Genomic DNA, 44,928 nt, shown 5'->3' with positions numbered 1-44,928 from the left:
CGGGGGGCCGGGCACCGGGTGACCGGGCGGCCGGGGCGGCTGGCGGCCGTCCCCGGCGGCGCGGCACGGCCCCCCCGGGCCGTCGGTGAAGGGGTGACGGGCCGCGCCGTGCCCTCGCGCCCACCGGTCACGCGCCGTCCCCGTCAGGACCCCGTGAGTTCGGCCTCGATCAGGTCGGTGGCCCGGAGGGTCCCGCCCTCGCGGGCCATCGACTCCTGGACCTCCCGTGCGCGGCGGGCCACTTCGGGGTCGCCGAGCAGGGCGAGCATGTCCTCCCGCAGTCGCTCGGGCGTGACCTCCTCCAGCGGCAGGTGTCGCGCCACCCCCAGGGACTGGAGCATGTCGGCGTTCCCGAACTGGTCGGTGGCCTGCGGCACGGCCACCATGGGGGTGGCGGTGGCGAGGCCCTCCTGGCTGCCGCCGGCGCCCGCGTGGGTCACGAACGCGTCGGCCTGCCGCAGGATCGCCAACTGGGGCACCCAGGAGTGCACTTCGACGTTCGGCGGCAGGGCGCCGAGCTCCGCGGCCTCGACGAACTTCCCGATCTGCAGGACGACGTGCCAGCCCGGGAGCCCGGCGAAGGCCTCGACGCAGTCCCGGTAGAAGCCGGGCAGCTTGGTGAAGGCGGAACCGAGCGAGACCAGGACCACCTTCTCCGCGTCCGCCGGCCGCTGCCACCCGCCCTGCTCGGCGCGCTCGCCCTGGCAGGAGCCGACGAAGGTGTAGACGGACTCGTCGACCCGGTCGGCGTGCGGCTGGAGCGCCCTCGGGATGAGCACGAGCGCGCGGCGCGGGCGTGCGACGAGCCGGTCCGGGTGGGTGTCGACGCCGTGCTCGGTGAGCCAGGACTCGAACCGCGCGTAGTACGCCTTGCCGCGCGGCGAGGCCTTGAGCTCGGCGAACATCGGCTCGGCGACCTCCTCCTCGTACCCCTCCCACGGCACGAGGTTCGGCCACAGGGAGAGGGCGGGGACGCCCCAGGTGTGCGCGAGGACGGGGGCCGGGTACGCGGTGATGTCGTGGAGCACGAGGTCCGGCCGGTCCGCGTCGAAGGCCTCGGCGAGCTGGGGCAGGGCCTGCACGGCGTCGTGGAGGAACGGTTCGATGTGGTCGATCAGTTCGGTGCCCCAGGCGTCGGGGTCGTCGTCGGTCGGCAGGGTCGAGGTGTAGACGACGGGCGTGGCCCCGGTCTCCGCGACCTTCTCGGCGAAGGAGGCGGGGATGGCGTAGCTGACGCGGTGGCCCCGGGCGACGAGCTCCCGGACGACCTCCAGGCTGGGGTTCACGTGGCCGTGGGCGGCGATGGAGAACATGGCGATGTGCGCGGGGGACGCGGTGGTGGTCATGACCACCACCTTAAGCGAGACGAACCGTATCGTCTATTCATTTGGAGTCGGGCGCGGCTGGATCGGGCGCGGCGGGGTCCAGTCGGCGTGCCGCAGGATCGCGCGGAGCGTCGCTCCCGACGGAGCCGCCCTGAGCGCGGCGTTGCGCACGGCGACGGCGACGGGGTGGGCGAGCTGCTGGCCCAGGCGGCCTGCCCGGCGCGCGGCGCGGGCCACGGACTGGCTGCGGGGGCGTCGCTCGGCGTCGTAGCGGGCCAGCGCCGCGTCGATGTCGAACGCGGTGGTGGATGTCGTGGTGGGCGAGGGGGTGGGCCCGGCGGCGAGCGCGGCGGCCAGTGTCACCGCGTCCTCCAGCGCCTGGCAGGCGCCCTGGCCGAGGTTCGGGGTCATGGCGTGGGCCGCGTCCCCGAGCAGGGCGATCCGGCCCGCGACGAAGGACGGCAGCGGAGTCGCGAGTTCGTGGATGTCGTGGTGCAGCACGGTGCCGGGTCGGGTGGCGGCGAGCAGCGCGGGGATCGGGTGGTGCCAGTCCCCGAAGCGGCGACGCGTCTCGGACGGGGCGTCCGCGTGGCGCACGCCTGGAGGGGAGTTGAGCACGGCATGCCACTCGGCGCGCCCGTCGGCGAGCGCGATGTGCCCGAACTCGGCCCCCCGGCCCCACGTCAGCTCGAAGTCGGACTCCAGGGGGACGGCGGAGTCGGTGATCGCGCGCAGCACGGTGGACCCGCTGTGGACGGGGCCGGGGTGGCCGGGGAACAGCAGGGCGCGAAGGCGGCTGTTCACGCCGTCGGCGGCCACGACGAGATCCGCTTCCCGCACGCCGTGCCGGTCCGGGCCGCCGCGCTCGCGTCCGTCCCCGTCCGTGGGTCCCTCTCCGCCGCCGGCCCCTTCGGCGAACCCGCCGCCGTCTTCGTTCCCGCCTCCGTTCCCGGCGGATACGCGTACCCGGCGCGGGTCGGACCGGTCCACCGACGTCACCTCGGCCCCGACGACCACGCACCCGGCGGGGAGCGCCGCCCGCAGGAGCCGGTGCAGTGCGGCGCGCGGAATGCCGACGATCGGGGTGCCGAGCGCGCGCTCGAGCGCGACCCCGTCCATCCGGGCCAGCCATCCGCCGCTCGGCACGCGGGTGCCCCCGGTGCACTGGGGGCGTGCGGCTCGGCGTACGGCCTCGCCGACACCGAGGGCGTCCAGGGCGCGCATGCCGTTGGCGTGCAGGGAGATGCCCGCGCCCGCGTCGTCGAGGGCGGCGGCGCGTTCGAGGACGGTCACCTCCCAGCCGATCCTGTGCAGTCCGATCGCGGCGGCCAGTCCCCCGATGCCGCCGCCGACCACCAGTGCTCTCCCGGTCATGTCCGGTCCCTCCGTGGGGCGATCCGGGCTTCTGCAGAGGCAGAAGCCCGTGCTTCTACATCTGTAGAAGCCCGTGCTCCATGAACGTACACCCGACCTCTACAGGTGTAGAAAAGGGGGATGCCCGCCACCCGACGCACCCTCCTCGCCGACACCGCCATCGACGTCCTCGCCGAGCACGGCATGCGGGGGCTCACCCACCGCGCGGTGGACCGGGCCGCCGATCTGCCGCCCGGCACCACGTCCGCGTACTACCGCACCCGGCAGGCGCTGCTCACGGCTCTCGTCCAGCGTCTGGTCGCCCTCGACCAGGCGGAGCTCCGCGAGGCGGGGGAGCGCGTCCCGGAGCTCCGGGACGCGCGAGAACTCGCCGCGGCGCTCGCGGCCTTCGTCGGGCGGCGGCTCACCGGGGACGGGCGGCGCCGCTCCCTCGCGCGCTACGCCTGCGCCCTGGAGAGCGTGCATCACCCCGAGTTGCGGGAGATCCTCGTTCCGCGCGACAACGCGGCCCGGCGGATCGTCCGGGACTTCCTGGCCGCGCGCGGCCTCGCGGACGCCGACGAACGGACCGTCACCTTGCTGACCTGCGTGGACGGTCTGGTCTTCGACCGTCTCGTGCACGGGGGAACCGTCTCGGTCGAGGAGGTGGGGCGGCTGGTCGCCGCGGCGACGCGCTGAGTTCACGTCCGGACCCCACAAATGGTGAGCTGTTCATGTCAAGATGACGCCTGTCGCATCATGCCGTCCGACCCAGGGGACACAGTGAAGACACAGGCGTACGCCACCCGGGGCGCCCTCGCCCTCGCCGGCGCCCTCACCCTGATCATCGCCCTCCCGACCAGCGCCCTCGCCGCACCGCCCCCCGCGCTGCCCGCCGACGCCGACAACCTGGAGCGGACGTTCCAGCCGGCCTACGACTACGACACCGACGGCTGCTACCCCACACCCGCGATCGGGCCCGACAGCACCGTCAACGGCGGCCTCAACCCCTCCGGCGCCCTCAACGGCCAGTGCCGTGACTCCTGGGACCTCACCCAGACCAACGGCTACTCCCGCGCGAAGTGCAACAACGGCTGGTGCGCGATCCTCTACGGCCTGTACTTCGAGAAGGACCAGGCGGTGGCCGGCAGCGGCCTCGGGGGACACCGGCACGACTGGGAGCACGTCGTCGTGTGGGTGCAGAACGACCAGGCGCGGTACGTCTCCACGTCCGCCCACGGCGGCTTCGCCGTCAACGGCCGGGACCGCATCCGCTGGGACGGCACCCACCCGAAGATCGTCTACCACAAGGACGGCATCGGCACGCACTGCTTCCGCCCGGCGAACACCAACGACGAACCGCCGGAGAACCACCAGCACACCTGGCAGTTCCCGAGTCTGGTCGGCTGGAACGGCTACCCGGCAGGACTGCGCGACAAGCTCGGCGCGGCCGACTTCGGCAGCGCGGTCTTCGGCCTGAAGGACGGCAACTTCGCCGCCCACCTGGCCAAGGCCAAACCGTCCGGCATCCCCTTCGACCCGTACGCCTGACACTTCGCGTACGGCGGCAACCTTTTCCCCCGCGGCGGCGACCACCGTCCGCCCGCCCTTTTCCGGGGCGGGCACCCCCACGGACGGAAGGACGCACGACATGACGGAGACCCGAGGCAGGGCGAGGCACCGCAGGCGCCGAAAGGCACTGGTGACCGGGGTCCCGACGGCGCTCGCCGCCGCGGGGGTCCTGGCGTACGGCACGGCCTTCGGCGTGTTCGGCACGGACGCCCGACCCGAGGCGAAGGCCGCGGACACCCCCGCGCCCGCGTGGGCCCGCGCCGTCGCCGACGGCTTCGCCTCGGTCGACGCGCTCGGACAGAAGGGGACGTACGGCGGGCGCGACGGGAAGACGGTCACGGTCAGGACCCTGGCCGAACTGGAGAAGTACGCGGCCGCGCCCGAGCCGTACGTCATCGTCGTGGCCGGGACGATCACCGTGAACCCCACGGGCAAGGAGATCAGGGTCGCCTCCGACAAGACGGTCATCGGCTCCGGCACCTCGGGCCACATCATCGGCGGCGGTTTCTTCCTCGGCCCCGGCGTCCACAACGTGATCATCCGGAACCTGACGATCCGTGACACCTACCAAGGCGTCTGGAACGACAAGGAACACGACTTCGACGCCGTCCAGATGGACGGCGCCCACCACGTGTGGATCGACCACAACGACCTGCGGCACATGGCCGACGGCCTCATCGACAGCCGTAAGGACACGACGTACGTCACCGTGTCCTGGAACAGACTGGGCAACAACAACAAGACCTTCGGCATCGGCTGGACGGACAACGCCACCGCCGACCTCACGATCCACCACAACTGGTTCCGCGAGACCGAGCAGCGCAACCCCTCCACCGACAACGTCGCCCACGCCCACCTCTACAACAACCTGCTCCAGGACGACGCGGGTACGGGCATCACCTCGTCCTACGGGAACTACGCGCGCGGCAGGACGCGGATGGTCCTCGAGAACAGCGTCTTCCAGGGCGTGAACAACCCCGTCATCAAGGACCCCACCGCCGCCCTCGTCCAGCGCGGCAACGTCTTCTCCGGCACCACCGGCCGCAACGAGAGCGGCGGCACGGCGTTCGACCCGAAGGCCCACTACCCGTACGCCCTCGACCCGGCGGCCGCCGTGCCCGCGCTGCTCAAGTCCGGTGCCGGCCCGCGCTCCTCCCTCGGCACCACTCCGGCGCCGACCGCCGCCGCCACCGTCCTGACCGTGGCGAAGGACGGCAGCGGCCGGTTCACCAGCGTGCAGAAGGCCGTCGACGCCGTACCGGCCGGCAACACCTCCCGCGTCGTGATCCGGGTCGCGCCCGGCGTCTACCGCGAGACGGTCAAGGTCCCCTCGAACAAGCCCCACGTCACCATCGAAGGCACCGGTAGCAGCCGCAAGGACACCGTCATCGTCGAGGGCCACGCCTCCGGCATGACCAGGCCCGACGGCTCGGGGACGTACGGAACGGGCGGCAGCGCCACCGTCGCCGTCGAGGCCGACGACTTCCAGGCACGCAACCTCACCGTCTCCAACGACTTCGACGAGGCGGCGAACAGGAACCTGAACGGCCACCAGGCCGTCGCCCTGCGCACCGCCGCCGACCGGGTGTTCCTCGACGGCGTCATCATCACCGGAGACCAGGACACCCTCCTCCTCGACACCGCCGCGAAGGACAGGACCGGCCGGGTGTACGTCACCAACTCGTACGTGACCGGCAACGTCGACTTCGTCTTCGGCCGCGCCACGGCCGTGATCGACAGGTCCGTCCTCACCCTGAAGAAGCGCTGGGACGGCACGTCCGCCGGGTACGTCACGGCACCGAGCACCCCCGCCGGCCGCAAGGGCTTCCTCATCACCCGCTCCACCGTGAACGGCGACGTCACCGCGGGAAGCTTCTTCCTCGGCAGGCCCTGGCACGCCGGGGGCGACGCCACCCTCGACCCGCAGACGACCGTCCGTGACAGCGTCCTCGGCGCCGCCGTCAAGCCCACGCCCTGGACCGACATGAGCGGCTTCTCCTGGAAGGACGACCGCTTCGCCGAGTACCGCAACACGGGCCCCGGATCCGGCCCCTCCCACCCGGACCGCCCCCATCTGACGGACGCGCAGGCCGCCACCCAGGACACCGCGCACTGGCTCGACGGCTGGATCCCGACCGCGGGCTGACGACCGCCGTCCCAGGGCCCCGCCCTGGGACAAGGGGTCTGACCTGGGCGGGCCGTCCACGGGCCGCTGTGCGATCATGCGGGGGCCCCTGGGGAGGGGGCGAATCGGTGCGTGACGCGAGGAGTGCGGTGTGAACGCGGGTGGGGAGAAGGACGGTTCGTCCGTGCCGGACGACGTGTGGGAGCGGTTCCTGCGCGACTCGGTCGAGGGCGTGGCGGACGCGCCCAAGGAACCTTCGGCGCGGGCCCGGGTCGTGGCGGACCGGCTGCGGGAAGCCCCCGCGGAGGCCGAGGGATGGCGTACGTACACGCCGCCCCGGCCCCGGCGGAGGAAGGGCTGGTACGCGGTGGGCCTGCTCGCCGCGGTGGGCCTGCTCGTCGTGGCGCTCGACCCGTGGCAGATGATCGGCTCCTCCGACGGGGAAGGACGGCAGGGGCCCCCGCTCGCCCAGGAGGCGGAGCGGCCCGCCGGGGCGCCGCCCGTCGAGCCGGCCCGACGCCCCACGCTCGACGAGCCGTTCAGGGGCTCGCCCGCCGCACGCTGGGCGGACGGAACGGCCGGGATCACCGTCCCGGCCGCCAAGGCCACCGGCTGGATGAACACCCGGCAGGTGGAACAGGCCCTCCGGCAGACCCGGGACTTCCTCGCCGCGTCCAGCCTGGACCCGGCCGTACTGGGCGGCGAGCGCCCCACGAAGGCGATCGCCCTGATCAACCCGCACCAGCGGGACGTCAAGGACTATCTGGCCGCCGCGTTCCGCGCACCGACCGAGGAGAACGACCCGCTCCTGCTCTTCAGCCGGTTCGAGACGTCACGCGCGCGCGTGGTCGGCGACGTCGTCAAGACGCGGGGCCGGATCACCTACCGGGAGGGCGAGCGCGGCGCTCTCCAGGTCACCACCGACGTCACCTACGTGTACCCGGTCGCACCGGCGGGCGGCGGTGACGAGGTCGTGCGCACGATCGTGCGGCGCGAGGTGGTGCTGAACTGGGACGACCCCTCGAAGATCATCACCGAGCCCGGCACCTTCTCCCTCGTCTCGTACAAGGTCGACATGACCAACGGCGGCTGCGACAACCACACCGGCTACTTCACCCCGGAGTTCGGCACCGACCGGTCGGGCGCCGGCACGGTCGACGGTGACACCGTCGACCCGTACGACCGCAGTACGGCGATCGCCGCGGGGACCGGGACCGCGGACGGCGGGTGCAGGACCGCGACGCGTTCCTAGGATCCGGCGGATCCGTCCGTCGAATCCGTCCGTCGGATCCATCTGTCGGGTCCGTCCGGCGGATCCGACGGACGGACCATGACAGCGGCATGGTCACGCGCGCGCGTGGCGGGCACGATGGGGGCGCCACCACCCCGGGGCGACGAGAGCGCGCCGAGGGAGCCGACAGGAACCGGAAGGGACCGGCCACCCCATGCCCCAGCACTACGGCGACTACCAGCACGAGATCTACTTCGACGGGCTCTTCGGGGTGCTGCCCCCGCTGCCGATGACCTTCGCCGAACTGGAGGCGAAGGCACGGGCGGCGCTCCCGTCCTCGCTGTGGTCCTACGTGGCGGGCGGCGCGGGCGACGAGCACACCCAGGAGGCCAACGTCACCGCCTTCCGGAACTGGGGGCTCGTGCCCCGCATGATGGTCGGCGCCGCCCACCGCGACCCGTCCGTCGACCTGTTCGGGCTGAAACTGCCGTCCCCGCTGTTCATGGCGCCGGTCGGGGTGATAGGCCTCTGCGCCCAGGACGGCCACGGCGACCTCGCGACCGCCCGCGCCGCCGCGCGCACCGGCGTACCGATGATCGCCTCCACGCTCTCCGTGGACCCGATGGAGGACGTCGCCGCCGCGTGCGGCGGCACGCCCGGCTTCTTCCAGCTCTACACGCCCACCGACCGGGCCCTCGCCGAAAGCCTCGTGCACCGGGCAGAGGCGGCCGGGTTCCGCGGCATCGTCGTCACGCTCGACACCTGGATCACCGGCTGGCGCCCGCGCGACCTCGCCACCAGCAACTTCCCCCAGCTGCGCGGCCACGCGCTCGCGAACTACACCTCCGACCCCGTCTTCAGGGCCCGTCTCGCCAAGCCCCCGGAGGAGGACCCGCGCGCCGCCGTCCTGGAGTGGGCGGGCGTCTTCGGAAAGCCGCTGGTCTGGGACGACCTCGCCTGGCTGCGCTCGCTCACCGACCTGCCGATCGTCCTCAAGGGCATCTGTCACCCGGAGGACGTCCGCCGCGCCAGGGACGGCGGTGTGGACGGCGTCTACTGCTCCAACCACGGCGGCCGTCAGGCCAACGGCGGCCTGCCCGCCCTGGACGCCCTGCCGGAGGTGGTCGCCGCCGCCGACGGGCTGCCCGTCCTCTTCGACTCCGGCGTCCGCACCGGCGCCGACGTCGTCAAGGCCCTCGCCCTCGGGGCCACGGCGGTGGGCGTCGGCCGCCCGTACGCGTACGGGCTCGCCCTCGGCGGCACGGACGGCGTCGTCCACGTCCTCCGGTCGCTCCTCGCCGAGGCCGACCTGATCATGGCCGTCGACGGCTACCCCACCCTCGCCGACCTCCGCGCGGACGGCGCCCTGCGCCGCGTACGGGGCTGACGGGGCTGACAGGTCCGACGGACGGGCCCGGCACGGGGGCTCAGTCGAGCGTGTCGGGGTCCGGCCCGGTGCGCAGCCCGCGGTCGAGCCCGCCGAGCGTGTCCATCTCCTCGGCGGAGAGCGCGAAGTCGAAGACGTCGATGTTCTCGCGGATGCGTTCGGGGGTGACGGACTTCGGGATCACGATGTTCCCGAGCTGGAGGTGCCAGCGCAGCACCACCTGCGCGGGGGACTTCCCGTGCCGCGCGGCGACCTCCGCGAGCGCCGGGTCGGCGAGGACGGCGCCCTGGGCGAGCGGGCTCCACGCCTCGGTGGCGATGGAGCGGTCGGCGTGCAGGGCGCGGAGCTCCCGCTGCTGGAACGCCGGGTGGAGCTCGATCTGGTTGACGGCCGGCACCAGATCGCTGCCGTCGAGGAGCCTCTGGAGGTGCGCGGGCCGGAAGTTGGAGACACCGGCGGCACGGACGCGCCCGTCGGCGACCAGCTTCTCGAGGGCGCGCCAGGAGTCGACGTACAGGTCACGCGCGGGCGCGGGCCAGTGGATGAGGTACAGGTCGACGTGGTCGAGGCCCAGCTTGGCGAGGCTGTCGTCGAAGGCCCGCAGGGTGGAGTCGTACCCCTGGTCGGCGTTCCACAGCTTGGTGGTGACGAACAGCTCGTCGCGGGCGATGCCGGAGGCGGCGAGGGCCCGGCCGACCCCGGCCTCGTTGCCGTAGATCGCGGCGGTGTCGATGGAGCGGTAGCCGGCCCGGAGCGCGTGTCCGACGGCGGCGGTGGTCTCCTCGTCGGACACCTGGAAGACACCGAAGCCGAGCTGCGGGATCTTCACGCCGTTGTTGAGGGTGACGGTGGGGACGTGGGACATGGGGGGACTGCTTCCTCTTCGGTACGGGTCGGGTGAGCGCGTCGTGTCGTACGACGGGGGTGTCAGCGGCGGCCGGCGACGGCGGCGAGCGGCCGCTCGGCCGGTGCCACCGCTCCGGGGGCCCGGCGCTCCAGCGCCGCCGCCCAGAGGGCGAGGAGCAGCGCGGCGGCGGCGAGGGCGGCGCCGACCCAGTTGGGGGCGGTGTAGCCGAGGCCGGCGGAGATCACGAGGCCGCCGAGCCAGGCGGCGAGGGCGTTGCCGAGGTTGAAGGCGCCGATGTTGACGGCGGAGGCCAGGGTCGGAGCGCCGTGGGCCTGGTCGAGGACGCGCTTCTGGAGCGGGGGCACGGTGGCGAAGCCCAGCGCGCCGACGAGGAAGACGGTGATCGCGCCGAGGACCTTGTCGTGCGCGGTCACGGTGAACAGCGCGAGGACGACCGTCAGGCCGCCGAGGGCCGCGTACAGCAGGGGCATCAGCGCGCGGTCGGCGAAGCGCCCGCCGAGCAGGTTGCCGAGGAACATGCCGACGCCGAACAACACGAGCAGCCAGGTCACGGCGCCGTCGGAGTAGCCCGCGGCGTGCGTCATCATCGGCGCGATGTAGGTGATCGCGGCGAAGACGCCGCCGAAGCCGAGCACGGTCATGGCCATCGCGAGCAGCACCTGCGGGTTGCGGAAGGCCTTCAGCTCGCCGCGCAGACGGGCTCCCTCGGGGCGGGGCAGGGAGGGGACGAGCCTGGCGATGCCGAGCAGTCCGACGACGCCGAGCGCGGCGACGACGGCGAACGTGGTGCGCCAGCCCACGGCCTGCCCGATGAAGGTGCCGAGCGGCACGCCGACGACGTTGGCGACGGTCAGTCCGGTGAACATGGTGGCGATGGCGCCGGCCTTCTTCTCCGGCGCGACCAGCTCGGCGGCCACGACCGACCCGATGCCGAAGAACGACCCGTGGGCGAGCGAGGCGATCACGCGGCCGGTCAGCATCGTCCCGAAGCTCGGCGCGAGCGCGGACAGCAGGTTGCCGAGCACGAACAGGCCCATCAGCAGCATCAGCATCCGCTTGCGGCTGACCTTGGTCCCGAGAACGGTCAGCAGCGGAGCGCCGACGACGACGCCGAGCGCGTAGCCGGTGACCAGCAGGCCTGCGGTCGGGATGGAGACGCCGTAGTCGGCGGCGATCTCGGGCAGTAGCCCCATGACGACGAACTCAGTCGTTCCGACCCCGAAGGCCCCGACTGCTAGAGCGAGGAGCGCGAGCGGCATGGCTCCATCCTTCCGTGTGTGCTTGAGTGGGCTGCTTATGTGCTGTCACAATAATTGCAGACGCGCTATAAGTGCAAACGCGGATAGCGTGCTTCTGTCGGTGGTGTGGGTCGTCCTCGAGATGTCGCGCTGTGAGGCTGCGTCGCCACGCGCGAAGCTGGGCGGAGGTGGTTCGGGCGCGGTGGTGGCGATCCGGGTTCCGTCGAGGTCTGCGTCTGGGGCGATAGCTATGCGTGCTGCCTGGCCAGCGAGGGCGGTGTGCTTGAGGATGTCGCGGCTCGGCATGCCGGGGTGATACGGGATCGCGGGCGGTTCGCCGCTTGGGGCGAGCGCGTCGTTCAGAGCCTCGGTGGCTTGCGGATTCTCGACGAAAGTCAGGTTTCTGCTGCGCGGGTCGAATCGCAGGTCAGCGGTGGCCGCCGACAGGGGAACGCCTCCGAGAGCGTCGAGGGGCTGTAGCGACCGCCTACACGGACTGTGGTGGGACCTGCAAGGCCGAGGCGGCTTTGGCCGCGTAGGCCGGCCGCCTCGGCCAGGGCGGTGGGAATGCCTGATTCGCGGAGGATCCGGAGGGCGTCATCCCGCGTTTTGGAGTTGCGTGTGTGCGAGGGAGAAGGCCCCAGGGCTGGCGTGACGTTTTCCGGCTCCGATGCCATGGGTGAGCGCGGCAAGGACGGCGGTGCGTTTCGGTGAGGGCACGGTGCGGTTCAGTTCTCGTATGAGGGCGTCGTCAAGGCGTTGGGGGTCGTCCGGGTCTACGCCGGCGGGGAGCTCGTCGATGTCCTGGATCTTGTAGCGGGCGCGTACCGGCGTGGTGGTGCTGTGCTCGTGGCTGGCTTCGCGTCCCTCGCGGTACAGACGTGCCTGTCCGCGCCCGGCGGTCGTGAGGCGCCAGCGGATGGGGGCACCGAGGGTGCGGTCTTCGGTGACTTCGCGGCGCACGGTGATGGCTCCGGGGCGTGCGAGGTCGATGGCCCGAGGCCAGGCGTTGTCGGCGAAGCATGCCTTGACGGCGCTTCATGTGCGCGTGGGGGCGCCGAGGATGAAGCTGCGGTCTCCTTTGCGGCCCTCGTTCAGGATGGCTTCAAGGGCAGCAGGGGTGGCCGGTGTGCTGGCCAGGAGGTCTACGTGCTTGTCCCGGAAGCGTTTGCCTCGTTCGAGGACGATGCGGCGGACTCCGTCGCTGTCGCGCCGGGTGCGCTGGACGGTGAGGGCGAGCAGGCCGGACGGAGTTCCTGCCAGATGTATCACCGGTCCGTGGGCGGGGCTGAAGGGGTACGGTCATCACCACGGCATCCGTCCTGCGGAAGGGTGTCGAGAGTGAGTTCGATGCGCTCGCTGTTCTCGTTGAGTCGAACACCCGGGTAGCGGTGTTGAGTGCTTCGGTGTGGCGTGGAGAGTGGAAGTACAGGAGGCCGCCATTGAAGTCGGCGGCGTCGTCGACGAGGGCATCTTGGCAGGTCCCCAGCCAGACGTCGAGGTCCGTGAACTGCCACGGAACGATGTCGCAGCGGGGCCGCACACGTCGTTCGGCGAAGCTCGCCGCCGTCGTGCAGAACCCGCAGTCCCCGTCATAGACGAGCACAGGCCGAGAGCGCATACCTCCATCATGCCGTGCCGCGTCGCCGGGAACGCGCCAGGCCGGCGGTCCCCGGCCCTCGGGGTCTCTTCGGCCGAAGTGGCACGGCGCCGCACGTCTGCCAGGGTGGTAAAGGTGACGGCTGACGCGCGAAAGCCCGCCCGTACCCCCGATGGACGGTATGTGATCATCAACGGCCGACGCTGGCGGGCCACGGACCCCGATGTGCCCGAGGACGCCGCCGCACGGCTGCGGTCCCACCTCATGGCCGCGCGTCGTGCCGTGGCCACGCCACGACGCGCCCAGGACACGGCGGCCGAACGTGCCGCCCGGGCCCGGGTGCACGCGGCGAAGGTCGCTCTCGGGGAGCGCGGCACACCCTGGTGGGACCAGCAGGAGACCGAGCGCCGTGCCCGTTGGAGCGAGGGGCTGGCGGCACTCGACGGGCGCCCCGACGACAGGGACGCCCGCGGAGCATGAGCCAGGCCCCGCAGGAACGATCCGCCTGGATTCCGGCGCTCCGTCGGTCGTCGCTGCCCGCACCTGGCTGATCTCGCCGCCCCTGCCGCGCGCAGGAAGCGGAAGCCGTCGGCAGTGCGGAGAAACCGGCTTCCAGGGGGCTCCTCGTCACGGTGGAAGAAGGTCACTCGAAGATCGGTAACCTTTGCCCTGAGTTCGGGTGACTTTCATGGCCTCTTCCCTCTCTCCTCCTTCGATGCGTTCACGGGCGCATCGCAAGACGGTGCGTCAGAAGCCAAGAGACTGAGGAATCATGATGATTCACGCATCTGTGCCTGGTGGGCGCGGACGGCCGTGGTCCGAGCGAAGAGTCCGCTTCATAGCGAGCAGCCTCGTCTTGACCATGGCCATCACCTTGCTGGACGCCGGCAGCTCAGCAGTGGCTCAACCCCAGCAGGCACCCACGATCGAGCCGCGGCAGGAGGTGGCGACCCAGGCGGCCGACATCGTGTCGGCGCGCGTGGCCGCGAAGCTGTCCGGTACGAGGGTCGAGGTTCTCTCCGAGCGGACCGAGACGTCGACCACCTGGGCCAACAAGGACGGTTCCCTCACCACCGAACTGGCTGCCGGACCGGTGCGTTTCCAGGACTCCGCCACGGGTGACTGGCGCGACGTCGACGTCGACCTGGTCACCCGCACCGACGGCTCGGTCGCGGCCAAGGCACATCCCGAAGGTCTGACCCTGGCCGGGAAGACCGGCGTGCCCGCGCGTTCTCTGCGCGCGGCCCAGACCGCCGCCGCCACTGATCTGGTCACGCTCGGCCAGGGAGACGAGCAGATCACCCTGCAGTGGCGGGGCGGGCTGCCCGCGCCGCAGCTGGACGGCACGCGCGCCACCTACGTGAACGCGGTGCCCGGCGCCGATGTGGTGGTCGAGGCCACCCGTACGGGTTTCGAGCAGTTCGTCGAGCTCAAGCAGAGGCCCTCCACCGACGGCTTCTCCTACACGCTGCCGCTGAAGACCAAGGGTCTGAAGGTCGAGCAGCAGGCCGACGGCAGTGTGCTGTTCACGGACAAGAAGTCGGAGAAGACCGCGACGATGCCGGCCCCGGTGATGTGGGACGCCACCGTCGACAAGGTCTCCGGTGAGCACACCCACCGCTCCAAGGTCGCGATGAAGGTCGCCAAGACCAAGGGCGGCGTCGATCTGGTCATCACTCCGGACACGGCCTTCCTCGCCGACCCGGCCACCCGATACCCGGTCACCGTCGACCCTTCGACCTCGGCTCTGGGGAACCTGTTCGACACCTACGTCCAGCAGGGCGAGACCGTCGACTGGTCCAACGACGTCGAACTGGACCTCGGAAACCCGGGGACGAAGAACGGCGACGGCACCTACCGCATCGCCCAGTCGTACATCACCTGGAACACCGCGCCGGTCTCCGACGCCCTGGTCTCCAGCGCCACCCTGAGCCTGTGGAACTTCCACTCCGGCAACACCGACTGCACCGCCCAGCCGTGGGAGGTGTGGACGGCGAACAACGCCTCCACCGCCTCTCGCTGGACGAACCGGCCGGCCATGGTGACCAAGATGGCCACCTCCACCCAGACCAAGGGAAACGCGGGCTGCTCCACGCAGCCCGACGGGTGGATCAACGCCGACGTCACCGACCTGGTCCAGCACTGGGCGAACAACAAGTGGTCCCACGCCGGCATGGGACTGAAGGCCACGGACGAGAACGACATCAAGGAGTGGAAGCGGGTCAACTCCGCCAACGCCGCCTCGAACGTTCCGAAGCTGACCGTCACCTACAACTACCGGCCGCGCACCGGCACCAAGCAGGAAGCAGGCCCACCGTACTTCTCCTACAGCGGCGCCTACGTGGTCAACACGATCACCCCGACGCTGCGGGACACCTTCGTCGACGCCAACGGTGACAAGGTCAACGGCACCTTCCAGATCTTCGACTCCGCCACCAACGCGCAGGTCGGCGACGTCATCGTCTCCCCGTGGGTGAACTCCGGACAGGTCGCCTCCGTGACCGTGCCTGCCGGTGTGCTGACCAACGGCAAGACGTACAAGTTCCGCACCTCCCCGTACGACGGAGCCCACTACAACCTGGGCTGGTCGGCGTGGAAGACCTTCACGGTCGACACCTCCGCCCCCTCGGCCCCGACCGGCGTCACGTCGACCGACTACCCGTCTGCTGCCTGGGTCAAGGGCGCAGGGCAGGGGGGTACGTTCAGCGTGACGCCGCCTGCCGGCGACCACAACTGGCTCGAGTGGTCCCTGGACGGCGTGGCCTGGAACAAGATAGCCACCGGCGGCGTGAGCGGAGCCAAGACGATCTCCGTCACTCCGCCGAAGGACGGCACGCACACGCTGCAGGTCCGGTCCGTCGACAAGGCGGACAACAAGTCCGAGGCGATCGAGTACGACTTCCACGCCGGGCCCGGCGGGTTCGTCCAGCCCAGCGAAGGCGAGCGCACCGCACGCCGTCTGCCGCTGGTCGCCGAGGCCGACGGCGGCAAGTACGACAAGGTCTCCTTCTCCTGGCGGCGCTCCGAAGCCGACACCTGGGTGCGGATCCCCGCCGGACAGGTGACCTCCAGCGGCACACCACTGAGCGCATGGCCGGTCCCCATGACGGGTGGCAGGAACGCTCCCCTGGTCTGGAACGCCACCGAAACGGTCGACCCCGACGGCACCGTCCAGATCAAGGCCGACTTCACCGGCCCCGGCGGCTCCGGCTCGACCCAACCACTGTCCGTCATCGTCGACCGCGCGGCGAGCGGCGCGGCCACCGACGAGATCGGACCCGGTTCGGTCAACCTGCTGACAGGCGACTACACGCTGTCCGCCGAAGACGCGTCCGCCTTCGGCCTCTCGGTCTCCCGCACCGCTTCCTCCCGCACCCCTGGCAAGGGCGCCGAGCAGGAGGGCCAGGCGCCGATCTTCGGTAAGGAGTGGGTCTCCGGAACCGTCGCCGAGGCGACCCAGTCGGACTACTCCCACATCCGCCGGACCTCCGACACCGCCGTCGCCGTGGTCGACTCCGAGGGCGAGGAGACCTTCTTCACGGCGAACGCGGCAAGGACCGGATGGATTCCCGAGCCCGGCTCGGAGGACCTGACCCTGGCCGGCGCTGTGACCGGCTCCTTCACCCTCGCCGACACCGAGGGAACCGTCACCGCGTTCACGAAGCCCGACGCGGCCGCGACGACCTGGCAGGTCTCCTCCACGCTGCTGGACGGGCTCGCCGACTCCACCACGACCGTGGTCTCCGAAACGGTGACCTCGGACGGGAAGAAGCTGGCCCGCCCCAAGCGGATCATCGCGCCCTCGTCCGCCACAAGCGCCGCCGCCTGCACCGCGTCTCCGTCGACCAAGGGCTGCCGTGCACTGGAGTTCGTCTACGCCACCTCCACCACAGCCACGGACCTCGCCCCCGGTGACTTCGCCGGCCAGGTAAAAGAGATCCGCCTGTGGTCCACCGAGCCCGCTGCGGCATCGGCCAGCTCCAAGGCCGTGCAGACATACGCCTACGACGCGGCCGGCCGGCTGACTCAGGCGTGGAACCCTCAAATCAGCCCGGCGCTGAAGACCGGGTACGTCTACGACACGGCGGGCCGGGTCACCGCACTGACCCCGCCCGGTGAACTGCCGTGGTCCTTCACCTACGGCAAGGCCGGCAACGCGGCCACCGCCGGCGAGGGCATGCTGCTCAAGGCGACCCGCTCGGGGCTGCAACAGGGCACCAAGGACGTCGAGTCCGGTACGGCCGCCACCTCCGTGGTCTACGACGTGGCACTCACCGGGACCGCCGCCCCCCACAAGATGGGTACCGCGGACGTGAAGGCATGGGGCCAGTTGGACGCCCCGACCGACGCGACCGCCGTCTTCCCGGCTGATTCGGTTCCCGCCACCCACGACGGGGCGGGGCTGACCGCCGCCTCGTACGCGCGCGCCGACATCACGTACATGGGTGTCTCCGGACGGTCGGTCAACACGGCCGCTCCGGGCGGGCACATCTCCACCACCGAGTACGACCGCTTCGGCAACACCGTGCGAGAACTGACGGCCGGCAACCGCGCCCTCGCTCTCGGCATCACCCCCACCAACAAGGCGGCCCAGGCCGAACTCGGCATCGGCCAGCTCACCGGCGCAGAACGTGCCGACCTGCTCGCCACCCGCTCCCTCTACAACGAGACAGGCACTCGCGAGCTGGAGGAGTTCGGCCCGCTGCGCCGGATCGAACTGACCACAGATCTGAAGTCCGGAACCACCGTGCTGGTGCCTTCCGGCACGTCGGTGACCGCTCGCACGTGGACGGCCAACGAGTACGACACGGGCCGTCCCACGGACGGCACCGCCAAGGTCAGGGACCAGGTCACCAAGGTCACCACGGGCGCCCAGGTCCGTGAGCACCCGACCGTCCGGGGTGAGTCCCGGGTGACGCAGACGGTCTACGACTGGGCCAAGGGCCTGCCCACCCAGACCGTCAAGGACCCTGGTGGTCTCGCAATCACCGAGACCACCGATTACAACGCCCAGGGCCAGGTCGTCAAGCAGCGGCTGCCCGGGGCCACCGGCACCGACGCGGGCACCCGAGTGACCACGTACTGGTCCGCCACGGGCACGGGAGCCTGTCAGGGGCGCCCGGAATGGGCCGACCAGGTCTGCTCCACCGGGCCGGCGGGTACCGTCACCGGCGGCGGCTCCAACCCGGCACAGATGCCGACCGCCACCACCGAGTACAACTGGTGGGGCGGCCCGGCGAAGGTCTCCGAGACCGCGAACGGCGTCACCCGGACCACCACCACGACCTACGACCCCGCGGGCCGTGCCTCCAAGGTGACAGTCACCGGCGGCACCGGCCAGGCGGTCCCCGAGTCGAGCACCGAGTACGACCCGGCGACCGGCCGCGCGGTCAGGACGGTCTCCCCGACGGGCGGCACCCTGACCAAGGTCTTCGACAAGCTCGGCCGCCAGACCGGCTACACCGACGCCGACGGCGGCGTCACGACCACCGAGTACGACCTGCTGGACCGCCCGGTCAAGGTCACCGACAGCGTGCCGTCGACCGTCACCTATACCTACGACCACACCGTCGAGCCGCGCGGCCTGGCCACCAGGACCACCGACTCGATCGCCGGCACCTTCCAGGCCACGTACGACGCCAACGGCTCCGTCAGCTCGGAGAGGCTGCCGGGCGGCTACACCCTCATGCAGACCGAGGACACCACCGGCTCCGCGCTGAAGCGCACCTACACCCGCGACAGCGACGGAGTGGCCGTCTACTCCGACACGGTCACCGAGTCCGTCCACGGCCAGGTCGTCACCCACGCCAGCTGGTCCGACCAGAAGTACGGCTACGACGCGACCGGCCGCTTGACCACCGTCCAGGACACCGCCGACACCGTCTGCACCAGGCGGACCTACGTCTTCGACAACCGCACCAACCGCAAGAGCCTCACGAGCGAGACCGGCACGCCCGGTACCGACTGCCCTGCCGCCGGCGGCACCACCGTCAGCCACACCTACGACAGCGCCGACCGGCTCGTCGACACCGCATACGTCTACGACGCCTTCGGCAGGACCACGGCGGCCCCCGGCCACGGCACGATCAGCTACTACGCCAACGACCTGGCCTACCAGCAGACCGCGAACGGCCGCCGCCAGACGTGGCAGCTGGACGCCGCACACCGCTTCCGCTCGTTCAAAACCGAGACCGGCGGCGGCTCCACCTGGACCCAGACGGCGTCCAAAATCAACCACTACGACAGCGACGGCGACAACCCCCGCTGGATCGTCGAGGACACCGCCACCGGTGCGCTGACCCGGAACGTCGAGTCCGCCGGCGGCGATCTCGCCGCCACCACCACCAAGACCGGTGAGACGGTCCTTCAGCTCACCAGCATCCACGGTGACGTGGCCCTCCAGCTCCCGCTGGACACCTCCGAGGCCCCCGTCGCCCTGGACTTCGACGAGTACGGCAACCCCCGCCCCGATCAGGCAGCCACCCGCTACAACTGGCTCGGCGCCAAGCAGCGCTCCGCCGAGACCCTCACCGGTCTCACCCTCATGGGCGTTCGTCTCTACAACCCCACCACCGGCCGCTTCCTCTCCGTCGACCCGGTGTACGGCGGGAACGCCAACGCCTACGAGTACGTCACCGCCGACCCGCTCAACCGTTACGACCTCGACGGTAAGTGGGGCTGGTTCAAGAAGAAGTGGAGGAAGGTGCGCAACAGCCGGTTCGTACGCTGGGGCGGCTGGCGCACCGTCTGGAAGGTCGGTGCCATCGGCGTCACTGCGGCGGCGGCTCTGGGCTGCGGTGTGTCCATCGTCTGCGGACTAGCGGCCGGAGCGGCTGTCGGAGCCATGGGCTACTGGGGCACCTCGGGAAGAAAGACCTGGAGGGGCACCGCCACGGCAGCCGGATGGGGCGCCGCAGGAGGCTTCTTCGGCCGTACCTGGACCAACGCCATCAAGGTGGGCAGGTCGGGTAAGTTCTCCGGCTCGAGGTACTCGCGGATCAAGACGTACCGCGGCTGGCGTTCCTACAGGAACATGCGGCTCTGGCGGACCATGAACTGATTCCGTGCCGGAGGCAGGGACCGTGTGTCCCTGCCTCCCTTTCACCCCCGCAATCACTCCCGTAAGGAACCATCGTGAACAAATGGACGGCGTACGGAGCCATCGCGGCCGGTGTGGCGCTTCTCGCGCTCTACCTGGCCGACGTCATCACCACGGTGCCCTACTCGATCTTCGCCGTCATGGCCGGAACCGGTCTCGTCGTCGAAGGCGTCCGACGTGTCATCCACCTGAGGCGACCGCAGAATCACCCGACGCGATGACATGCCCGGAGGGGTCGGAGCTCGCCTTGGCGACCGCATCTACGGTTCCGTCCCGACGGGTCCTCAGAGGTCGTTTTCGTCCGATCTTTCATCCTGAGATCGGGTGTTCTGTGGTCTTTTTCGGCTCGCGCCAGGAGATGGTGTTCTCACTGGTGAGGCGGCGGGCCAGGAGGCCGGTCATGGCGAGGTGGGTCAGGGCTTCGGAGCGGGTGGACAGGGTTTCGTAGTCGCGTGCCAGACGGCGGTTCAGCATGAGCCAGCCGTAGGTCCGCTCCACCGCCCATCGCTTCGGGATCGGGGTGAATCCCCTGGTCCCGGGCTTTCGGGCGGTGATCTCCATGTCGATGCCGAGGGTGGCGGCATGCTCGACAAGGTGCTGGCGGTAACCGCCGTCGACCCGCACCTCGCGGACGCCGGGATGATCCACGGCGACCTGGTCGAGCAGCGCGGTGCCGGCGGCGGAGTCCTGCATGCTCGCCGCGGTGACCAGTACGGTAAGCAGGAGGCCGAGGGTGTCGGTGACGATGCTCCGCTTCCGACCAATGATCTTCTTTCCGGCGTCGATGCCCTGACTCGAGGCTGGAACACTGGTGGAGGTCTTGACGTTCTGCGCGTCGATCACACAAGCCGACGGCTCGCCGTTCCGGCCCTCCTTCTCACGCGGCAGCTGCCGCAGTAAGCCGCCTGGCTGGGCGAACACGCCCTCGTCGGCCCATGTGGCGAAGTAGCCGTAGACGGTGTTCCAGTGCGGGAAGTCGTGCGGGAGGTAGCGCCACGGAACCCCGGTCCGGTCGACGCACAAGATCGCGTCCATGATGTCGCGCAGATCGTGCTCGGGCGGCCGGCCGAAGTGCAGGGCCTTGCGCCGGCACTCGAGACGCCATGCGGACAGGACCGGCTCGATCAACTCCCAGCGGGCATCGGACAGATCACTCGGATACGGACGTCGTTTCGACATGCTTCCGGCGTGCCGTCGCGAACCGAATGTGCCCAGGCGCACGGAAACGGCAGTGGAAGCACACGCGACCATGAAGACCAGACATCCTGGGACGAGACAGGGTGACGTCGCTTTCCGCCCCACCCGCAACCTCACATGCCCCGCAGTGATTTTGTCGGATCATGCGATAGTCACTGCTTCGGTATGAACCAGAGTCGGGGATAGGCCGTTCGTGGCGGTGGTGTACTCGCCCGATGCGGGTGTTCTTCGGTGAGTTTGGGAGCCACTTCGGCGGGATCGGGAGCCACTGATCGGGTGACCGGACGGGGCCGGGCGGAGTGTCCGCCGGGACCGGGACCGGGGTGTCGATAACTTGGTTGTCGCGGGCCCGGGTCGCCTCCCTGACAAGTCGCGGCCAGGGCCTTGCCCCTGTCATGGCGGAGGGCTGGACCCTGTGGGTCCAGCCCTCCGCGTTGTTGGTGGCAGGAGCCAGGTTGGGCTTGCGGTCAGGCGTACTACCAGTGGTGCCAGACTTCTGCGGGGGCAATGTCCCAAGAGGTGCCCGCGATCTCTCCCGGATTGCAGAAGAGTGCCCAGGTCACCACAGTGTCGCCGGCACGCTGTGCGCCCAACTCAATCTCGAAGCCGTCGACGACCAGCTCGCCGCCTCCGGTCGACCGGAGCCCCACGTCGTGCCGGTCCGCATAGGACTCCATGTCCTCCAGAAGCTCCGACGGAACCCGGCCGATCAGACGGATCCCCTCGTGAGTGACCTGTGGACCGAGCCGTCCATCCACCAGCACGCACGTCAGTCCAGCGCCTTCGACGAAGTAGCACTTCACTGCTGGCCGACTCCAGGCCGGCTGCGGCTTGAAGAACTCGACTCGCCATTCCGTGCGGCCTGTCAGGTGCCAGCTCCCCATGTTGTGCTGCTTCGCAGTGAAGCCCTGCCCTGCCATGGCGGCTATGGCGTCCTCCTGACTCATTCCAAAGGCCAATGGCCCAATGGTCTGGAATGGGGCATACCGCCACTGGTCCCTCTCGGAGTCTTCGAGGACCGCCCAATAATCAGTGTTCACGCCCCAATGATCATCCATGTGGTTCTACTCGGCTCAACCGACCACGAGACTCGAAGGAGACTCCCTAGTCCGCGGTGGGGAAGAGGGATTCCTGGGTGGTCTGGTAGCGGTAGGACTCGGTGCCGGTCTGGATCAGCGTGCAGCGGAAGGTGATCCGGTCGGCGATGGCCGCGCAGAGGCGGCAGGGATCTCGGTTGAGATCGATGTCCTGACCAGGGACACTCGCGCGATGAGCCACAGCACATCGTCTGAACCGATCGAGCGAGGGTGGGACGAGCCCTGGTATCGGGTCCGTATGGAGGGTTTCGAGGCGTCGTTCCTGCCCAGCGACGGCGAGGACTTGGACGAGGTCTGCAACGTCGATGTCTTCGTGACTCTGGAGGATGGGTCTCGTTGGACCGCGACCGTGTTCACCGTCGCGGAAGTCGAGCGCCTGATGAAACTCTGGGCAGGGACCGACGAGGCCCTCGGGGGCCGGTACTTTTGGGTCTCGGACGGCCTGATCGTCAGGGATCCGGGCATCGACAGCATGACCGACGTGATCGCCGGACTGATCGAGAATGGCGAGTTCTCCGAGATCTTTCAGCCGGTGATCGACAAATGATCAAGTGTTCGGCCGCCGGAAGCGACGTGGGTTGTCAGGCCACGTCGTTCTCTCGCTCGATCGCCTTGAGGCGGTTCTTGAGCCGGTAGCTGGGGCCGTTGATGGAGATCACTTCGCAGTGGTGGAGGAGCCGGTCGAGGATGGCGGTGGCGAGGACCTCGTCGCCGAAGACCTGGCCCTATTTGCTGAAGGTCTTGTTCGAGGTCAGGATGATCGAGCCTTTCTCGTAGCGCTTGGAGATGACCTGGAAGACCAGGTTCGCCTCGGCTCGTTCGAGGGGCTGGTAGCCGACCTCGTCGACCACGAGGACGCTGGGCCGCAGGTAGGTGCCGAGCTTGTTCGTCAGACGGCCGGCGGCTTCGGCGGTTTTGAGGTTGCGGACCATGTCGTCGAGGCTGGTGAAGTAGATCGAGTAGCCGGCCCGGCAGGCCGCGACCGCGAGAGCGACGGCGATGTGCGTCTTGCCGACCCCGGGCGGCCCGAGCAGGGCGGCGTTCGCCTTGCCGTCGACGAACGAGAGGGTGGCCAGGTCCTTGACCTTGAGCGGGTCGAGGTCGGGCTGGAAGGAGAAGTCGTACTCGTCGAGTGTCTTGTGGTGTGGCAGCCGGGAGAGCCGCAGGCCCTGGCGGAAGCGGCGGTCGTCGCGGACGGCGGGTTCCTCGGAGAGGACCAAGTCGAGGAAGTCGAGGTAGCCCATCTTCCCCTCGTCGGCCCGCCGGGTGTACTCGTTGATCGTTTCGGCCAGGTGGGGCAGGCCGAGCTTGCCGGCCGTGTTGCGGATGCGGGTGGAGACCAGCTCGCTCAAGACGTTTCCCTCGTGCTCGGACGGGTGGTGAAGGGACGGGTGCCGGTCAGCTCGTCATAGACCGACAGCGGACGGCGGCCGACCTCGACGCGGGTGGCCGCGGCCCGGTTCAGCAGAGCCTGCAACGGCCCTGCCTCCTCGCCCAGTGGACGTTCATGGCGAGGTCGTGGCAGGACCTCGCCGGTGGTGGTGCGGCGTCCCTTGCCGGTGGGCAGACCGTCCCAGTGGGCCTCTCCGACGACGCGGACCCCGCGGCCGATCGCCTGCGGATGGGTGGCCAGCAGCGTCTCGCCGCTGCTGCCCGCGATGGTGGAGTGCAGCATGACCTGCGAATTCGTGGCCCTGATTTCCACCAGCTGACGCGGTCGGACCCTGCGGGCGGGCACCGAGTAGAGGTTGCCGCCGAAGGCGACCAGGCAGTCCTTGCCGACCGGCCGCAGGTGCCGCTCGGCCACCAGATACGGAGCCTCCGGCAGCGGTTTGAGGGCCATGTGGTCACGGGCCGCCCGCTCTCCGATGATCTGCTGGTGAGTCCTGTGGGCCTGAGCCCGTCGCTGGGGCACCCATGCGGCGAAGGCGGCGTCCATCTCCTCGACGGAGGAGAAGGACCGGCCGGACAGGACGTGGTCACGGACGATGAGGACCTGCCGTTCGACGCGTCCCTTGCCTGTGGGCCGGTAGGCGGCCAGGACGTCGATGTCGAAGTCGTAGTGGCCGGCGAACCCGACCGCTTCCGGGTGCAGCGGGACCGCCTCGCCCGGAGCGACGTGGCGGCGGACGACGGTCTTCGTGCGGTCGTAGACGATCGTCATCGGGACGCCGCCGAAGTGGGCGAAGGCCCGGCGGTGGCAGTCGAAGAACGTCTGGAGGTCCTGGCTGGTGGTGAAGCAGCAGAACGGGTCGCGCGAGTACGACAGCGTCATGTGGAAGGAGTAGACCTTCCCGATGCCCATGTGGGCGAGGATCTTGCCCTCGTCGCCCTAGTCGACCTGGGCCTGGGCGCCGGGGATGACCTCGAACCGGCGGTGCATGCCGGCGAGTTCCTTCAGCGTGATGCCGAGTTCCTCGGCGATCCGAGGCCGGGCTTCCTGAACGTAGAGCTTGACCCTCTGGTAGTTGCCGGTGAAACCGTACTCCGCGGTCAGCCGCCCGTGGATCACGGCGGCCTTCATCAGGATCTCCGCCCGGAGCATCGAATCGACCAGCGGCGCGAACTCGTCGATCACCCTCGCCTTCGACCGCCCGTTCGGCGACCGGCGCGGCGGGGTCGCCGGACCTGGTGCCGACAGATACTTGCGGACCGTCTTCCGGTCCAGCCCGGTCTCCCGGGCCACCTCCGAGAGGCTGATCGCCCCGGGCTCCAACAGACTCCGGAAGCGCCGCAGTTCCCACCATCGATGCGGATCCAGGACCATCGTCGACCGCCTTCCGCCGCCTCTCACCGACCAAGCAGCAGAGTGCCGAGCAGCAGGTCTCAACGCATCAACAACTGTCCCTTTTCATCCGTACGCGGGTGGGGACGTTCACGTGTACGCCGACACCTGGTCAGCCTTGGGTGGCGGGCGACGACCTTGCGCCCTTCGAACACCCACAACTCGTTCGCCCGCAGCTTGACGCGCACCTTCGTGCCGATGAATTTCGCCGGCACCGAGTAGTAGCACTGCCTCACCGTGATCCGGGAGTTCCGCGCGACCGTCGGCGTCAGGTCGATCCCGCAATCGTAGTCGTCCGCCGGCAGCGGCCGCAGCCGCTCGCGCTCGGCCTCGAAGTCGAACCCGATCGAGGTGGGCCGGCCATGGATGTGCCGGGCGTCCTCCGCGACGTCGATCGCGGCCAGCCGCTCGTTCAGCTCCGCCAAAGAGTCCACCTCAGGCGGCGGGACCAAGTGCTTGCGGCGGAACCGGCCGCCCTCGTGCTTCACCCCGCCCTTCTCATGGGCGCCGTCTTCGCCAGGCGCGCAGTAGAACGCCGAGAACTGATACCAGGACTTGAACGACGCCCACCTGGCCGACTCCAGCCGGGAACGTCCGAACAGCACTTGCTTGACCGCGGGCTTGAGGTTGTCGTAGCGGATGTGGACCGACGGCACCCCGCCCAGCACCGTGAACGCCTCCACGTGTCCTTCCAGGAACGCCTCCTGGGACGCGGTCGCGTAGACCCGGTGCACCGCCTTGCCCGAGTAGGACAGCCGCAGCGTGAACAGCACGCACTTGCGTCGCTGCCCGGCCAGGTCCAGCCAGAAGTCCGCGAAGTCGACCTCCGCCTCCTCGCCCGGCCTCTTTGCCTGCGGCACCATCCCGTCCAGGTGCCGGCGTCCCTCCAGAGCTTCCGCCCGGATCTGCGGCCGCCGCTTGGATACGTACTCCCAGACCGTGGTCTGGCGGGCCAGCTCGAAATCGTGCTCCGCCGCCAGACGCTCCATGATCCGCGGAATCGTGCGCTTCTGCTTCGCTGGCGCGTCCAGGTTCTCACGCAGCATCGCGTCGATGAAGCTCTTCACCGGCTCCAGTACGCTCGGCCGTGGCGGCGGGGACTTCCGTTTCGGCGGCACTGGCGACTCCAACGCCTTCCGCACCGTGTTCCGCGACACCTTGAACCGTACGGCGAGCTCCCGCCCCGACAGTTCCTGCTCGCGATGAGCTTGGCGGATCCTCTCGAACAGCCACTCACGTGACCTGTGCACCAGCGGTCTCCCTGACCTGGACCGTGATCAACAGGCACAGCGTGACGGCCAACCAGCGCAACCCACTGCGATTACTCCGAAAGCGGCATGTTCCACACCATCACACCAACTGGCTCCAGAACTCACCGAAGTCGTGGCTCTACTTCACCCCGATAAAAACACCCGCAGAGACCTCTGGCCTCCATGGCCTCACCCGCACCACCGTCCAGAGCCTCAAGAATCAACTCATACACGGATACTGCAGAAGAAAACGACCTCTGGGGACCCTGGTGGCCTTCACGACCTCGCGCACGGCCTCGAAGATGCGGTTCGGACGGGCGGAACGGGCCGGCTGACGGCGGAGGTAGGCCAGCAGCGACGGGTCGAAGGCCATGTCATGAAGGCCCAGCCCGCATGCGGCCTTCCATCGCAGATCGCACCGCAGTTCCTGCACCGTCTCGAAGTCCGACAGTCCGACAGTCCGACAGTCCGTGCAGGGCCTGCAAGGTGATCGCGGCGGCCAGGATCTGCGGCGGCATGCTCGGCCGTCCGTTCGCCGACGGATACACGTCCGCGAACATCACCGCCGGAAACAACTCGCCACGATGCTCGGCCAGGAACGCGAACACACTTCCTGCCGGGATCAGACCCCGGCAGGTCTCCCACACATCCGGCCCGATCGTCTCGCCGACCCACTCACCCATCGCCACATGACGAGTCTGGCCCTGCCGCTGACGCGGCAGGGCCAGAACCCAAGATCTTCATGAGTCTTCTAGGGCTTCGGGGTGTCCTGCTGGGCGAGCCAGGCCACGGCCTTCGCGCGGTCCGCCTCCGTCGGTGCGGGGCTCACCTGGTCCGGGTAGCGGATGAGGTAGTGCTCGCGGGCGACGCTCAGGCCGACGGCACGGGCCTCAGGGGAGAGGCCGGGGTGCTCGGCGACCTCCTGGGCGCGCCGCCACCAGCACACGCTTCTCGGGTCGACGGCGTAGTGCCACAGCGGCTGTTCGGGGTCCGCCACGCCGATCAGCACCCTGCGCAGCACGTACTCGCGGATGTCCGGGTTGCCGATCAGCCGGTCGGCGACGAGCAGCGGGTGCTCCCCGTCGAGGCGGGCCCGGACCAGCACCCAGGTCATCAGCTGGCCCACGTCGTGGGCGGGCGAGGTGACGAAGTCCCACAGTTCGGCGGCCTTGGCCTCGTCGGGGGCGCCGAGGTGGGTGAGGAGCCGCAGTTCGTCCTTCCACAGCGGCCGGGCCGCGTTCCACCAGGAGACCAGTTTCCCCGCGGCCGGGTGGTCCAGGTCGAGGGCGAGACAGGTCAGGGTGACGAGCGGGTGGCGCCATTCGGTGTACGTGGTCCGGTACTTCTTGGTGAGGTCCTTCAGCCGGCGCGGCAGCAGGGCCTCGACGTCGGACGCGGTGGCCAGACCGTGGGCGACGAGGAGTTCGAGGCAGAACCCGAGCCCCTGCAGGCCGGTCGTCGGGTCGGCCACCCGGTCCCGCAGCCAGCGCACGTCGACGTCGGTGAGCGTCCGGTACCGGTGCCACACGTCGGCGAGCTTGGTCTCGGAGCCGGTGAGTTCGGGGCCGGTACCGGACAGGAGTCCGCTCCGGGCGGCCTCGTAACGGTCCACGGCGGCCAGTACGTCGGCGGTGCCGACCCCGTCGAGGTCGGTCTGGTCGGGCCGGAGCGCCTCCTCCCGGATGTGCTCCACCTGTTCGCGGGCCGCGTCCGCGGCGAGGACGCGCAGCACCCGCGGCAGTCTGTCGTCGGTGGCGAAGCGGACCGCCGCGAGCCCGGCGTACGACCGGCCGGCGTGGTAGCCCGCCCCCGTCTCCCGGCGCCAGTCGGCGGTGACGGCCTCGATCAGCGCGCCGTACAGCCCGTGCAGCGAGGTCTCCGGCACGTCATGCGCGGCCAGTTCCGCCGCGAGGGCCGCCGCGGCCCGTACCGCGTCGGGCTCGCTGAGCGACCGGTGCAGCGCGAGCCAGGCGTGCACCGGGGCACGATGGCCCGCGAGCGCGGCCTCCCGCACGACGGCCAGGCCCCGCTCCGACGGCATGCGGGACACGACGGCGGCCACCCGGGGGTCGCCGACGCCGAGGGCGTCGACCGTCCCCCACGCCTCCGCGTGGCCGTGGCGCAGCAGCGCGTGGAGCAGCTCCGTCCAGGCGCCCCACGCCGTGAGCCGCCCTGCGTACTCCGCACGCCAGGCGCGCAGCAGCCGCTCCGTCTCGTCGGGCGTGAGCCCGTCCCTGCGCTCCAGCGAGACCGCGAACCGGGTCGCGGCGGCGAGGTCCTGGGGGTCGTCCAGCCGTTCGTGGAGCCAGGCGGCCTCGACCGGGGACAAGGGCCGGTACCGGAGCGGGGAAACGCTGCGGTCCACCGGCTCGTCGAGCGCGTCGAGGAACTGCCGTACGCCGTCAGGGTCAGCGGGATCGGGCAGTCCCGCCTCGTCCCGGTCGGTGATCCGGTCCAGCCGGAAGGCGCCCTGAGGACCGCCGTCCACGACCCGGAAACCGGCCGGCCCCTCACCGAGCCCGGCGGCGACGGTGGCGTGGTCGCCGCCCCAGTGCAGCAGCAGTTCGCCCTTCAGTGCGCTGGAACGGCCGAAGGCCCGCCCGTGGGACTGCCAGTGCCAGTACGCGAAGGAGACGGGGCCGGTGAGCCCGCGCTCCGCGTGGACCTCGGCGGCGTCCTCGTGGCCGTCGGACTGCGTGTAGCGGCCCCGGTTCGGCGGCGGGAGCACGAGGAACCCGTCGCCGCCGAGCCCCTGCCACCAGGCCGTGATCAGGGCGAGGTCCGAGGGCCGTCCGCGCGCCGCGCGGCGGCGGGCGGCGGGGGCGCCGGCGGTGTCGTTCACGTGCTGCTCCCTGGGTTCTCCGGGGTCTTCTCCGGGATCCGTCGAGGACGGCTCTCCCGCCTCGGGAACCACCGTGCCACAGGGGTCTGACACGCCCTCTCCGCCGGGAAGAGGCATTGTTCGCTTTCCATCGGGGCAGAGTGGTGACCTTGCCGCGTGTTGATCGTTCCACTGTGGGTGGCTGGTGCATGGGTCCGGCCACGGACTCGCTCACGCGCGCGTCATCCGCGGTGGAGTGGAGGCAGGGTCGGACTGCGCCCCTTGGGCTGGTCGCTCGCGGGGCGCCCGTCCCTCCCGCACAAGCAGCTGCCCGAGCCCGACCAGATGAAGGACCCCAGCTTCGTCCAGCAGTTCCAGCCCATCGCCGCGCGCCTGCGTACAGCACTGGCCACACGTCCCGCCGACAGGTACTGACCTGGGAGGCTGGCCCGCACCGCGTCCCCCGTGGGCCAGCCCTCCAGCTTCGCGGTCCTCTCGACCGGCTCTCTGTGCTGCGGGACGGTCGGTGCGCGCAACTATGCGCAACCACGTCGCAGGGGGGAGTGCCATGACGTTACGGTTCGTCGGGATCGACCCGAACACCGGAGGCGAGGGATCGCCCACGGTGTGGGTGGAAGAGGAGAGCGCGGACCTGGTCTTCCAGGGCGAGGAAGCCGAGGAGCTCCTGAAGGCCGTGGTCGGCTCCACCGAGTGGGTAGCCGGCCACAGGGCCGGGATTCCCCCGCACGAGCGGGTGATCCGGATTCCGGCTCGCATGGTGTCGATTCTGAGGGAGGCGTGCGATGCCGCTGAACGCGCAAGCGCTGAACACCGCGACGTTCGCTGAGCTGCTCGCCGATACCCCTCACACGGCGGTCCACCTGGAGATGCGCGACGTCTACGCGGTGGGCGACGAAGCCGACGACTTCGAGTCCTTCCTGCGGACCGGCGTCCCGAACCTCGACCCGGCCCGCTCGTGCTGGCCCCAGTGGATGCCGCTCGTCAAGGGCGCGGTCGCCCGTGGCGTGGTGATGCGCCGCGCGCGGATCGTGTCCGAGCCGGTCACCGACCACATCCGCTACGAGCACGCCATCACCCCGCTCAACCTACAGGCCGGAGAGGACGTGCGCTGGCTGCCCCGCCGCCAGGCGAGCGACATCCCGCTGCCCGGCAACGACTTCTGGCTCCTGGACGGGCGCATCGTGCAGTTCCACCACTTCACCGGCACCGGCGACTGGGCACCGGACGGCAAGGAGCGCACCACCGACCCGGCCGCGGCCGCGCTGTGCACAGCCGCGTTCGAGGCGGTGTGGGAGCGCGGCATCCCGCACGAGAAGTACACCGTCTAGGGCCTGTCCGATGGGTCGTGTGAGCTGGTCAGGGCGGTGGCCTAGTGTTTCGCTGCACGAAGGGGGGCGCATGTCACGCGACACAGCCGAAGCAGAGGCGGGGATGAAGGGAATCACGTTTCCTGCCTGGCACGGAAAGCACTACGTGACCCTGGCTGAGCTGCTGGTCCGCCTCGGCAGCTTCGGCCTGGACCTGACGTGGCGCGTCGAGTTCGACGAGGTCGTCGATCCTCGCTGTGTCGAGATGGAGAGAAGGTCCGCCGACGCAGGCATGGACACGTTGGCACTTCTGTCGTTGACGACCCCCTTTCTTCAGTTGATCGACGCCGAAGCACGTGGGTTCGCCGAGGACAAGCTGGTGGTCGTCCTGACCGAATTCGACAGCTCCTTGTGGGACGTCAGGGCTGTCGACGAGCGCGTACTCAGCGAACTTCGCCACCACTACCCGGGCGCCAAGGACCTCTGAACGGGGCGTTTCATGCCGGGCGGAGCCAGAGGCGGATCGCGGCCACGGTGACCGTCCCGTGGAAGACGTAGGCCCTCTTGTCGTAGCGCGTGGCGATGGCTCGGAAGTCCTTGAGCCGGTTGACGGTCAGGTAGGGGCACCCCCGACAGGGTGCCGCCCGCTCTGGATGATGGACTACGGGGCGGTCAGCCGCGCGAAGAGCCCGCTGATCGTCTCCTGGTCGGCCAGGATCGGAAGCGTGTCGAAGTACAACTCCCACGCACCGTCGGGCCCGAAGCGCTCCACGATCCCAAACGGAACGGCGACGCCCTTCTCCCCGGCGGAGGCCGACTGCTTCCTGGTGACCGTGCCGTACCACTCAACGTAGGTGGTGGTCCTGCCGAACCCAACCTGACCGGCCTTGAGTTCGAGATCGGCCCTATCGAAGAGGCGTCGGAGGTAGTCCCGCTTGCCAGCCTGCGTCGCCAGGGGCTCGGCCAGCCCCGGCCCGGCCAGCCGCGCGCCGCTCATCCGGCGCAGCAGTGCATCGGTGTTCCCCGTGTTCCAGGCGGCCAGGCGGTCCGGCAGCGCGGCCGTCGTCATGCTCGCGCGGCCCAGGCCGGGGGCGGGAGGCCTGCCGCTGTCCGCGATGCCGTCGAACAGGCCCCTGGGAGCGTCGGGCAGCGTGTCGCGTACCAGCACGTGACGGTCGTAGTAGCGACGGGCCTGGATGGTCTTGCCGTCGTCGCCCAGGACATTGCGTGCGATCTGCGGGTAGGCGACCTTGTGGCCCTTGACGGTGGCCGTGTTCCACTGGCCGAACATCACCACGCCGCCGTCGGCTACGACGTCGGTGCCGGTGTAGTGCAGGTCGGGGACCATGTTTAGGGAGCCGCCGATGGCGGCGCCGATAACGCGGTGATCGCTCTTGGGAGGGCCGCCCGCTTCCCAGAGGGTTGCGGCCGGGTCGAAGATGTCGAGGTAGGCCGCGACCCGGGGATGCTGCAGCGCCTTGTCCCCGGGCAGCGGCGGTTCGCCGGTCGGCATCGCGCCGAAGGCGAGTTGCCGCTGCAGGAAGGCGCAGACGTTGGGCGTGATACGTCCTTCGAGCCGCTCGATGCCGGCCCGCGCCTCCGGGCAGTCCGTCCCCGAGGCCTCCGCCGCCGCTGCGCCGGGCCAGGCCGTGGCCGAGACGGCCACCGCCACTCCGGCAGCCACCCACGAGATCCCCCACGCCCTGCGCCTGTGCGTGAACATCCACCCACCCCGCTCCGTCTTCTTCACGACGACCCCGTGCCGCCCTGATGCCCCCACCCTGACCGGACCCCCGACCGAGATCGATTACCTCGGGGGTAATGGCCACCGGATGCGCCCGGTGGCTACGGTCACCGCGTCGTCCCGCACGGGGACACGGACCGACCGGCAGAGGAACCCGATATGCCCGCTTACGGCTTCGCGCATCTGCGCGAGCGGCGCCACCACCCCGACATCCTGGAGTACCTGGAACGCATCCAGGCCACCCTTGACCCGTTCTGCGGCCGCTTCATCGTCCACGGTCCGCCCGCCGAGGTGGTGGAAGGGACCTGGCCCGGCAGCATGGTCCTGATCGAGTTCCCCGACCTGGCCGTCGCACGCGCCTGGTACCGGTCACCCGCATACCAGGAGATCCAGCACCTGCGGGCCGACCACATCGACGGGGACCTGCTGCTGATCGAAGGCGTCGGACCGGCATATGACCCGCGCCGAAGGGCGGCGGCCCTTCGGGCAGGAGAAGCACCGTCCACCGACGACACCGATCTCGACCTGGCCCAATAGGCGGGCCGGGAAGTCGTCAGCTCCCAGAACCGCGTAGAAGCGGAATCCGCACCGGCACCGTCCTGGCGAAGCTGGGCGAGACATGCCACTTCGCTCGTCGTGGAGCTGGGAGGTCAGGGAAGTGGATTCCCCTGGACATCGTGACCCCCGGGGCCTTCGTTTTGCCTTCTGGCACCAGACGCCGATGCACCAGGTGGTGCAACGGCGGTAAGTGCCGCACACCTCTCCGCTTTCCACGGCGCTCACGACCCCTCGCGGAATACCCCAGGGGGGTATACGGTTGCGGTGTGAGTCCGCGGGAGCGGGGTCACACTGGACGGGATTGGGGATGACGGTCATGGATCACAGCGCACACCACACCGACATCGCACCGGACCACACGGCGCACCAGGCGCACGCGGGTCACTCCGGGCATCAGATGGGCCCGGTGACCTGGGGGGCGGCCGCGAAGGCGACGCTGCACTGCCTGACCGGATGTGCGGTCGGCGAGATCCTCGGCATGGTCATCGGCACTGCCCTGATGTGGGGCAACGTCCAGACGATGGTCCTGGCCATCACCCTGGCGTTCGTCTTCGGCTACTCCTTCACCCTGTTCGCGGTCCGCCGGGCCGGCCTGGACTGGAAGAGCGCGATCAAGGTGGCGCTGGCCGCGGACACCGTCTCGATCGCGGTGATGGAGCTTGTCGACAACGGCATCATCGCCCTGACGCCCGGGGCGATGGACGCGCACCTGTCGGACGCGCTGTTCTGGACGGCGCTGCTGGGCGGCTTCGCCGTGGCCTTCGTGATCACGACACCGGTCAACAAGTGGATGATCGGCCGAGGCAAGGGCCACGCCGTCGTCCACGCCTACCACTGACCCCAGCCCCACGGTACGAGCGCGCCCGGCCGCACCGTGAAGGTGCGGCCGGGCTCGCTCGCTTGGAGAGGCTGACCGAGACGCTGAACACGGTTCAGCGCGGTTGGGGCATCTGCTCGCGCTGGCGGCGGCGTCCGTAGCGGGTCACCCCGCGCGGCTTGAACACCGACAGGGCGGTCGCCGTCAGGAGCACCAGCAGGGCGGCGGCCGCGTCCGCGATCAGCTGGAGTCGCATGCCCTGAAGCTCGCCGCCCGCGAGGGCAGCCCGGGCGGCCGCATCCGCGAGGTGGCCGACCGGTTGCATGTGGACCAGCAGCAGAAGCGTCGCGACCACGGTGATCAGCAGCTTCGCGATCACCCAGTAGTGCCGCAGCAGCCCCCACACCGTTCCCAGCGACTGCACCAGGCCGGTCAGCAGGCAGGCAACGCTGAATGGGACGATCACGTACCAGCCCACCACGTCCATGGCCAGATAGGCGCCCCGCACCGTCTGGGATGAGCTGCTGGTCAGGCCAGCGACGGCGAGGGCGAGGAAGGCGGTGACCGCGCCCAGCCAGCCGACCGAGGAGGTGACGTGCAGCGTGAGCGTCAGCTTGCGGAGCCGCGGCGGGAACGGGCTCACGGCGCGTGCCCCGCCATGCCGCCGCCGGCCAGGTGCACGATCACGAACACCACGACCAGAACGACAGCGACCGCCGCGGAGACCTTCACCCAGCGCGGCGCCCCCTCGCCGTCGTCGTGATGGTCCGGTGAGCCTGCCATGACACCTTCCCCCCATTTTTTCGAGACACTGTGTCTCTACCAGAAACCGAGTGTATGCCCTGTGGACGTCCGTATCCTGGGTGGGTGCCGAAGCTGTGGAACGAGACGATCGACGCGCACCGCGCCGCCGTGCGCGAGGCGATCCTGGACACCACCGCGAAGCTGGTGGCCCAGGGCGGTCTGCGGTCGGTGACCATGTCCCAGATCGCCGAGCAGACCGGGATCGGGCGGGCCACGCTCTACAAGTACTTCTCCGACGTCGAAGCGGTCCTGCTGGCCTGGCATGAGCGCCAGGTCGGCTCCCACCTCCAGCAGCTCGCGGGCCTCCGCGACCAGACCGGCAGCGCCGTGGAGCGCCTGAGGGCGATGCTGGAGGCGTTCGCGGGCATCGCCGGGCAGCGGCACGGCGGCGAACTCGCCGCGCTCCTGCACCAAGGCGAACACGTCACCCACGCCGAGCGGCACCTGACCGGCATGCTCCAGCACCTCCTCGCCGAAGCGGCCGACGCTGGTGACCTGCGCTCGGACGTCCCGCCGGCCGAACTCGCGCAGTACTGCCTCCACGCCCTGACCGCAGCGGCCGCCCTTACTTCCCAGACCGCGGTGGCCCGTCTGGTCGCCGTCACCCTCGACGGCCTGCGCCCGACTCACTGAACCGGACAGTGTCGGCGGCCTGCCGCCGCGGGCCTGGAGTTCCCGGCGTGGTGATGCGCCTGCACCCTGTGCGGCGTTTTACTGAGGTTTTCAGGGTGGGGTCGGTGGCGCGAGGGGCAGGCTGGTGGCGGTGAGGCAGCCGTCGATCAGGTGGGGTCGGAGCTGGATCTTGCGTAACTCTCTGCGGAGCTTGCGGTCGAGGTCCTCGGGAGTTTCGAAGGCGGTGTTGGCCATCGCCCTGCGGACGAGTGACCAGACGGCCTCGACGGGATTGAGGTCGGGTGCATACGGCGGGAGCCGGATGGTGGTGAGCCAGTCGTGCTCGGCCTCGTACCGCTTCAGCCCTGCGGCCAGATGAGTATTGAGATTGAGCCTTTTCCAACCTGGCATCCGCACTGTCGTTGATCGGCTACCCGAGTCCAGCACGGGCTCCTGGCCAGGTCTTCACCAGGTGACCGGCGCCTCCGGGGAGCTGCCGCGGGGTCCTCCGACTGGCAGGTGCTTCAGGTTGGAAAAGGCTCAATTAGAGGTTCTGGATCTCTGATGGGCCCGGGGCGGCCTTCACCACCACGGTCCAGTCCGGCTCAGGCGAGCACGGACCGGCCCCGACAGCCCGGTCCGCTCCCCGGTCACCGCCCGGAGCCATCCTGCTGCGCGGCCTGGCCCGGGACACCGCGTGCGCTCGCCCAAGACGTGCCCGGACATGCCGAAGGGCCCTGCTGGGAGGCGAGGCCGCTTCGGGGGGAGCTGGCTCAGTGCATCTCCGTGACGGTCGACCGCCGCGGAACCGCCGTCATGCCTACCGGTGGCAACCGCCACGACGTCACCCAACTCCGGCTGTGGCTGGACGCCGTGTGGCCGATCCGGGGCCTGCGGGAACACCCCGCCACAGTCCGGGAAAATCCTGCTCGGTGGCGGAATCACGTCCGTCTGATCGGATGATCTTTTCGCTTCTTGCGGCAGGCTGCCAGGAGGGCGCTGGCCCCCGGGGGCCCCTTCCAGCGGGGATGCCGCCAGCGATTTTCACTCCGAGCCGCAGGAGCGCCGCCACAACGACATCAGGCCACGCTAAGTGATGTCAAAATCGCTGAAAGTTACCCATGCGGGTTCGTCGAGAGAGGTCTCATGCGCATTTCGAAGAGGGCCCGGGTCGCTGCGGCCGCCCTGGGGGTGGTAGCCGGGACGCTGATGGCTTCGGCCGGCCCGGGGACGCCGGTCTCGCAAGCAGCGACACCCGCGGACGGTGCCACCACTGCGGCGTCGCGCATCTACGGCGTCGAGATCGTCAAGCAGGGCGGCGGGGTCAACGATCTGCAGACCCAGAGTGTCCGCTGCCCGCAGCGCAAGGTCCCGATCGGCGGAGGCGCCGAAGCCAGCTTCGGTCACACCCCCTGGGGCCACGACATCCAGCTCGTCAGCAGCGCCCCGCTGATCGAGGGCGGCCAGCCCGTCGGCTGGAGGGCGTCCGCTTACAAGACTGTCCCTCCCGGCATGACCCTGACCACCTACGCTGTCTGCGCCTACCCGCCCAACGGCTACCAGGTCATTCAGAGCGCCACCATGCCAGCCCCCAACGACAAGCGGACCACATTGTCGTGTCCGGCCGGGAAGGTAGCCCTGGGCGGAGGCGGCGAGGTCAACGATACCGACGCCTGGCTGAGCAAGTCGCATCCCACCCCGGTCAGCGGCACCGCCCAGCCCACCCAGTGGGCACTCGGCACCGCCGGATGGGAGACGGCCACCGCCGTGGTCCACGCGGTTTGCACCGACCCCGTCTACGCCCTGACCGTCACCCACTACAACACCACCTCCGAAAGTCCCTACGGTGGCCTGCTCAAGTGCCCCGCCGGGACCGTCGTCGCCGGTGGCGGTGCGTCGGCCAACGGGCCTGCGGCCAGCCTCATCTCCAGCCGCCCCGCCAAGGCGGCCGAGACCGGCTCGCGCGACGGCTGGTGGGCCCAGGGCAGCGACAACCTGCAGAGCTCCAACATCGACCTCTACGTCATGTGCACCGAGCCCGTCTAGGTACCGCTCTTCGCTGAACGCAGACGGTCGCTCGCCTGAGCCTTTGCGCAGGCGGGCGGCCACTTGATCGGCAGGGGGGACGACTTCGCTGACGCCAGCGGGTGGCGGCCCTGCCCCCCGGGCCGAGGGCGTGCGGCAGGTGCGGCTCCAGTTGCGCTTGGATGTTGTGCTCACGCCCCCCAGCCGTCCAGCATGGCAAAGGAGCGGCTGTCCGGATCTCGGGGACGGTTCGGCGAGACTGAGACCTCCCGCCAAGCCTCACGTGGCTGATCCCGCTGACGACCCCTTCCCAAGGGTCTCGTTCGGTTGGACTCGGGATGGCTACAGGGGGGTGGGCAGGTCGGGGGGCGGTGTCAGCGGAACTGGAAGTGGGCGAGGTCGCGGGGAAGGCGTGGCGCAGGCTCGGGCGCGATGAGTGGCAGACGCTGAGTGAGGCGTTGGACAACTGAACGGCGACCGGCTGTACGCGGTGCAGTGGCAGCGGTACCGGCGCCGGAAGGCGGAGCGGGAGGCGCGGCGGCCGGTGTGCAAGCGGAGCGGGAGGAAGTTCACCGACCGGCGCTGGGAGGAGACCACCGCGCACAGGACTGCCTGTACGGCCGGGGACCTGTCGGTGTGCGGCGCCTGCCACGCCGACGACGTCGCCTGCAAGGAAGCCGGCGCCGAGGCCGCCCGCGTCCAGGCCGCCGCACCGCCGGAGCCGGAGCACGACCACGGCCGGGAGCCGGGCAAGCTCCGCGGTCTGTTCCGCCGCCGCGGCTGACCCCACACGGCGACGCCGCCCCTCCCGCCGGACACGGGGAGAGGCGGCGTCGACGAGCAGCGGCCCGGATCAGGCCAAGGCGGCCTGCTTCGCCAGCGCGGCGAGCGGGGAGCGCCGGCCCTTCTCCACCGTGCGCAGCTGCTCCCGGTCGACCCTCGGGCGTTCGTCGGGCATCGCGTCGACGGGGCGGTGGTGTAGCAGCGCAGGCGCCTCTGTCTTGCGGGGCCGAGCCCCGAGGCACGGGTCGGTCCGCGCTGGTTGGATCTTGCCCGATTGGGAGCGAGGTGAGGGTGAGGAGGTTGTGACGGACCGATCTTGTCCGTCGTCCCGGAGGAGTGCTGTGGTGCGCAAAGGCATACCGACCACTGCCCAGAAGGATCTTTCCTCCGGTCGCAGGCCGGCCGGTGGTGTGGCCGATGTGGTGTGGGAGTGGTCGAAGACCGGCACCGGCACGCGGCGCGCAATCGGCTGCTCAGGCGCCTGTCGGGGTCAGCATGGATGCGGCGTACCGGTTCGGGTTGGTCGCGAGCGGGCGCACTACGCGTACGGGGTGCGTCGGGCCACCGAGCTCGCCGCCCGCTTGGGACATCAGGGCGTCACTGTGGTCGAGTTCGGGGTGGCCGGCGGCAACGGGCTCCTGGCCCTGGCCGAGCACGCCCGCTACTACAGCACGGCCACCGGTGTTGCGGTGCGGGTGGTCGGTTTCGACAGCGGCCTGGGCATGCCCCCGGCCAAGGACCCGCGCGATCTGCCCTACCTGTTCGGTGCCGGCTTCTACACCATGGACGAAGACCGCCTCAGAGCCCGTCTGGGCGCGGCGGAGCTGGTGGTCGGCGACCTCACCGAAACCCTGCCCCACTACCTCCACTCCCGCGCGGACCTGCTGCGTGAGCACCCGGTCGGCTTCGTCAGCCTCGACCTGGACTACTACTCTTCGACCGTGACCGCCCTCGACCTGTTCCGGGGACCGGAGCACGAGCGTCTGCTGCCGCGGGTCACCTGCTACCTCGACGACCTGCCGGGCACCATCGAGCAGATCGGCGAGGCCGCCGCGATCGCGGACTTCAACGCGGCTTATCCGGACCGGCCGACCGGCCGGGTCTTGGGCCTGCGGGCGTTCACGCCACTCGACCTGCCGTGGGCAGATCAGATCTACGTCCACCACCGCCTGGACCACCCCGACTACCCCTCTCTTGAGGTCGGCGCCACCGGCGACCAGCTCCCCCTGGAGGAGTGACGGGTCTGCGCGCATACGGCCAGGCCGCCACGTCCGGCAGATTCCGCATCGGCCGGGTGCGGCACGTCGACAGAGGCAGCAACGAGATCGCAATGGGGCAGTGCGCTCTCCAGGCCAGACAAACGTGCTCTGTACGCCAACGCGCTCGCAGCGGGCGACGGCGACGGAGGTTCCGCCTGCCGATGGCTTCCCGGCCGTCCGCTTACAGGCCGCTGCTTCTTCCGAGGACGCACAGGCCGGTGTGCGTGTCGATCCTCCCTGGGTGGGACACCGCTTCCGGCCGAGATTTGCATGGCCGAGCTGATCTCTCCGTTGCCATGCAAGGCAGTCAGGTACGCAAACACTGATTTATGACTTGTTCGCTATCAGAACAAGTATTCACCTGCTTTATCCACTCATCTCATTGGCGAGGATGGTGACACTGCTGGTTCGAGGAAGGGCTTTTGGCGTGGCGGATTGGGTGAAGGTCGCGGGCGGGCTGAGTGCGATCTCGGCGGGGTCCAGGACCACGGTGTGGGGTGTGAACGCGGCGAGCGCGATTTACCGCTACACCAACTACGACGGCAGCCCGTGGATCAACATCCCGGGAGGGCTGAGTGACATCGGTGCCGCCGCCGACGGCACGGTGTGGGGTGTCAACAGCGGCAACCAGATCTACCGGTACACCGGGGACCAGGGCTCGACGAACTGGGTGGGCATCAACGGGAGCCTGGTCCGCATCGACGCGGGCTCGCGGACGAACGTGTGGGGCGTGGACTCCGCCGGGGGCGTCTACCGGTACACCAACCACGACGCCAACCCCTGGATCAAGATCCCGGGAGGGCTGAGTGACATCGGGGCGGCGGCGGACGGCACGGTGTGGGGTGTCAACAGCAACAACCGGGTCTACCGGTACACCGGCGACCAGGACCCCTCGGACCCGTGGGCGGACGTCCCCGGCAGCCTGAAGCGGATCGCGGTGGGCTCCCGGACCAACGTGTGGGGCGTCGACCCCGCCGGCGGCATCTACCGGTACACCAACAACGACGCCAGCGGCACCAACCCGTGGATCAAGATCTCCGGCACCGCCTCCGACATCGCCGCCGGCGCCGACGGCACCGTGTGGCACGTCAACGCCGGCGGTGAGATCTTCCGCTACACCGGCGACCAGCCCAGCTGACCCCTGCCCGAACATCAGTGGGCCCCGGATCAGGGGAGGTCCGGGGCCCCATCGGTAGGAGACGAGCGCGAACACGCCCGTGCCGCGACGATGCGGCAGAACATCGGTCGGCGCACGGAACCTGCCCGCGGCAACTGTTCAGGGTCCTGCCGGTGCCGGGGTCATCGCGGGGCCTGCTCGGTGACGCAGCCGGCTTCGTAGGACCACAGGCACGCGTCGGAGGCGGCGTCGTAGTGGAGGCGGCCGGTGGGGCAGTTGTCGGGGTTGGGGTGGAAGTCGGCGCAGTTGCGTTCGTAGGCGTACTGCCCGGCGACGCAGCCCATGAACTTGGTGCAGTCGTAGGGGTGGATGTAGTTGCCGTCGGGCTTGCCGGTGCAGTCGTAGTCCTCGACCAGGCGGGATCCTGCGCGCTGCTCGCCGGCGATGGCGGGGGTTCGGCCGGCGAAGGTGACGCCCGCTGCCACGATCAGGCCCGCGCCGAGCTGGAGCAACCGCTTGCGGTCCACTCCCGCACCGGCGGGCGCACTCTGCTGGGGCTGGGGGTTCAGGCGCAGCCGCCCCAGCGCGCGCAGGACGCGGCTGGTGGAGCGCGGGCCGAGTCGGCGTACCAGCGGCCAGGCCATCGCCAGGCCGGTCCACGCACCTACGGACTCCTCCCCAGCACGGAGCAGGGTGGGGGCCCACGGAGCGGTGGCGCCCTGGCTCTGCTCGCGCCACTGCCGCACCTGGGGGTGGGTCAGCGGGAGGATTTCCAGCTTGCCCCCGCACGCCTCGCTGACCGCTTTCGACATCGTCGTGCACTTCCCGCACGAAGCGTCGAAGGCCAGTACCCAGCGCGCCGTCTGACCATCCCTCATGAAACCTCCCCAAGACCCACCCTCGAACACGGAGGGTTATGGATAATGGACAGGACGTAGCAGGGGTGGGTGGGAAAGCGGGAAAGGGAGTGACGAGCGATCCCTGGAACGCGTGGGCCCACGGTGCCGCTGCACCCACGTCGCCGGTCACCGCCCCGGTCGGCAGCATCCCGTTCCCCCCGACCGGCCTGACCGTGGGCGGAGGCGGCATCCGGACTGCGTACCTGGAGCTGTCACAGAAACAGGCAGAGCTTGAATTGATCGCCCCGGCGAGCCTGGTGGAGCTGGCTCGCCAGCTCGTCGTGGTGGTGGAGAACTTCATGGACCTTGCAGACGACCGCGCGCCGGCAGAACGAGTTCGCCGAAGATCGGCTCATATCGGGGCGGGTGGGGTCGGTAGGCAAGGGAGGGGGCTCGCGCGCGAGCCCGGACGTTTCGCCGGAGTGAACGGGCGGGCTTACATGCCGGCGGCTCCCGTCCCGTTGAAACAGGAGAGGAGCCGTCGGGGGCTGTGGGCGGCTGTTGCCTTCGGTGGGTTACGCGTGGCGGTGCGAGTGTCGGTTGCCGGTGACCAGGCGGTAGAGGGCGAGGAGGATGACGGAACCGACGATCGCGGCGATCCAGGTGGAAATCTCGAAGAAGCCGTCGACGGAGTCGACGCCGAAGATGACCTTGCCGAGCCAGCCGCCGAGCAGGCCGCCGGCGATGCCGATGAGCATCGTGATGATGATGCCGCCGGGGTCCTTGCCCGGCATCAGAGCCTTGGCGATGGCGCCGGCGATCAGACCGATGAGGATCCACGCGATGATGCCCATGATGCCTCTCCACTTCGTCACATAAAGACCGTGTCAGTCCAACGTCTGCGCCGATATCGTCCAGGCAAACGTCCCCTGCCGACACCGGAGACCTGCCTGTCCACGCTCCGAGAGCCATCCTGGGACGTCGCGAAGTCGGACAGCGCCCGCTACGACCTGCGGGGATCCCCCCGGGGAGCGGGAGGGCCACGCCTGCTGTCCGTTCTTCAGGCGGGCTGGAGCGAAGTGGATCACGGCCGGTTACCGGCCTGCCGTTACCTGGTGGGAGAGGTGTCGGCCAGATGTGATGACTGTGCTTGGGCGTGAAGGGTCACTAGGCCGCCTCCTTCGGATCATCTGATCGTTGGTTGATGTGTGTCGTTGACTGACACCAGCGGGCGAGGATCGAGCCGCTGCTGCCGGACCGGACACCGAAGGGGGGGCGGCCGGTGGCGTCATCACCGGCAGGTGATCGACGCGATCGCGTTCAAGTACCGCACCGGCACCCCGTGGATAAACCTTCCGGAGCACTTCGGTTCCTGAAAGGGCTCCCACAACCGGCTGCGGAAACGGGCCGCCGACGGCACGTGGGAGAAGGTCTTCACCGCGCTGCTCGCCCAGGCCGACGCCGAGGGAGACCTCGACCGGGTCGTCGCGGTCGGCTCCACCGTCGTCCGGGCTCACCAGCACGCCGTCGGCGCCCGTCAAAAGGGGCCCCGGCCGGCGAGCCGGACGTCCCTGCTCTCGGCCGGTCCCGCGGCGGACTGACCGCGAAGGTCCACCTCGCCGCAGACAGCCGCTGTCCGCCGCTCGCCTTCGTGCTCACGCCCGGCCAGGTCGCCAGCCGCAAACGGCGCAGCCGACTCGGCGGCCGTCCGCCGGCCTTCGGCCGCGAGGCATACAAGCAGCGCAACACCGTCGAACGGCGCATCGACATGCTCAAGCAGTGGCGCGGTCCGGCCACCCGATACGACAAGACCGCCACCCTCTACCCGGCCGGACTCCACATCGCCGCCATCTTCACCTGGTCCGCGAGATGACCTGAAGGAAACGTCCTGGGTCCTGTCTCTTCGGTCGGCGTCGGGTCCGGATGAGGATGCCCACGAAGTGGATGCGGCCTGGTGGGCGATAACGATTTCGGCTACTCCTGCCAGGTCATCCGCGTGGTCCAGCACGTCTCGGGCCTCGAGAACCCGGCCCACCCGTCCCCGGTGGTCTGACCTGGGTCTCGCTGTGCCGCACACCGCCCACGCAACCGCCCCGCCCTCGCTCCAGGGGCGGGGCAGTTTCCGCCACCCCGCGTCGACCCCCTACCTTGAACTCCGTTGGAAGTGGCAAGTGGCAGCAAAGGAAGGTGAGTTGGGATATGGCGGCAGATCCGGCGGATGCGGTGTCCGTCAGCGGGGTCGGGTTCGGGGACTACTACCGGGCGCATGCGGGGCCGCTCGTCGCCCTGTCGCTGCTGCGGGGCGCGGACCTGGTGGAGGCGGCGCGACTCGCCCAGGACTCGATGACAGTGGCCCGGCGGTGGATGGACCTGCTGGTCGCGAACGCGGTCGGGGCCGCGAAGGACACCAGGACCCCCGTGGTCACCGCGCAGGCGCTGCGGTCCTGGACGTGCCGGATGACCGTCGGTGGAGGTGTCGGAGCGCTCCGCCCAGCGCGCGGGACGGTGCCCGTCCTCCTGGGGAAGGGCAGCGCCGATGCCCTGGTGCAGGCCCGGACGGTGGTGGCGCTCGCCCCGCTGAGGGAGTTGAACGAGCGCCAACTCAACGTCATTGCGTTTCGGTTGGCCGGCTGTGCGCCGGGAGCGATCGGGTACGAGCTGGGCCTGCCGATGCCGAAGGTGCACCGCACCCTGCGCCACGTCGGCAAGCTGCTCGAAGCGGAGACGGGGGTACGGCAGGCCAGGGGTGCCGAGGCGCCGGGGGAGGCCGAGGGGACCGCGGAGGCAGACGTCAGGTTCGCGGAGCTGCTGGGCGAGCTGGCAGCCGCGCTGGATCCCGTACTCGACCTGCGGGCCGGACTGGACGAGGTGAGCGGCTCCATTGGCGCAGACGGAACCACCGCTCGCCGCGCCCCCGTACCGCCGCTGTGGAACCTCGGCCCTTCGCTCCCCGTGCCGCCCTTCGGCGCACCAGTGCTGCACTCGTTCGCCGAGCCCGCGCCATCCGGGGTACGGGCGTACGCGGCCGGCCTCGCCCGGCGCGACGCGCGGGGCCGCGAGGCTGCGCTCGGCGGGTTTCCCGCGGTCGAGCTGGCGGCCGTACGGCTCGGAGCGGTGCTCGCCCTTCAGGTGGAGCGATTCCGGCGGGAGGCCGAGAGGTCCGGGAGACGGGCCACCAGGGACGAGTTCCGGAGGGAGGACGCCCAGGCGTTCGCGGTCGCACTGGCACAGGACGCCGCGCTCGCCGCGCCGATGTTCGACGCGGTGAAGGACCTCGACGCGGTGAAGGACCTCGACGTCCCGCGCCGCGTCGGCTTCCTGGCGGCGGGCCTCGCCCATGACGACCCCTGGACGAACGAGGTCTCCTACGACGGGATCGAAGCGTCCCTCGCCCTGGTCCAGTTCCGGCGCGCGGCGGTGCGGGCGGCGCTGCGCGCGTCGCACCGGCCCGGCGCGGACACCTCCCCCCAGTCCGGCGGCTCGCTCGCCGAGGCCCTCACGCAGTCCCTGAGCGAAACCCACCGGATGATCCTCCAGCTCGACGAACTGAACAGCGACCTCTCGCGTGCCGAGTCGACCCTGCCGGACGGCTACTACGTCGACATGACCCGGGACTTCGACCTCCACCAAAGTTTCCACGCGGACCTGGCCTTCGGCATCGACGCCGTCCAGGAGGCCCTGTCACGGCCCTGGCTTGATCTCTGACCCGTAGGAGGTTTCGGTGCCGGGTCGCATACTGGTTCGATGAGCTCGGTCTCCGCGCACCACCGGTTCGGGGCCCTCGCAGCACGAAGGACGACTTCCTCACGTCGGTTCTCGTGTGCTGTCCTGGCTGCGAGAAGGTCGCGCACGTCGGTACGGCGCCAGATCCGTCCGGGACGCACGATCAAAGCCTCTTCGCATCAAGGCGTCTCGTTTGTCGGAGCTGCGGGATGACGAAGGAACGGAGCCGTGGCGGTGTGGCCTCGCACCGGGACCGGCACGCGCCGGCCACAGCCCCGTACTTCGATGTCCGTCTCCGGCTGCGGACCGAGACCCGGCACGGGTGGGTAGGGGCCTACGACCTGGAACAGCTGGACCTGATCAAACGATGC

The 44,928-nt window shown here is 70.0% G+C and carries 38 protein-coding genes and 7 pseudogenes; 23 read left to right on the top strand and 22 right to left on the bottom strand.

Annotated elements, in window-relative coordinates; all coding sequences use genetic code 11:
* Window positions 1–143: 143 nt before the first annotated feature.
* Together mgt and ACFWUY_RS34180 are read right to left on the bottom strand one after the other, a co-directional pair.
* Window positions 144–1,346, bottom strand: coding sequence for a macrolide-inactivating glycosyltransferase (mgt, locus tag ACFWUY_RS34185; RefSeq protein WP_384119020.1), 1,203 nt, complete (start codon window positions 1,344–1,346; stop codon window positions 144–146).
* Between the two features lie 33 nt (window positions 1,347–1,379).
* Entirely contained in the window at window positions 1,380–2,699 is a 1,320-nt protein-coding gene (locus ACFWUY_RS34180) for an FAD-dependent monooxygenase (protein WP_384119017.1), read from the bottom strand.
* Between the two features lie 120 nt (window positions 2,700–2,819).
* Between ACFWUY_RS34180 and ACFWUY_RS34175 the strand changes: the two genes are divergently transcribed.
* The 5 genes from ACFWUY_RS34175 (at window position 2,820) to ACFWUY_RS34155 (ending at window position 8,993) form a co-directional block, all read left to right on the top strand.
* Window positions 2,820–3,377 (top strand): TetR/AcrR family transcriptional regulator, encoded by a 558-nt coding sequence (locus ACFWUY_RS34175; RefSeq protein WP_384119015.1) that lies wholly within the window; start codon window positions 2,820–2,822, stop codon window positions 3,375–3,377.
* Window positions 3,378–3,461: 84 nt separating this feature from the next.
* Window positions 3,462–4,229, top strand: coding sequence for an NPP1 family protein (locus ACFWUY_RS34170; protein ID WP_384119014.1), 768 nt, complete (start codon window positions 3,462–3,464; stop codon window positions 4,227–4,229).
* A gap of 100 nt (window positions 4,230–4,329) precedes the next feature.
* Window positions 4,330–6,396, top strand: coding sequence for a pectinesterase family protein (locus ACFWUY_RS34165; RefSeq protein WP_384119012.1), 2,067 nt, complete (start codon window positions 4,330–4,332; stop codon window positions 6,394–6,396).
* A 130-nt stretch (window positions 6,397–6,526) separates the two neighbouring features.
* Window positions 6,527–7,627, top strand: coding sequence for a hypothetical protein (locus tag ACFWUY_RS34160; protein WP_384119010.1), 1,101 nt, complete (start codon window positions 6,527–6,529; stop codon window positions 7,625–7,627).
* Between the two features lie 193 nt (window positions 7,628–7,820).
* Entirely contained in the window at window positions 7,821–8,993 is a 1,173-nt protein-coding gene (locus ACFWUY_RS34155; protein ID WP_384119008.1) for an alpha-hydroxy-acid oxidizing protein, read from the top strand.
* Window positions 8,994–9,033: 40 nt separating this feature from the next.
* Here ACFWUY_RS34155 and ACFWUY_RS34150 read toward each other — a convergent pair whose 3' ends face one another.
* The 5 genes and pseudogenes from ACFWUY_RS34150 to ACFWUY_RS34130 all read right to left on the bottom strand — a co-directional run.
* Window positions 9,034–9,858 carry an aldo/keto reductase gene (locus ACFWUY_RS34150; RefSeq protein WP_384119005.1) on the bottom strand — a complete coding sequence of 275 codons (825 nt, stop codon included), beginning with the start codon at window positions 9,856–9,858 and terminating at the stop codon, window positions 9,034–9,036.
* Between the two features lie 62 nt (window positions 9,859–9,920).
* On the bottom strand, window positions 9,921–11,120 hold the full coding sequence (locus tag ACFWUY_RS34145) for an MFS transporter (RefSeq protein WP_384119002.1): 1,200 nt from the start codon (window positions 11,118–11,120) through the stop codon (window positions 9,921–9,923).
* A gap of 576 nt (window positions 11,121–11,696) precedes the next feature.
* Complete coding sequence (locus ACFWUY_RS34140; RefSeq protein ID WP_384118999.1) at window positions 11,697–12,062, bottom strand: hypothetical protein; 366 nt, start codon at window positions 12,060–12,062, stop codon at window positions 11,697–11,699.
* A 75-nt stretch (window positions 12,063–12,137) separates the two neighbouring features.
* A complete protein-coding gene (locus ACFWUY_RS34135; protein ID WP_384119029.1) occupies window positions 12,138–12,371 on the bottom strand; it encodes a hypothetical protein in 234 nt (77 codons plus the stop codon).
* Between the two features lie 223 nt (window positions 12,372–12,594).
* Window positions 12,595–12,720 (bottom strand): annotated as a pseudogene (locus tag ACFWUY_RS34130) (DUF393 domain-containing protein); the annotation flags it as partial.
* A 162-nt stretch (window positions 12,721–12,882) separates the two neighbouring features.
* On the opposite strand from ACFWUY_RS34130, the gene ACFWUY_RS34125 reads away from it, so the two are divergent.
* The 3 genes from ACFWUY_RS34125 (at window position 12,883) to ACFWUY_RS34115 (ending at window position 20,019) form a co-directional block, all read left to right on the top strand.
* A complete protein-coding gene (locus tag ACFWUY_RS34125; RefSeq protein WP_384118997.1) occupies window positions 12,883–13,179 on the top strand; it encodes a hypothetical protein in 297 nt (98 codons plus the stop codon).
* A gap of 382 nt (window positions 13,180–13,561) precedes the next feature.
* The gene (locus ACFWUY_RS34120; protein ID WP_384118993.1) at window positions 13,562–19,759 is read left to right on the top strand and encodes a DNRLRE domain-containing protein; all 6,198 of its coding nucleotides are present in this window, start codon (window positions 13,562–13,564) and stop codon (window positions 19,757–19,759) included.
* A gap of 74 nt (window positions 19,760–19,833) precedes the next feature.
* Window positions 19,834–20,019, top strand: a complete 186-nt coding sequence (locus tag ACFWUY_RS34115) for a hypothetical protein (protein WP_384118991.1) — start codon at window positions 19,834–19,836, stop codon at window positions 20,017–20,019.
* 88 nt (window positions 20,020–20,107) lie between these two features.
* On the opposite strand, the gene ACFWUY_RS34110 is transcribed toward ACFWUY_RS34115, so the two are convergent.
* The 3 genes from ACFWUY_RS34110 to ACFWUY_RS34100 form a co-directional block, all read right to left on the bottom strand.
* Window positions 20,108–20,977, bottom strand: coding sequence for an IS5 family transposase (locus ACFWUY_RS34110; protein ID WP_384119027.1), 870 nt, complete (start codon window positions 20,975–20,977; stop codon window positions 20,108–20,110).
* 494 nt (window positions 20,978–21,471) lie between these two features.
* Window positions 21,472–22,035 (bottom strand): hypothetical protein, encoded by a 564-nt coding sequence (locus ACFWUY_RS34105; protein WP_384118989.1) that lies wholly within the window; start codon window positions 22,033–22,035, stop codon window positions 21,472–21,474.
* A gap of 64 nt (window positions 22,036–22,099) precedes the next feature.
* Window positions 22,100–22,273, bottom strand: coding sequence for a hypothetical protein (locus ACFWUY_RS34100; RefSeq protein WP_384118987.1), 174 nt, complete (start codon window positions 22,271–22,273; stop codon window positions 22,100–22,102).
* Here ACFWUY_RS34100 and ACFWUY_RS34095 point away from each other — a divergent pair.
* Window positions 22,265–22,639 carry a hypothetical protein gene (locus tag ACFWUY_RS34095; protein WP_384118985.1) on the top strand — a complete coding sequence of 125 codons (375 nt, stop codon included), beginning with the start codon at window positions 22,265–22,267 and terminating at the stop codon, window positions 22,637–22,639. The genes ACFWUY_RS34100 and ACFWUY_RS34095 overlap by 9 nt on opposite strands.
* 34 nt (window positions 22,640–22,673) lie before the next feature.
* Here the strand turns inward: ACFWUY_RS34095 and istB are convergent.
* The 5 genes and pseudogenes from istB to ACFWUY_RS34070 all read right to left on the bottom strand — a co-directional run bounded on the left by istB (window position 22,674) and on the right by ACFWUY_RS34070 (window position 28,969).
* Window positions 22,674–23,444, bottom strand: a pseudogene (gene istB / locus ACFWUY_RS34090) (IS21-like element helper ATPase IstB).
* Window positions 23,441–24,859: pseudogene (gene istA, locus ACFWUY_RS34085) on the bottom strand (IS21 family transposase). The pseudogenes istB and istA (ACFWUY_RS34085) overlap by 4 nt, the downstream one beginning before the upstream one ends.
* Window positions 24,860–24,918: 59 nt before the next feature.
* Window positions 24,919–26,034 (bottom strand): IS21 family transposase, encoded by a 1,116-nt coding sequence (istA, locus tag ACFWUY_RS34080; protein ID WP_384119025.1) that lies wholly within the window; start codon window positions 26,032–26,034, stop codon window positions 24,919–24,921.
* Between the two features lie 355 nt (window positions 26,035–26,389).
* Window positions 26,390–26,810: pseudogene (locus tag ACFWUY_RS34075) on the bottom strand (transposase); the annotation flags it as partial.
* 68 nt (window positions 26,811–26,878) lie between these two features.
* Entirely contained in the window at window positions 26,879–28,969 is a 2,091-nt protein-coding gene (locus ACFWUY_RS34070; protein WP_384118982.1) for a hypothetical protein, read from the bottom strand.
* A gap of 261 nt (window positions 28,970–29,230) precedes the next feature.
* Between ACFWUY_RS34070 and ACFWUY_RS34065 the strand changes: the two genes are divergently transcribed.
* From ACFWUY_RS34065 to ACFWUY_RS34050, 4 genes are all read left to right on the top strand, one after another.
* A complete protein-coding gene (locus ACFWUY_RS34065; protein WP_384118980.1) occupies window positions 29,231–29,383 on the top strand; it encodes a hypothetical protein in 153 nt (50 codons plus the stop codon).
* Window positions 29,384–29,516: 133 nt separating this feature from the next.
* Window positions 29,517–29,795 (top strand): hypothetical protein, encoded by a 279-nt coding sequence (locus ACFWUY_RS34060; protein ID WP_384118978.1) that lies wholly within the window; start codon window positions 29,517–29,519, stop codon window positions 29,793–29,795.
* Window positions 29,752–30,297: a DUF6879 family protein gene (locus tag ACFWUY_RS34055; RefSeq protein WP_384118976.1), complete on the top strand. Its 546-nt coding sequence runs from the start codon at window positions 29,752–29,754 to the stop codon at window positions 30,295–30,297. Before ACFWUY_RS34060 ends, ACFWUY_RS34055 begins: the two co-directional genes overlap by 44 nt.
* Window positions 30,298–30,367: 70 nt before the next feature.
* Window positions 30,368–30,763 (top strand): hypothetical protein, encoded by a 396-nt coding sequence (locus tag ACFWUY_RS34050; RefSeq protein WP_384118974.1) that lies wholly within the window; start codon window positions 30,368–30,370, stop codon window positions 30,761–30,763.
* Between the two features lie 10 nt (window positions 30,764–30,773).
* On the opposite strand, the pseudogene ACFWUY_RS34045 reads toward ACFWUY_RS34050, so the two are convergent.
* Window positions 30,774–30,884 (bottom strand): annotated as a pseudogene (locus ACFWUY_RS34045) (IS5/IS1182 family transposase); the annotation flags it as partial.
* A gap of 53 nt (window positions 30,885–30,937) precedes the next feature.
* Window positions 30,938–31,960 carry a hypothetical protein gene (locus ACFWUY_RS34040; RefSeq protein WP_384118972.1) on the bottom strand — a complete coding sequence of 341 codons (1,023 nt, stop codon included), beginning with the start codon at window positions 31,958–31,960 and terminating at the stop codon, window positions 30,938–30,940.
* 219 nt (window positions 31,961–32,179) lie between these two features.
* Between ACFWUY_RS34040 and ACFWUY_RS34035 the strand changes: the two genes are divergently transcribed.
* Both ACFWUY_RS34035 and ACFWUY_RS34030 read left to right on the top strand, forming a co-directional pair.
* Entirely contained in the window at window positions 32,180–32,557 is a 378-nt protein-coding gene (locus tag ACFWUY_RS34035; RefSeq protein WP_384118970.1) for a DUF1330 domain-containing protein, read from the top strand.
* A 337-nt stretch (window positions 32,558–32,894) separates the two neighbouring features.
* Entirely contained in the window at window positions 32,895–33,416 is a 522-nt protein-coding gene (locus tag ACFWUY_RS34030) for a DUF4396 domain-containing protein (protein ID WP_384118968.1), read from the top strand.
* A gap of 94 nt (window positions 33,417–33,510) precedes the next feature.
* Here the strand turns inward: ACFWUY_RS34030 and ACFWUY_RS34025 are convergent, their stop codons facing one another.
* Both ACFWUY_RS34025 and ACFWUY_RS34020 read right to left on the bottom strand, forming a co-directional pair.
* Window positions 33,511–34,038 carry a hypothetical protein gene (locus ACFWUY_RS34025; RefSeq protein WP_384118966.1) on the bottom strand — a complete coding sequence of 176 codons (528 nt, stop codon included), beginning with the start codon at window positions 34,036–34,038 and terminating at the stop codon, window positions 33,511–33,513.
* Window positions 34,035–34,178 carry a hypothetical protein gene (locus ACFWUY_RS34020; protein ID WP_384118964.1) on the bottom strand — a complete coding sequence of 48 codons (144 nt, stop codon included), beginning with the start codon at window positions 34,176–34,178 and terminating at the stop codon, window positions 34,035–34,037. The genes ACFWUY_RS34025 and ACFWUY_RS34020 overlap by 4 nt, the downstream gene beginning before the upstream one ends.
* Before the next feature lie 84 nt (window positions 34,179–34,262).
* Between ACFWUY_RS34020 and ACFWUY_RS34015 the strand changes: the two genes are divergently transcribed.
* Window positions 34,263–34,832, top strand: coding sequence for a TetR/AcrR family transcriptional regulator (locus ACFWUY_RS34015; protein ID WP_384118962.1), 570 nt, complete (start codon window positions 34,263–34,265; stop codon window positions 34,830–34,832).
* Window positions 34,833–34,922: 90 nt separating this feature from the next.
* Here ACFWUY_RS34015 and ACFWUY_RS34010 read toward each other — a convergent pair whose 3' ends face one another.
* Complete coding sequence (locus tag ACFWUY_RS34010) at window positions 34,923–35,222, bottom strand: transposase (protein ID WP_384118959.1); 300 nt, start codon at window positions 35,220–35,222, stop codon at window positions 34,923–34,925.
* Window positions 35,223–35,603: 381 nt separating this feature from the next.
* On the opposite strand from ACFWUY_RS34010, the pseudogene ACFWUY_RS34005 reads away from it, so the two are divergent.
* From ACFWUY_RS34005 to ACFWUY_RS33985, 5 genes and pseudogenes are all read left to right on the top strand, one after another.
* Window positions 35,604–35,744 (top strand): annotated as a pseudogene (locus tag ACFWUY_RS34005) (IS5/IS1182 family transposase); the annotation flags it as partial.
* Between the two features lie 213 nt (window positions 35,745–35,957).
* Entirely contained in the window at window positions 35,958–36,857 is a 900-nt protein-coding gene (locus ACFWUY_RS34000) for a hypothetical protein (RefSeq protein ID WP_384118957.1), read from the top strand.
* A 469-nt stretch (window positions 36,858–37,326) separates the two neighbouring features.
* Complete coding sequence (locus ACFWUY_RS33995) at window positions 37,327–37,620, top strand: hypothetical protein (protein ID WP_384118955.1); 294 nt, start codon at window positions 37,327–37,329, stop codon at window positions 37,618–37,620.
* Between the two features lie 550 nt (window positions 37,621–38,170).
* The gene (locus ACFWUY_RS33990) at window positions 38,171–38,857 is read left to right on the top strand and encodes a hypothetical protein (protein ID WP_384118954.1); all 687 of its coding nucleotides are present in this window, start codon (window positions 38,171–38,173) and stop codon (window positions 38,855–38,857) included.
* Between the two features lie 448 nt (window positions 38,858–39,305).
* Window positions 39,306–40,016, top strand: a complete 711-nt coding sequence (locus ACFWUY_RS33985) for a tectonin domain-containing protein (protein ID WP_384118953.1) — start codon at window positions 39,306–39,308, stop codon at window positions 40,014–40,016.
* Between the two features lie 161 nt (window positions 40,017–40,177).
* On the opposite strand, the gene ACFWUY_RS33980 is transcribed toward ACFWUY_RS33985, so the two are convergent.
* Both ACFWUY_RS33980 and ACFWUY_RS33975 read right to left on the bottom strand, forming a co-directional pair.
* Window positions 40,178–40,873: a chitin binding peritrophin-A domain-containing protein gene (locus ACFWUY_RS33980; protein ID WP_384118950.1), complete on the bottom strand. Its 696-nt coding sequence runs from the start codon at window positions 40,871–40,873 to the stop codon at window positions 40,178–40,180.
* Between the two features lie 536 nt (window positions 40,874–41,409).
* Window positions 41,410–41,688 (bottom strand): GlsB/YeaQ/YmgE family stress response membrane protein, encoded by a 279-nt coding sequence (locus ACFWUY_RS33975; protein WP_384119022.1) that lies wholly within the window; start codon window positions 41,686–41,688, stop codon window positions 41,410–41,412.
* A 383-nt stretch (window positions 41,689–42,071) separates the two neighbouring features.
* On the opposite strand from ACFWUY_RS33975, the pseudogene ACFWUY_RS33970 reads away from it, so the two are divergent.
* Window positions 42,072–42,707 (top strand): annotated as a pseudogene (locus tag ACFWUY_RS33970) (IS5 family transposase).
* Between the two features lie 326 nt (window positions 42,708–43,033).
* On the top strand, window positions 43,034–44,539 hold the full coding sequence (locus ACFWUY_RS33965) for a hypothetical protein (RefSeq protein WP_384118948.1): 1,506 nt from the start codon (window positions 43,034–43,036) through the stop codon (window positions 44,537–44,539).
* Window positions 44,540–44,928: the final 389 nt, after the last annotated feature.

The organism is Streptomyces sp. NPDC058664 (assembly GCF_042716635.1).
GTDB lineage: Bacteria > Actinomycetota > Actinomycetes > Streptomycetales > Streptomycetaceae > Streptomyces.
This window is presented reverse-complemented; position numbering and strand designations above follow the sequence as displayed.

Excerpts from the sequence above, each read along its gene's own strand:
- ACFWUY_RS34180 (WP_384119017.1), bottom strand. The coding sequence starts at position 2,699 with ATGACCGGGAGAGCACTGGTGGTCGGCGGCGGCATCGGGGGACTGGCC.
- ACFWUY_RS34110 (WP_384119027.1), bottom strand. The coding sequence starts at position 20,977 with ATGTCGAAACGACGTCCGTATCCGAGTGATCTGTCCGATGCCCGCTGG.
- ACFWUY_RS34145 (WP_384119002.1), bottom strand. The coding sequence starts at position 11,120 with ATGCCGCTCGCGCTCCTCGCTCTAGCAGTCGGGGCCTTCGGGGTCGGA.
- ACFWUY_RS34120 (WP_384118993.1), top strand. The coding sequence starts at position 13,562 with ATGGCCATCACCTTGCTGGACGCCGGCAGCTCAGCAGTGGCTCAACCC.
- ACFWUY_RS34150 (WP_384119005.1), bottom strand. The coding sequence starts at position 9,858 with ATGTCCCACGTCCCCACCGTCACCCTCAACAACGGCGTGAAGATCCCG.
- ACFWUY_RS34055 (WP_384118976.1), top strand. The coding sequence starts at position 29,752 with ATGCCGCTGAACGCGCAAGCGCTGAACACCGCGACGTTCGCTGAGCTG.
- ACFWUY_RS33965 (WP_384118948.1), top strand. The coding sequence starts at position 43,034 with ATGGCGGCAGATCCGGCGGATGCGGTGTCCGTCAGCGGGGTCGGGTTC.
- ACFWUY_RS34165 (WP_384119012.1), top strand. The coding sequence starts at position 4,330 with ATGACGGAGACCCGAGGCAGGGCGAGGCACCGCAGGCGCCGAAAGGCA.
- ACFWUY_RS33980 (WP_384118950.1), bottom strand. The coding sequence starts at position 40,873 with ATGAGGGATGGTCAGACGGCGCGCTGGGTACTGGCCTTCGACGCTTCG.
- ACFWUY_RS34020 (WP_384118964.1), bottom strand. The coding sequence starts at position 34,178 with ATGGCAGGCTCACCGGACCATCACGACGACGGCGAGGGGGCGCCGCGC.
- mgt (WP_384119020.1), bottom strand. The coding sequence starts at position 1,346 with ATGACCACCACCGCGTCCCCCGCGCACATCGCCATGTTCTCCATCGCC.
- ACFWUY_RS34175 (WP_384119015.1), top strand. The coding sequence starts at position 2,820 with ATGCCCGCCACCCGACGCACCCTCCTCGCCGACACCGCCATCGACGTC.
- ACFWUY_RS34155 (WP_384119008.1), top strand. The coding sequence starts at position 7,821 with ATGCCCCAGCACTACGGCGACTACCAGCACGAGATCTACTTCGACGGG.
- ACFWUY_RS34060 (WP_384118978.1), top strand. The coding sequence starts at position 29,517 with ATGACGTTACGGTTCGTCGGGATCGACCCGAACACCGGAGGCGAGGGA.
- ACFWUY_RS34050 (WP_384118974.1), top strand. The coding sequence starts at position 30,368 with ATGTCACGCGACACAGCCGAAGCAGAGGCGGGGATGAAGGGAATCACG.
- ACFWUY_RS34035 (WP_384118970.1), top strand. The coding sequence starts at position 32,180 with ATGCCCGCTTACGGCTTCGCGCATCTGCGCGAGCGGCGCCACCACCCC.
- ACFWUY_RS34095 (WP_384118985.1), top strand. The coding sequence starts at position 22,265 with ATGAGCCACAGCACATCGTCTGAACCGATCGAGCGAGGGTGGGACGAG.
- ACFWUY_RS34010 (WP_384118959.1), bottom strand. The coding sequence starts at position 35,222 with ATGCCAGGTTGGAAAAGGCTCAATCTCAATACTCATCTGGCCGCAGGG.
- ACFWUY_RS34000 (WP_384118957.1), top strand. The coding sequence starts at position 35,958 with ATGCGCATTTCGAAGAGGGCCCGGGTCGCTGCGGCCGCCCTGGGGGTG.
- ACFWUY_RS34030 (WP_384118968.1), top strand. The coding sequence starts at position 32,895 with ATGGATCACAGCGCACACCACACCGACATCGCACCGGACCACACGGCG.
- ACFWUY_RS33975 (WP_384119022.1), bottom strand. The coding sequence starts at position 41,688 with ATGGGCATCATCGCGTGGATCCTCATCGGTCTGATCGCCGGCGCCATC.